This is a genomic window from Savagea faecisuis (assembly GCF_042675605.1).
Lineage (GTDB): Bacteria > Bacillota > Bacilli > Bacillales_A > Planococcaceae > Savagea > Savagea faecisuis.
Genome location: NZ_JBHTJF010000001.1, coordinates 48,279 through 105,949 on the forward strand (window position 1 = coordinate 48,279; position 57,671 = coordinate 105,949).

General features: G+C 41.1%; 54 protein-coding genes and 2 pseudogenes (1 of these 56 only partly in view). 39 read left to right on the top strand and 17 right to left on the bottom strand.

Features of this window, described 5'->3' with window-relative positions; all coding sequences use genetic code 11:
• Positions 1-504, bottom strand: a 504-nt coding sequence (locus tag ACFQ0V_RS00260; protein ID WP_381008567.1) for an RNA-guided endonuclease TnpB family protein, incomplete at its 3' end; no start/stop codon positions are given.
• Between the two features lie 98 nt (positions 505-602).
• On the opposite strand from ACFQ0V_RS00260, the gene ACFQ0V_RS00265 reads away from it, so the two are divergent.
• From ACFQ0V_RS00265 to ACFQ0V_RS00280, 4 genes are all read left to right on the top strand, one after another.
• Positions 603-743: a ribbon-helix-helix protein, CopG family gene (locus ACFQ0V_RS00265; protein ID WP_194561756.1), complete on the top strand. Its 141-nt coding sequence runs from the start codon at positions 603-605 to the stop codon at positions 741-743.
• A 271-nt stretch (positions 744-1,014) separates the two neighbouring features.
• A complete protein-coding gene (locus tag ACFQ0V_RS00270; protein WP_381008568.1) occupies positions 1,015-2,013 on the top strand; it encodes a TAXI family TRAP transporter solute-binding subunit in 999 nt (332 codons plus the stop codon).
• A gap of 73 nt (positions 2,014-2,086) precedes the next feature.
• On the top strand, positions 2,087-2,605 hold the full coding sequence (locus ACFQ0V_RS00275) for a DUF1850 domain-containing protein (RefSeq protein ID WP_381008570.1): 519 nt from the start codon (positions 2,087-2,089) through the stop codon (positions 2,603-2,605).
• Positions 2,602-4,623: a TRAP transporter permease gene (locus ACFQ0V_RS00280; RefSeq protein ID WP_381008571.1), complete on the top strand. Its 2,022-nt coding sequence runs from the start codon at positions 2,602-2,604 to the stop codon at positions 4,621-4,623. The genes ACFQ0V_RS00275 and ACFQ0V_RS00280 overlap by 4 nt, the downstream gene beginning before the upstream one ends.
• A gap of 47 nt (positions 4,624-4,670) precedes the next feature.
• Here the strand turns inward: ACFQ0V_RS00280 and ACFQ0V_RS00285 are convergent, their stop codons facing one another.
• Together ACFQ0V_RS00285 and ACFQ0V_RS00290 are read right to left on the bottom strand one after the other, a co-directional pair.
• Entirely contained in the window at positions 4,671-4,901 is a 231-nt protein-coding gene (locus ACFQ0V_RS00285; RefSeq protein WP_381008573.1) for an excisionase family DNA-binding protein, read from the bottom strand.
• Positions 4,902-4,903: 2 nt separating this feature from the next.
• Positions 4,904-5,410, bottom strand: coding sequence for a QueT transporter family protein (locus tag ACFQ0V_RS00290; protein ID WP_381008575.1), 507 nt, complete (start codon positions 5,408-5,410; stop codon positions 4,904-4,906).
• A 177-nt stretch (positions 5,411-5,587) separates the two neighbouring features.
• On the opposite strand from ACFQ0V_RS00290, the gene ACFQ0V_RS00295 reads away from it, so the two are divergent.
• The 7 genes from ACFQ0V_RS00295 (at position 5,588) to ACFQ0V_RS00325 (ending at position 12,485) form a co-directional block, all read left to right on the top strand.
• Positions 5,588-6,280 (top strand): response regulator transcription factor, encoded by a 693-nt coding sequence (locus tag ACFQ0V_RS00295; protein ID WP_381008576.1) that lies wholly within the window; start codon positions 5,588-5,590, stop codon positions 6,278-6,280.
• A 147-nt stretch (positions 6,281-6,427) separates the two neighbouring features.
• Positions 6,428-8,617, top strand: coding sequence for a sensor histidine kinase (locus ACFQ0V_RS00300; RefSeq protein ID WP_381008578.1), 2,190 nt, complete (start codon positions 6,428-6,430; stop codon positions 8,615-8,617).
• Between the two features lie 147 nt (positions 8,618-8,764).
• The gene (locus ACFQ0V_RS00305) at positions 8,765-9,112 is read left to right on the top strand and encodes a lmo0954 family membrane protein (protein WP_381008580.1); all 348 of its coding nucleotides are present in this window, start codon (positions 8,765-8,767) and stop codon (positions 9,110-9,112) included.
• Positions 9,113-9,124: 12 nt separating this feature from the next.
• Positions 9,125-9,724, top strand: coding sequence for a PspA/IM30 family protein (locus ACFQ0V_RS00310; protein WP_381008582.1), 600 nt, complete (start codon positions 9,125-9,127; stop codon positions 9,722-9,724).
• Between the two features lie 415 nt (positions 9,725-10,139).
• The gene (gene liaF / locus ACFQ0V_RS00315) at positions 10,140-10,832 is read left to right on the top strand and encodes a cell wall-active antibiotics response protein LiaF (RefSeq protein WP_381008584.1); all 693 of its coding nucleotides are present in this window, start codon (positions 10,140-10,142) and stop codon (positions 10,830-10,832) included.
• Entirely contained in the window at positions 10,829-11,875 is a 1,047-nt protein-coding gene (locus tag ACFQ0V_RS00320; RefSeq protein ID WP_381008585.1) for a sensor histidine kinase, read from the top strand. Before liaF ends, ACFQ0V_RS00320 begins: the two co-directional genes overlap by 4 nt.
• The gene (locus ACFQ0V_RS00325) at positions 11,844-12,485 is read left to right on the top strand and encodes a response regulator (protein ID WP_381008587.1); all 642 of its coding nucleotides are present in this window, start codon (positions 11,844-11,846) and stop codon (positions 12,483-12,485) included. The genes ACFQ0V_RS00320 and ACFQ0V_RS00325 overlap by 32 nt, the downstream gene beginning before the upstream one ends.
• 26 nt (positions 12,486-12,511) lie before the next feature.
• Here the strand turns inward: ACFQ0V_RS00325 and ACFQ0V_RS00330 are convergent, their stop codons facing one another.
• A complete protein-coding gene (locus ACFQ0V_RS00330; RefSeq protein WP_381008589.1) occupies positions 12,512-12,679 on the bottom strand; it encodes a hypothetical protein in 168 nt (55 codons plus the stop codon).
• Between the two features lie 188 nt (positions 12,680-12,867).
• On the opposite strand from ACFQ0V_RS00330, the gene ACFQ0V_RS00335 reads away from it, so the two are divergent.
• On the top strand, positions 12,868-14,490 hold the full coding sequence (locus ACFQ0V_RS00335) for a long-chain fatty acid--CoA ligase (protein WP_381008591.1): 1,623 nt from the start codon (positions 12,868-12,870) through the stop codon (positions 14,488-14,490).
• 65 nt (positions 14,491-14,555) lie between these two features.
• On the opposite strand, the gene ACFQ0V_RS00340 is transcribed toward ACFQ0V_RS00335, so the two are convergent.
• Positions 14,556-16,274 (bottom strand): globin-coupled sensor protein, encoded by a 1,719-nt coding sequence (locus ACFQ0V_RS00340; RefSeq protein WP_381008593.1) that lies wholly within the window; start codon positions 16,272-16,274, stop codon positions 14,556-14,558.
• 264 nt (positions 16,275-16,538) lie between these two features.
• Here ACFQ0V_RS00340 and ACFQ0V_RS00345 point away from each other — a divergent pair, with 264 nt between their 5' ends.
• On the top strand, positions 16,539-17,372 hold the full coding sequence (locus ACFQ0V_RS00345; RefSeq protein ID WP_381008595.1) for an undecaprenyl-diphosphate phosphatase: 834 nt from the start codon (positions 16,539-16,541) through the stop codon (positions 17,370-17,372).
• 130 nt (positions 17,373-17,502) lie between these two features.
• Here ACFQ0V_RS00345 and ACFQ0V_RS00350 read toward each other — a convergent pair.
• Both ACFQ0V_RS00350 and ACFQ0V_RS00355 read right to left on the bottom strand, forming a co-directional pair.
• A pseudogene (locus tag ACFQ0V_RS00350) lies at positions 17,503-17,616 on the bottom strand (Fe-Mn family superoxide dismutase); the annotation flags it as partial.
• 331 nt (positions 17,617-17,947) lie between these two features.
• Positions 17,948-18,412 (bottom strand): annotated as a pseudogene (locus tag ACFQ0V_RS00355) (superoxide dismutase); the annotation flags it as partial.
• 197 nt (positions 18,413-18,609) lie between these two features.
• On the opposite strand from ACFQ0V_RS00355, the gene ACFQ0V_RS00360 reads away from it, so the two are divergent.
• The 12 genes from ACFQ0V_RS00360 (at position 18,610) to ACFQ0V_RS00415 (ending at position 30,342) form a co-directional block, all read left to right on the top strand.
• Entirely contained in the window at positions 18,610-18,840 is a 231-nt protein-coding gene (locus tag ACFQ0V_RS00360) for a glutaredoxin family protein (RefSeq protein ID WP_381008597.1), read from the top strand.
• Complete coding sequence (locus tag ACFQ0V_RS00365; protein ID WP_381008599.1) at positions 18,833-18,997, top strand: hypothetical protein; 165 nt, start codon at positions 18,833-18,835, stop codon at positions 18,995-18,997. The genes ACFQ0V_RS00360 and ACFQ0V_RS00365 overlap by 8 nt, the downstream gene beginning before the upstream one ends.
• 84 nt (positions 18,998-19,081) lie before the next feature.
• Positions 19,082-19,759, top strand: a complete 678-nt coding sequence (locus ACFQ0V_RS00370; RefSeq protein ID WP_381008807.1) for a response regulator transcription factor — start codon at positions 19,082-19,084, stop codon at positions 19,757-19,759.
• 6 nt (positions 19,760-19,765) lie between these two features.
• A complete protein-coding gene (locus tag ACFQ0V_RS00375; RefSeq protein WP_381008600.1) occupies positions 19,766-20,791 on the top strand; it encodes a sensor histidine kinase in 1,026 nt (341 codons plus the stop codon).
• 109 nt (positions 20,792-20,900) lie between these two features.
• Positions 20,901-21,674 (top strand): ABC transporter ATP-binding protein, encoded by a 774-nt coding sequence (locus tag ACFQ0V_RS00380; RefSeq protein ID WP_381008602.1) that lies wholly within the window; start codon positions 20,901-20,903, stop codon positions 21,672-21,674.
• A complete protein-coding gene (locus ACFQ0V_RS00385) occupies positions 21,661-23,574 on the top strand; it encodes an ABC transporter permease (protein WP_381008604.1) in 1,914 nt (637 codons plus the stop codon). Before ACFQ0V_RS00380 ends, ACFQ0V_RS00385 begins: the two co-directional genes overlap by 14 nt.
• Positions 23,575-23,590: 16 nt before the next feature.
• On the top strand, positions 23,591-24,733 hold the full coding sequence (locus ACFQ0V_RS00390; RefSeq protein WP_381008606.1) for a VanZ family protein: 1,143 nt from the start codon (positions 23,591-23,593) through the stop codon (positions 24,731-24,733).
• Positions 24,730-25,095 carry a YxeA family protein gene (locus tag ACFQ0V_RS00395; RefSeq protein ID WP_381008608.1) on the top strand — a complete coding sequence of 122 codons (366 nt, stop codon included), beginning with the start codon at positions 24,730-24,732 and terminating at the stop codon, positions 25,093-25,095. The genes ACFQ0V_RS00390 and ACFQ0V_RS00395 overlap by 4 nt, the downstream gene beginning before the upstream one ends.
• Before the next feature lie 408 nt (positions 25,096-25,503).
• Positions 25,504-27,735 carry a ribonucleoside-diphosphate reductase subunit alpha gene (locus tag ACFQ0V_RS00400; protein ID WP_381008610.1) on the top strand — a complete coding sequence of 744 codons (2,232 nt, stop codon included), beginning with the start codon at positions 25,504-25,506 and terminating at the stop codon, positions 27,733-27,735.
• Positions 27,720-28,190 carry a flavodoxin gene (locus tag ACFQ0V_RS00405; protein WP_381008612.1) on the top strand — a complete coding sequence of 157 codons (471 nt, stop codon included), beginning with the start codon at positions 27,720-27,722 and terminating at the stop codon, positions 28,188-28,190. Before ACFQ0V_RS00400 ends, ACFQ0V_RS00405 begins: the two co-directional genes overlap by 16 nt.
• Positions 28,191-28,228: 38 nt before the next feature.
• Entirely contained in the window at positions 28,229-29,272 is a 1,044-nt protein-coding gene (locus ACFQ0V_RS00410) for a ribonucleotide-diphosphate reductase subunit beta (protein ID WP_381008809.1), read from the top strand.
• Between the two features lie 104 nt (positions 29,273-29,376).
• On the top strand, positions 29,377-30,342 hold the full coding sequence (locus tag ACFQ0V_RS00415) for a 2-hydroxyacid dehydrogenase (protein ID WP_381008614.1): 966 nt from the start codon (positions 29,377-29,379) through the stop codon (positions 30,340-30,342).
• Positions 30,343-30,490: 148 nt separating this feature from the next.
• Here the strand turns inward: ACFQ0V_RS00415 and ACFQ0V_RS00420 are convergent, their stop codons facing one another.
• On the bottom strand, positions 30,491-31,939 hold the full coding sequence (locus ACFQ0V_RS00420) for a DHA2 family efflux MFS transporter permease subunit (RefSeq protein WP_381008616.1): 1,449 nt from the start codon (positions 31,937-31,939) through the stop codon (positions 30,491-30,493).
• Positions 31,940-32,112: 173 nt separating this feature from the next.
• Between ACFQ0V_RS00420 and ACFQ0V_RS00425 the strand changes: the two genes are divergently transcribed.
• Complete coding sequence (locus ACFQ0V_RS00425; protein ID WP_381008618.1) at positions 32,113-32,994, top strand: TetR/AcrR family transcriptional regulator; 882 nt, start codon at positions 32,113-32,115, stop codon at positions 32,992-32,994.
• A 45-nt stretch (positions 32,995-33,039) separates the two neighbouring features.
• Here the strand turns inward: ACFQ0V_RS00425 and ACFQ0V_RS00430 are convergent, their stop codons facing one another.
• Positions 33,040-34,668: an EAL domain-containing protein gene (locus ACFQ0V_RS00430; protein WP_381008620.1), complete on the bottom strand. Its 1,629-nt coding sequence runs from the start codon at positions 34,666-34,668 to the stop codon at positions 33,040-33,042.
• 414 nt (positions 34,669-35,082) lie between these two features.
• On the opposite strand from ACFQ0V_RS00430, the gene ACFQ0V_RS00435 reads away from it, so the two are divergent.
• The 7 genes from ACFQ0V_RS00435 to ACFQ0V_RS00465 all read left to right on the top strand — a co-directional run bounded on the left by ACFQ0V_RS00435 (position 35,083) and on the right by ACFQ0V_RS00465 (position 43,056).
• Complete coding sequence (locus ACFQ0V_RS00435; protein ID WP_381008622.1) at positions 35,083-36,003, top strand: DMT family transporter; 921 nt, start codon at positions 35,083-35,085, stop codon at positions 36,001-36,003.
• A gap of 151 nt (positions 36,004-36,154) precedes the next feature.
• On the top strand, positions 36,155-37,789 hold the full coding sequence (locus ACFQ0V_RS00440) for a glycerol-3-phosphate dehydrogenase/oxidase (protein WP_381008624.1): 1,635 nt from the start codon (positions 36,155-36,157) through the stop codon (positions 37,787-37,789).
• Positions 37,790-37,801: 12 nt separating this feature from the next.
• Positions 37,802-38,350, top strand: coding sequence for a glycerol-3-phosphate responsive antiterminator (locus tag ACFQ0V_RS00445; protein WP_381008626.1), 549 nt, complete (start codon positions 37,802-37,804; stop codon positions 38,348-38,350).
• A gap of 149 nt (positions 38,351-38,499) precedes the next feature.
• The gene (locus ACFQ0V_RS00450) at positions 38,500-39,303 is read left to right on the top strand and encodes an MIP/aquaporin family protein (protein ID WP_381008628.1); all 804 of its coding nucleotides are present in this window, start codon (positions 38,500-38,502) and stop codon (positions 39,301-39,303) included.
• A gap of 18 nt (positions 39,304-39,321) precedes the next feature.
• A complete protein-coding gene (gene glpK, locus ACFQ0V_RS00455; RefSeq protein ID WP_381008630.1) occupies positions 39,322-40,818 on the top strand; it encodes a glycerol kinase GlpK in 1,497 nt (498 codons plus the stop codon).
• 646 nt (positions 40,819-41,464) lie between these two features.
• Complete coding sequence (locus ACFQ0V_RS00460; protein ID WP_381008632.1) at positions 41,465-42,460, top strand: DUF2804 domain-containing protein; 996 nt, start codon at positions 41,465-41,467, stop codon at positions 42,458-42,460.
• Between the two features lie 77 nt (positions 42,461-42,537).
• Positions 42,538-43,056, top strand: a complete 519-nt coding sequence (locus tag ACFQ0V_RS00465; RefSeq protein ID WP_381008634.1) for a YusW family protein — start codon at positions 42,538-42,540, stop codon at positions 43,054-43,056.
• 22 nt (positions 43,057-43,078) lie between these two features.
• Here the strand turns inward: ACFQ0V_RS00465 and ACFQ0V_RS00470 are convergent, their stop codons facing one another.
• Both ACFQ0V_RS00470 and ACFQ0V_RS00475 read right to left on the bottom strand, forming a co-directional pair.
• Entirely contained in the window at positions 43,079-44,911 is a 1,833-nt protein-coding gene (locus ACFQ0V_RS00470) for an ABC transporter ATP-binding protein (protein WP_381008636.1), read from the bottom strand.
• Entirely contained in the window at positions 44,904-46,628 is a 1,725-nt protein-coding gene (locus ACFQ0V_RS00475; protein WP_381008638.1) for an ABC transporter ATP-binding protein, read from the bottom strand. The genes ACFQ0V_RS00470 and ACFQ0V_RS00475 overlap by 8 nt, the downstream gene beginning before the upstream one ends.
• A gap of 160 nt (positions 46,629-46,788) precedes the next feature.
• Here ACFQ0V_RS00475 and ACFQ0V_RS00480 point away from each other — a divergent pair, with 160 nt between their 5' ends.
• The 5 genes from ACFQ0V_RS00480 (at position 46,789) to ACFQ0V_RS00500 (ending at position 50,033) form a co-directional block, all read left to right on the top strand.
• Positions 46,789-47,166 (top strand): GntR family transcriptional regulator, encoded by a 378-nt coding sequence (locus ACFQ0V_RS00480; RefSeq protein WP_381008640.1) that lies wholly within the window; start codon positions 46,789-46,791, stop codon positions 47,164-47,166.
• Positions 47,163-48,074, top strand: coding sequence for an ABC transporter ATP-binding protein (locus tag ACFQ0V_RS00485; RefSeq protein ID WP_381008641.1), 912 nt, complete (start codon positions 47,163-47,165; stop codon positions 48,072-48,074). Before ACFQ0V_RS00480 ends, ACFQ0V_RS00485 begins: the two co-directional genes overlap by 4 nt.
• Positions 48,037-48,756, top strand: a complete 720-nt coding sequence (locus tag ACFQ0V_RS00490) for a hypothetical protein (protein ID WP_381008643.1) — start codon at positions 48,037-48,039, stop codon at positions 48,754-48,756. Before ACFQ0V_RS00485 ends, ACFQ0V_RS00490 begins: the two co-directional genes overlap by 38 nt.
• A complete protein-coding gene (locus ACFQ0V_RS00495; RefSeq protein ID WP_381008645.1) occupies positions 48,756-49,424 on the top strand; it encodes a hypothetical protein in 669 nt (222 codons plus the stop codon). Before ACFQ0V_RS00490 ends, ACFQ0V_RS00495 begins: the two co-directional genes overlap by 1 nt.
• 69 nt (positions 49,425-49,493) lie before the next feature.
• The gene (locus ACFQ0V_RS00500) at positions 49,494-50,033 is read left to right on the top strand and encodes a hypothetical protein (protein ID WP_381008647.1); all 540 of its coding nucleotides are present in this window, start codon (positions 49,494-49,496) and stop codon (positions 50,031-50,033) included.
• A gap of 43 nt (positions 50,034-50,076) precedes the next feature.
• Here the strand turns inward: ACFQ0V_RS00500 and ACFQ0V_RS00505 are convergent, their stop codons facing one another.
• The 5 genes from ACFQ0V_RS00505 to ACFQ0V_RS00525 all read right to left on the bottom strand — a co-directional run bounded on the left by ACFQ0V_RS00505 (position 50,077) and on the right by ACFQ0V_RS00525 (position 55,712).
• Positions 50,077-50,751 (bottom strand): ABC transporter ATP-binding protein, encoded by a 675-nt coding sequence (locus ACFQ0V_RS00505; protein ID WP_381008649.1) that lies wholly within the window; start codon positions 50,749-50,751, stop codon positions 50,077-50,079.
• Positions 50,726-51,769, bottom strand: a complete 1,044-nt coding sequence (locus tag ACFQ0V_RS00510) for an ABC transporter permease (RefSeq protein WP_381008651.1) — start codon at positions 51,767-51,769, stop codon at positions 50,726-50,728. Before ACFQ0V_RS00510 ends, ACFQ0V_RS00505 begins: the two co-directional genes overlap by 26 nt.
• A 4-nt stretch (positions 51,770-51,773) precedes the next feature.
• Positions 51,774-52,976 carry an ABC transporter permease gene (locus ACFQ0V_RS00515; RefSeq protein WP_381008653.1) on the bottom strand — a complete coding sequence of 401 codons (1,203 nt, stop codon included), beginning with the start codon at positions 52,974-52,976 and terminating at the stop codon, positions 51,774-51,776.
• A 69-nt stretch (positions 52,977-53,045) separates the two neighbouring features.
• The gene (locus ACFQ0V_RS00520; protein ID WP_381008655.1) at positions 53,046-54,707 is read right to left on the bottom strand and encodes a hypothetical protein; all 1,662 of its coding nucleotides are present in this window, start codon (positions 54,705-54,707) and stop codon (positions 53,046-53,048) included.
• Positions 54,708-54,851: 144 nt separating this feature from the next.
• The gene (locus ACFQ0V_RS00525; protein ID WP_381008657.1) at positions 54,852-55,712 is read right to left on the bottom strand and encodes a DegV family protein; all 861 of its coding nucleotides are present in this window, start codon (positions 55,710-55,712) and stop codon (positions 54,852-54,854) included.
• A gap of 193 nt (positions 55,713-55,905) precedes the next feature.
• On the opposite strand from ACFQ0V_RS00525, the gene ACFQ0V_RS00530 reads away from it, so the two are divergent.
• Positions 55,906-56,475 carry a nitroreductase family protein gene (locus tag ACFQ0V_RS00530; RefSeq protein WP_381008659.1) on the top strand — a complete coding sequence of 190 codons (570 nt, stop codon included), beginning with the start codon at positions 55,906-55,908 and terminating at the stop codon, positions 56,473-56,475.
• 44 nt (positions 56,476-56,519) lie between these two features.
• On the opposite strand, the gene ACFQ0V_RS00535 is transcribed toward ACFQ0V_RS00530, so the two are convergent.
• Positions 56,520-57,671: the 3' portion of a dipeptidase gene (locus ACFQ0V_RS00535; protein ID WP_381008661.1), read on the bottom strand. 228 nt of this gene lie beyond the right edge of the window; the window shows 1,152 of its 1,380 coding nt (coding positions 229-1,380); its start codon lies beyond the right edge, outside the window; its stop codon occupies positions 56,520-56,522.

A 57,671-nucleotide genomic window follows, 5' to 3' on the forward strand; every position in this document is an offset into this window, starting at 1 on the left:
CGAAATATAGTATTTCCCTGTTTTTGTTTTAGAAATCGTACAAGATTTGATTTTATAATCAGCGGGTATTTCTCTATGCTGTTTTATTTTTATTGGCTTTTTGATTTTTGGCAGTTTGATATGACCATTTTCTAGCTTAATATTGCTATTAACCATGTTGGTTGTGTAAGATTGTTTCTTTTTCTTGCTTTTGAATTTAGGAAACTCCGCACGACCTTCAAAAAAGTTCTTATAAGCATTTTGCAAATGGATCTGTGCGTTTGCTAAAGCTAAAGAATCCACTTCTTTTAGGAATGGAAATTCACCTTTGTACTTTGCAGGAGTAGGAAACTTTTGCTTTCTAAGTGCTTCTTTATCATCTTTGAACTTTTCATACGTTTCTTTGCGTTCAGCTAACATCTTATTGTAGACAAAACGAACACAGCCGAATGTTTTAGCTAATAGTACAGCTTGCTCTTTGTTTGGTAACAAACGAAATTTGAAAGCTTTATTTTGTTTAGTCATATCCATTCACCTCACTTTGTACGTAATAATGTCGTATATATATATATATATTGATTCTATCGTAGAAATGCCGTACAATCAAGTGAGAGGTGATAATTTTGAAAAATGATAAAGAGCGTGTAGAAGTTCGTATGCCTAAATCAATTATCGAGAAATTAGATAAATACCAAGAAGAAAATGGACTATCTACAAGAACAGCAACTATTCTCGAATTATTGCGAAAAGGCTTAGAAAAATAACTTTGGCTAAAGCCAACCGAAATTCATCTCCCACCTACTCATTGGTGCTATTCGCACCTTTACACTCCTTGAGGATGGGAGACTTCTTTCGGAAAGACGTTAAAAGTAAGTGAAAATCAAAAGAAGAGCAAAAGAAAACTGAAAACGGTGAATAAACATTATTTTTTTGCATTTCAATAGGAAAGCGCTTGCAAATTGTAGCTAAATAGTTGATAATAGTGTATAATTTTCAATTTCAAAAATTGGATAGGGACAAGGAGGAGGAAAAAATATGAAGAAAAAATCACTATTGTTTGCATTCCTTGTAGCGATGTTAACAGCTGTTCTCGTCGCTTGTGGAGGAGATGACAAACCGGCAGAAAAAGATGGCGATGCAGGCGAAAGCACTGGATCGACAGATGCGCCGAAATTTATGAGTTTATTAACAGGTGGAACGAGCGGAACTTATTACCCACTTGGGGGCGGAATTGCGAAAGTAATTTCGGATGAAATAGGTATTCAAACAGACGCGGTATCATCAAACGCATCTGCAGATAACATTATGTCAGTTGAAGCGGGCGATGCGGAAATCGCGTTCGCACAAACAGACGTTGCAACGTATGCAGAAGAAGGAGTTAACGCATTCGATGGAAACGCTGTGAAAAACGTCGTCGGTCTTGGAGCGCTTTACCCTGAAACGATCCAAATCGTAACGATCGGTAAATCAGGCATCACATCAATCGAAGACTTAAAAGGTAAAAAAGTATCGGTTGGAGCACCAGGTTCAGGAACATTCATTAACGCACAACAAATTTTAGAATTACACGGAATCGATATTGAAAAAGATATCGACGCACAATATTTAGACTTCGGTGAATCAGCAGGCGGTATTCAAGATGGTAACATCGACGCTGCTTTTATCACAGCAGGAACGCCAACAGGGGCTGTTGAAGAATTAAAAGCATCTGCTGAAGTTGTTATTCTTCCGATGGACGAAGCAAAAATTGACGAACTCGTAGCGAAGTATCCATACTACGCAAAAGACGTCATTGCAGAAGGTACTTACGGTTTGAAAGAAGATGTAACGACTGTTGCAGTAATGGCAATGCTCGTTGTATCACGTGATTTACCAGAAGATGTCGTATACGATATGACGAAAGCGTTATACGAAAATACAGACAAAATCGCACACGATAAAGCGAAATTCATCGATGCGAAAACAGGTTTAGACGGCGTTGGAATCGAAGTACACCCAGGTGCACAGAAGTATTTCGACGAAGTGAACAAGTAAGAATGTAAGAAGGGCCGGTGTCGGTAAGCTGACGGATCCGGCTCTTTTTTTCTTCAATGGAGTTGTGAGAGAAATGAAAAAAATCGTCAGTATACTATTCATAAGCGCAGTATGCATCATTTTATTTATCAATCTTCCGTGGAAGCAAGCGCTCGTCTTTGAAGAAGGGCGGACGAAACAACAAGTCGCTTACTTACCGATGACAGATGGCGATGCATTCGATATTATATTCGTTCATTCCATTCATTTAACGGATGTGACAGAGTCTTACGTCGTGACAGGGCAGCAAATCGAACAGAAGATGATTCGCTTCTCACAATACGGAATTGGCATGCCCGCAGAAGTTCATGAAGGGGAACGTTACGAATATAAAGATGGGATGCATCACTTATATGTAAATGATGTGTACTTCGACTCGATGAATATTCGAAATGGAAAGACCGTTTCAAATCATCGCCTCGTCGTGAAAAGACGAGGGGAACGAGAGAGACAATTGCAGTTTAACGATTATTTCGTTCCAGGAGATTGGTATGCTGTGTCGATTCAAAAATTATCATTATGGCAATTATGGAGAGGAGTGGAGATGCGATGACGAAAGAAGAAGTGAAACAACATGAACGAGAAGAAACAGATGAGCTGACGGAAGAAGAACGTCAAAAGTTGTTAGAGCAATACGATACGGAATCAAATACGCGTAATTTATCCGGGGTTGTAGCGTGGATTGTTTTCGGAACATTAATTGCATTTTCAATGTTCCAATTGTATACAGGAGCGTTCGGACAATATACAGCATTCATCCAGCGAACAGTCCACTTAGGATTCGCTTTAGTACTCATTTTTTTACTTTATCCAGCACGAAAAAATGGACCGAAAAATCGTATCTCTGTATTCGATTGGATTTTAGCAACATTATCTTTAATCGTTTGTAGTTATTGGCCTTTATATTATGAAACGCTCGTCCAAAAAATTGGGGGCATTTCAGACGTTCAATTTATTATCGGTGGAATTGCGATTTTACTCGTATTAGAAGCGTCACGTCGTGCAGTCGGATTACCGATTACGATTATCGCACTCGTATTTTTAGCGTATGCAGTGTACGGTTCATATTTACCAGGATCACTCGCACACCGTGGCTTAACATTCCGTCAATTAGTCGACGTCATGTTCTTTACGACAGATGGAATTTTAGGAGTACCACTTAAAGTATCTTCTACTTATATTTTCTTATTCTTATTGTTCGGGGCATTCCTCGTTCAAACGGGAGTCGGAAATTACTTTAACGACTTAGCAATCACAATTGCAGGACGTCGTATCGGTGGACCAGCGAAAGTGGCAATCTTCTCAAGTGCTTTACAAGGAACGATTTCAGGAAGTTCTGTCGCGAATACAGTGACGACAGGTTCGTATACGATTCCGATGATGAAACGTCTCGGCTATCATAAAAACTTCGCCGGAGCGGTAGAAGCAGCCGCGTCCACAGGTGGACAAATTATGCCACCAATCATGGGAGCAGCAGCGTTCTTAATGATTGAGTTTGCCGGAGAGAGTTATTGGAATATCGCAAAAGCAGCACTCATTCCAGCAATTTTATACTTTGCGGGAATTTGGATTATGACACACTTTGAAGCGAAACGTCTCGGCTTACTCGGTTTGCCGGAAGATCAAATTCCGAAGGCGAAAACAGTATTGAAGAAAATTCATTTACTATTACCGATTTTCGTCATTATTATTTTATTGTATAACGGTGGCATGAGTATTGAGCGTGTCGCATTGTACGGTATTTTATCGACAATTATCGTCAGCATGTTCTTGAAAGAGACACGCATCGGATTCCGTGGAATTATTGATGCGCTCGTCTCCGGAGCGAAAACGGCACTCGGTGTCGCAGCTGCAACAGCGACAGCGGGTATTATCGTCGGTGTCGTAACGAAAACAGGACTCGGTTTGAAAATGGGGAATAGTCTCGTCGGATTAGCAGAAGCGATGTCGACGAACATCCAAATGCAATTAATGTTAACGCTCGTCTTTACGATGATCACATCGCTCATTTTAGGAATGGGATCGCCGACGACAGCGAACTACATCATCACATCAACGATCGCGTTACCAGCGCTATTTGCATTAAACGCGGCGTTACCGATTGAAATTCCAGTCTTGGCGATGCACATGTTCGTCTTCTACTTCGGAATTGTAGCGGATATTACGCCACCTGTAGCACTCGCCGCCTTTGCTGCGACCGGAATATCGAAAGGTGACCCGATAAAAACCGGATTTAACGCAGCGAAACTAGCGATTGCCGCCTTCATCATTCCGTACATGTTCGTCTTGCAACCGCAGTTGCTCATGATCGATACGACAATTTTAGAAGTATCATTCATTTTAGCGACAGCGATTATCGGAATGATTGGAATTGGTGCAGGAATGATCGGTTTCTGGTATGTAGAATTAAAAGGATACGAACGATTCCTCGCGGTCATTAGTGGATTAATGTTAATTTATCCAGGGCTTGCGACAGATGGAATTGGGCTTGCGATTTTCATCGCACTTCTCCTCGTTCAAATGAAACGCCGGAAAGAAGATGGGCCGAAAGCAGAAGTCGTTTCTGCATAATGAAAAACCACCTTTTTCAGTCATAATGAACTGAAAAAGGTGGTTTTTTAATCTTCATCTTTAATGTCGCGGTCAGGTGGGAGTGGTTCGCTCCAATAGTCCGCAATTTTTTGTTTCATTTGTTCGAGCTGTTCGAAATAAAGGTTGAACTGTTCGCGGTTGACGAGCAACTGTGTCCCATCATCGACTGCTCGAATTTTTCCTTCGTAAATGTACTTCTCGACTTGTTTTTGTGGCATGCCAAGTTCTTCTGCAATGACTTCAATCGTGACGTACATAATTATGACTTCCCTTCATCTAATAACGTTTCAAGTTTCAATCGTGAGTCCATTGATTGCCAGAGTGGAATCGCTAACGTCATGACAAGAAACTCTGTGAAAAATAGTCCTGCCCATGTGATGAAAAAGACTTCAATCGAAAATGAGCCTCCCGCCATAATGACGAGTGCGATAATCCACATGAGTGCTGAGAAAATGAAAGAGTTAAATAACATGAGCTTCCATCGCGTTTTAATGAAGCGTGCGGCAAGTGTCGTAAGCCCGAGAGCGAGCGCTGTATGGAGCACCCCAAATACGACATCGATCAAACCGAAAGCCGAAAATAAATTGGCGATAAAAACACCGACGATAATTCCAAAGAAATAACGTTTATCAAAAACAATTAAATGGTTGAGCATTTCCCCAATCCGAAATTGTAAAGCGCCGAAAGAAAGTGGCAAAATGACGATGCTCACTGTCGCATAAATCCCAGCGATTATCGCATTAATGACAAGTGTTCTAAGTTTCATAACGATTCCCTTCTTCTATTTTAAAAGTAAATATGATTTTAGCATATCGAATCGTTTTCGTACATCATTGTAAAGGGTAGACGATAATAAGAAAGAACTTAATAATTTCTTCAGAATTTCAAGAGGTGTTTATTAAGACATCCCTCTTATAATAAAAATAAGGAAAAGGTGATCAACATGAAAGAACTAACAATTCTCGTCGCAGATGACGATCAAGATATTCGAGATGGTATTGAAATTTATTTACATAATGAAGGGTATCACGTACTAAAAGCAGCAGATGGTGTCGAAGCACTCCAATTGTTGGAGAAAAATGAAGTCCACTTATTAATTTTAGACATTATGATGCCGAATATGGATGGGATTACAGCGACATTTAAAATTCGCGAACAACAAAATGTCCCGATCATCATGCTGAGCGCAAAGTCAGAAGATACCGATAAAATTCACGGTTTGTCCGTCGGAGCAGATGATTATGTGACGAAGCCATTTCATCCACTTGAATTAATGGCACGTGTGAAATCACAATTGCGCCGTTACGTCACGCTTGGAACGTACGAAAGAGAAGAAGGCGTGCTTCAAATCGATGGCTTGCTTTTGAATGATGAAACGAAGGAAGTAAGTGTCGACGGCAAGCCTGTCAAATTGACGCCAATTGAATTTAAAATTACGAGCTTGCTCATGCGACATCCTGGACGTGTGTTTTCAATCAATGAAATTTACGAACGCGTTTGGGAAGAAGAAGCGTACAATGCGGACAATGTCGTCGCGGTCCACATTCGGAAAATAAGAGAAAAAATTGAAGCGGACCCTAAAAATCCGCGTTACATAAAGGTTGTGTGGGGAATTGGATACAAAATTGATAAGTAAAAGTGAACAATGGTTCGGTTTAGCAATCGCATTTGTCAGTCTCATTTATACTTTTCCTTTCATTATAAATCTTTGTAGCACATGGTTTACGAAAACATTTGATATCGCCACATATATCGGGACGATTATGAAAGGGAGTATGAATTTATGAAAAAACAAATGTGGAAATATAGCGCGCTCGTTACGATTATTCTCGTCGCTTTTTTATTCGTATTGCGCAACGGTTCAACGTATTGGCATAGTAGTTATCAACAGACGAATGATTTTAAAGAGGCGTATCATGAACAAAAAACAGTCATCGAAAAACAACTATTGCCGAATTATACAGAAGCACAGTGGATGACATTGATCGATGTTTCGGAAGGAGATATTGAAGAATATCGTCATCGTTACGGCATGTTAGACGAGCAACTCGATTCGATTCGTGAACGTTATGAAACGAGTATCGCACAAGCAGAAGGACAAAAAGCGGATCAATTACGAGAAGAGATGGAAGCAAAACTCGCAGACATCGAACGTAATTTTCGTGATGAGGAGTATGTCGCAAATAAAATAAAAGGTGAACGAGCGAAAGAAATAATAAGAGAGATTAATGAAACTCGAACCCATTCTCGCTACGATTTGGATGATGCGATACTTTATCAATTAACAGCGATCGAAACGGGAGAAGAACATACAAATTTAGAGCCAGATGAGACGGCTGCGAACGGAGAAGTATTTACAAAAAATAAACCATTCATCGTCTCGGTTCAAAATTATGTCAATATGCCTCATCGATTGAATGGAGAAGGAGATGAGGCAGTAGATCCCGAATCGAACCCATTCTCTTTAGAGCAAAGATTTATTGGAAGTATTGACTTGAAAGAACCTTTACCAGAGACGAGTGCATTTTATGCGAGCAGCAATCAATTTCGTTGGAATCAATTGATTTATTTCAGCGTCATCGTATTAGGCATCGTTTCTGTCGGCGCGCTCATGCAACAATGGAAACAACATCGTTTACGTTCATTTGAATCATCCAATTGGTTAAAACGTTACGAACAAATTCCTCTCGATTTCCGAATCGGACTCGCTGTGATCGTGTCATTTATTGCATTGCGTATCGCAGAGTATCATATCGGATACAGTTTATATTTATACGGAAGAAGCTTCGGATATTGGGAGTTACTTTGGAAACTCATTCACCTCAGCAAAAACATGCTCATTCTTTGGGTGTTGTTATACGTCCTATTTTCAATGCTCTTAACATTAATTCGTCAAGTGTACCAAGAGGAGTGGACGTTAGAAGAGTGGAAAGAAACGATGACTGCACGCTTTTTCCTTTCTTTCCGGGACGCTTTTTTACACCGCTCAATCGGCGTTCAAATGTTCATTTTACTCATCGGCTTTTTCTTAGCTGGTTTAGGGTGGGTATTCGTAGCGTATGAACCATTTTTAATCATTTTTTACATGATGGCTGTCGTATTTTTAGGATTGCCTGCGTTATACATTTTCGTTCGACGCTTCGGGTATTTAAATCGCGTCTTTAAGTCGACAGAAAAAATTGCGCAAGGTGAATTGACAGAAATTCCGATTGAAGGAAAGTCGCCCATTGCGAAACATGCCCAGCACTTAAACAATTTGCAAGAAGGTGTGAAAATTTCGGTTACCGAACAAGCGAAAAGTGAACGTTTAAAAACAGAGCTCATTACGAATGTGAGCCACGATTTACGAACGCCGTTAACATCGATCATCACATATACGGATTTGTTGAAACAACCGAATTTATCGGAAGAAGACCGTCAAAAATATGTGGATGTCATCGATAAAAAGTCAGAACGTTTAAAAGTGCTTATTGAAGACTTGTTTGAAGTGTCGAAAATGGCGAGTGGCAATATGGAATTGCATAAAACGACATTGGACGTCACGCAACTCGTTCAACAAGTACTCGCAGAACGCAATGAAGAATTCCAACAGTCGAATTTCGAAATTGTGACGAGACTTCCGGAACAGCCAATCATTACGAGAGTAGATGGCGAGCGATTTTGGCGAGTGATCGATAATTTAGTATCGAATGCGTTGAAGTACTCCCTTCCAGGAACACGCATTTACATCGACTTAGAAAAAGAAGCACACGTCGCACGTTTTGTCGTACGTAACATTTCGAAATATGAGCTCGATGCGAATGTAGAAGAGCTGTTTGAACGCTTCAAACGAGGAGACAAAGCGCGAAATACAGAAGGTTCTGGACTCGGTCTCGCCATTGCGCAATCGATCGTCGATATGCATGGTGGAGAGATGGAGATTACGTTAGACGGTGATTTATTTAAAGTGAGTGTCACATTACCACTCATTTAAAAAGAAGGATGCTAATCGGCGTCCTTCTTTTTTTGTTAAAGAAAACAATCCGTCTTAAGGCGGAGCTAAATTCAACTGTAAGACCGTATTGAAAAAGAGTGTTCTTTTTTATAATAAAGATAACAAGAACAACGAGGAGGAAAACATATGATGACATTCATTTTATTAGGAATTGCGTTCGCTTTAGGGCTCGTCGTCTTAGCGAATGTTCTTCCATTACTAGCACTAGCATTTACAGCATTCGTCGCTTTATTGAGCTTAAAAGCGTTTATGAAAACAGACTCGACGATTGCGAAACTATGGTGGGGTTCCATCGTCTTCGTAGCGGTCGTCATTACGGTATCGAACATTCCAGCGTTCATCGGCTTGCTTGCGGTCATCGGTCTTTATTTCTTGTACCGCAGTGGGAAACGAGAACAACCTGCACAACAAGTAGTAGAAGCAGATCCATTTGAAAACTTTGAAAACGAATGGGATAAATTGATGAAAAACTAGGAGGAATTCAATATGAAAGCATTATGGAATCGATTGAAATATACGGTGCAATCGGATTTGCATGAATGGTTAGATCAAAAAGAAGAAGAAAATCCAATAAAAACATTAAATATGTATTTAGAACAGGCGGAGGAAAAGACAGAAGTCGTCGCAGGTTTGTTGCGCAGGCAATCACGCCTCGTAGAACAGTTAGAAGGAGAACTCGAACAATCGGAATTAATGTTAGGCAAGCGCACGTTGCAATTAGAAAAAGCGCTCGAATTGCAAGAGGAAGAATTAATTTTATTTGCAGAAGCCGAAAAAGCACAATTTGAAAATCGTACTGCGCAACTCGTTCAAGTTGTGGAAGAAGCGAAAAAAGAACATGCGCATCTTGAACGACAATATGCGATGATGCAGCATAAAATTGAAGATATGCGTTTGCGTCAAATGCAGTTGATGAGCCGTGAAAATGTCATTCATGCTGAACGCAATATCGACGAGTTACTCCGTCCAGAAGTTGAAACCGTCGATCAAATGACAGAAGTATTCAAAGATGGACCACAACGAAAACAAGCGACCGATTTAGAACAACGCTTAGAAGCATTAGTGAACTACCCACCACTTAGTTAACCTTACGGTCTATTTGAAGTGGGGGCTTCTCGCTTCCACGAACATAGCTTGCAAGCAAGTCTTATGTGTTCTCCACGAGCGTGAATTCGGGGCATTCCAACCCTACTGATACGCAATGTTTTTAGTACCTTGGATATTTTACGCATACGAGGGGCTTGGTTTTCGCTCTTATTTCCGTATGCAACTTCATATATCCAGTTGTCAAAGAACATTATGTCTATATTTTACCAAATTCTTTGGCTAAAGCCAACCGAAATTCATCTCCCACCTACTCATTGGTGCTATTCGCACCTTCACACTCCTTGAGGATGGGAGACTTCTTTCGGAAATCCGTTAAAATAAAAAAGCGTAAGTGAGAGCAGCGATGGTCTCACTTTTCGTGTTAAACTAAAAGGAATGACAAGGAGGGCAAAACATGACGACGCGACAAATGACATTACTCGGAATCGGAGCGATAACGCTCATTTTAATCGATTTATTTTATTTTTCTCAAAGCTCGTTCTTTTTCTTCATCATGGGTAGTTTTCTCGTCTATGTCGGTTTGACGAAGTATCGCAAGTTTCCGTTGTATAGCGGTCTCGTCATGTTATTGCTCACTTCTTTTGCGATGTGGAGTTTGCGTTTCATCATCATCGTATTTGTATTATGGGTCGTCACGCATTTAATGAAAGGGGAAACGACAGAACATTTATTTCGTCCGTTGCGCGAGAAAATCAAAGAAACGCCAAATGGCATATGGAAAAATAAATGGTTTTCTTTTCAAGCGAGCCCGTTCTCGTCCTATGAATGGGAAGATGTTCATGCGACGAGCTTTTACGGAGATATAACAATCGATGTGACGAACACCGTTTTGCCGAAGTCGACGAGCTTTATTTCAGTACGTCAATCGTTCGGGAAAGTGAAAGTGATTGTCCCTTATGAAATTCCTGTCCGCATTCATTATTCGTCCTTACTAGGAGAAGCGAGATTATTTGATTACGAAAAACAACGTCTCGTCAATGAAACATTGCAAATGAAAGACTTATACGATGGAAAAAGAACAGACAGTGCACAGTTGATCATTTCAGTATACGTTGCCTTCGGAGATTTAGAGGTGATTCGTAAATGAAGTGGTTCGGTAGGACGTTCACATTAACGGTTTTTTTAACATTATGTATGACGGCTGTTTATACGTTAGCGTATCGCGACTCTTTGACGAGTTGGAAGCGGCTCGGACTGTATGCGATAGAAGAATTAATTGAAGAAGAATTGTTCGACCTTCCTTTACTCGTCGTTTTTGCACTAGGTGCACTATTCATTAGTGCGATCATCGTGACGGCATTGACATCGAATAAGTTAGAACGTGAAATGACAGAAGCGTTGCGTCAAGTGAAAGATGGCGAGCGTCCCCACATTTCACATCGCTCTTTACAACATGAAGTCGATGGACTTTTCGTCTTATTGGAAGACCAACGAAAAAGCTTGCAAAAAGCGACGAATGAGCGAGCGGAAGCGGATGAAAAAATGATTGAAGAACAACTCATTCAAGAGCGTCAACGTTTAGCGCGAGAATTGCACGACTCCGTCAGCCAACAATTGTTTGCTGCCTCGATGTTGCTTTCTGCCATGGTCGAAACGAACGAAGAAGATGAAATGTTGCGCCAAGTCGAAAATATCGTCCAACAAGCACAGCTTGAAATGCGTGCTTTACTCCTTCATTTACGCCCTGCAGCCTTACATAACCATACATTTAAAGAAGGGATGGAACAGCTTTTAATGGAATTAAAGCAAAAGGTGATGTTCGATATTACGTATGAGTTAGAAGATGTTCATTTACAAAAAGGGGAAGAAGACCATCTATTCCGCATCGCACAAGAGACACTATCAAATACATTGCGCCATTCGAAAGCGACAGAAGTGCACATTTTATTTGTCGAACGTGATCATTTAGCGATTTTACGCATTCAAGACAATGGGGTAGGGTTTGAACAACAGTCGGAAAGAAGTGGCTCCTACGGTTTACAAAATGTGAAAGAACGCGCGATTGAAATTGGCGCACAATATAAAATTGTTTCTGTGCCTTCGCAAGGGACGATTGTAGAAGTGAAATTACCTTTAGAACAAGGAGGGGAACGAGTGGATGATACGCATACTATTAGTAGACGATCATGAAATGGTTCGCATCGGTGTCAGTACGTATTTGAAATTACAACATGATATGGAAGTTGTCGGTGAAGCGTCAGACGGAGAAGAAGCGGTTGAAAAAGCACTCGCCCTGCGACCAGATATCATTTTAATGGATATGGTCATGCCGAAAAAAAGTGGGGCTGAAGCGACAGCGGATATTATGAAAGAATGGCCAGAAGCGAAAATTATTATCGTCACGAGTTTTTTAGATGATGATAAACTGTATCCTGCACTTGAAGCGGGAGCATCGAGTTATATTTTGAAAACATCGAATGCTTCACGCATTGCGGATGCGATTCGCCAAACGTATGCGGGAGATACGGTATTAGAACCAGAAGTAGCCGCTCGCATGATGAAACAGATGCGAGCGGCGGATGCGCCAGCTCACGAACAATTGACGACTCGTGAAATGGACGTATTATTGTTGTTGGCAGAAGGACTGACAAATCAACAAATTGCCGATGAGTTATTCATCGGATTAAAAACAGTGAAAACTCATGTGAGCAATATTTTATCTAAGTTAGACGTGCGCGACCGAACACAAGCAGTCGTGTATGCATTTAATCATCAATTAGTAAAACCGAAAAGCGAGTGAGACGAAAAAAATCGAATCACTCGCTTTCATACTTCACGTACATCAGCATTGGCACGGAATGTATCTACATTGTTAGAATCAGATGGATCAGCTAAAGGCAACTCTTCGGCAATATACACTTCCTGTGTGATTGGGTCGACCATTTTAACAGCGAAGTCATCACGGCTTGGGTAGTTTTTATAAGTAATAGTCATACATATCTCTCCTTTAGTTTCAAATTTGCTACTTCAATCAAAAGTAGACTCTTTTATTATGTACCCATTTATTTCAATTGTCAAACATTTCAAATAAAACTTGAAAACGCTTTCTTTAATTTGCAAACTATGTTAAATTATATAGTAATTTCAGTTTACTATAAAAGTCAGAAAGGAAGCGATTTACTATGATGCAAATCCCAATGTTATTATCATCTTTCATTACGCGTGCGGAAACTCATTTTCCACATAAGACGATTGTTTCAAGAACATCTCCAGACGTGATCCATCGTCTAACATATGCAGATTTTGCTGATCGTACGCGTCGTTTAGCGAACGTATTAGAAAGTCTTGGAGTAGAAAGAGGTATGAAGGTCGGTTCATTCGCATGGAACCATCATCGTCACTTAGAGTTATATTTCGCAGTACCTGGTATCGGTGCTGTGTTACATATGATTAATATTCGTCTCTCCCCAGAACATATTATTCATATTGTGAACCATGCGGAAGACGAGGTTTTATTTGTAGATGATAATTTATTCTCGATTATCGAGCCGCTCATTCCAGAATTAAAAACAGTTCGTCACATCGTCATTATGAGTGATGATTCAGTCATTCCGAATGTTGATTTTGAATCGATGCTCGATTATGAAACGGTATTAAAAAATGCGTCGAATGAATATGAATTCCCGACAGATATTGATGAGAATAGCGCTGCAGGTATGTGTTATACGAGCGCGACGACAGGTATGCCGAAAGGGGTCGTCTATTCACATCGAGGTTTATACTTACATAGTTTTGCCTCTGGATTAGTTGACAGCTTCGGTATTTCTGAACGAGATGTCGTCATGCCAGTCGTTCCAATGTTCCACGTCAATGCTTGGGGATTGCCGTTTACATCTGTATTATTCGGTGCGTCTCAAGTGTTGCCAGGACCGAACTTCACACCAGAATTGTTGATCGACTTAATTGAAAGTGAAGGAGTTACATTCACAGCGGGTGTTCCAACAGTTTGGTTATCGGTGTTGAAAGAACAAGAAGAAAAACCGCGTGATCTTTCTTCATTAGATCGCGTATTCGTAGGAGGTTCTGCTTCTCCGAGAGGCTTAATTAAAGCGTATCAAGACTTAGGAGTGAACTATCTTTCGATTTACGGTATGACTGAAACATCACCAGTTGTCAGTGTTTCACACTATACGTCAGAAGTGGAAGACTACAGCGAAGATGAAAAACTCGAACTTCGTGCAACGCAAGGCATTCCAGTCCCAGGCGTTCAGACGAAAATCGTCAATGAGCACGGCCATGTTCCTTGGGATGGAGAAACGATGGGTGAGTTAATGCTTCGTGGCCCTTGGATTACTGATGAGTATTATAAAGATACTCGTTCGGAAGATGCGTTTGAAGACGGTTGGTTACGCACGGGAGATATCGCAGTCTATACGAAAGAAGGATACATTAAAATTATGGACCGTGTCGGTGATCTCATTAAGAGTGGAGGAGAATGGATTTCTTCTGTCGATTTAGAGAACGCTTTAATGAGTTTAGAAGGAGTGTATGAAGCGGCAGTAGTCGCAGTACCACACCCGAAATGGCAAGAACGTCCAATTGCGAGCGTCGTCTTAAAAGATGGTTATGAAGCGAATGAAGAGACGAAGCAACGTCTATACGATGGATTACGTGAACGTTTCGCTTCTTGGTGGATGCCAGATGAAATTTTATTTATGGACGAACTACCGAAAACGTCAGTCGGAAAGTTTTTGAAAGCAGAATTGCGTAAAATTGTATTCGATCAAGTAGGTATGCAAGAATAATCGTATAATGAATCCTCTTATCTATATAAAAAAGCCCTGAAAATATAAATTTTCAGGGCTTTTGTTTATTTTTGTTCGCTGCGGATATAGTCGATTAACTCGTCGAGTAAATGGAGTACTTCGTTTGAAGCTGTTTCGATGCGTTGTAATGCTTTTTCGGCTTGAGGAATATTTCCAGCACGGAATTCAGTTGCAGCTTTACGAGCGCATTCATGAACATCCGCATGATGCTCATCTAAATCACGATACGCTTGTAAGTGGCCGAGACGTTCTTTCGTATAAGGTGTGAAATACCATTTTCCGAGGCGACAATCTTTATGTCCAGCGATTTCATTCGGATTGACGTCTTCCAAACCGAGGAACATGTTGTAAATTTTCCATTTCCATAAAATATGATCGGCTTTTGATAATTGTAATAAAGCTTCAGATGATAAATAAACGTTATTTTCATCGATTACTTTCGTGCGGAAGTCATTAATCGCTAAACTTAAGTCATAAATCGCTTCAGATGTACTGTTGCCGTAATCACGAATATCTTCTTGGAGGTGCGTCATCTCCACCATTCGATTCGACACTTCGTCGATTGAAGCTGCTTGTTGTTCCGAAATCGCTGCTGTATTAGTAACATCGACATTAATATCTTCAATCGCTTCGACGATCGCAGTTAATAAAGGAAGAGATTCTTTCGCTTCGTCTGTTGCTTTCGATATAATTGTCGTCGTTTCTTGAATGGAGTTTGAAACGTTATTTGAATAAGATTTCAAATGTTTCACGTTATTTGATACTTCATCTAAAGCAGAAACTGTATTTTCTGCTAAGTTGCGAACTTCTTGAGCAACAACGGCAAAACCACGGCCATGTTCTCCTGCTCGGGCCGCTTCAATTGAAGCGTTAAGTGCTAGTAAATTCGTTTGAGCAGCAATTTCATTAATTAACGTCACGACATTTTCGATATCGTTCACACGCTTTTGTAACTCAGCAAAAGTATCGACAATAGAACCGAAAGTTTCTTCAGTTTTAAAAATTTCGTCTAAAGTATTTTCAATCGTTTGTTTGCTATTGATAGCGTACTCTACAGAATCTGCTGTTTTTTCAGAAATTCTTGTGGAAGACTCGGCCACTTCAACAATGGAAGCTGTAATTTGTTCTGTCGCTGCTGTAGATGATTGAATCTCGTCCGATTGTTTATCCAAATTGAAAATTAAATCTTTCATGAACATAATTTTCGCGTTTTTATCGACGAGCACTGAAATGTCTGCGACGACGTTGTTGACGACGCGTTCTTGGAATGCATTGACTAAAATTTGCTGATCGATGTTGACCGCTGATTGGAATGATTGCAACATTGTTAATGCACGTTTCGGTCGCATTCCAAGATGATGTAAAATGTGCGTACAAACATAGAAAGAGAATTGGTTAAAGACGACAATCGTTTCACCTGCTTCAAATTTATATCGATGTAAGCTTGTAAAAAAGGCTAGAATACGTCCAAAATAAGCGTCATCACGCTCAGCGTTGAAGAAGTTATGCACATAATCCTCGATTGCCGAAGTCGGGATTAAACGAGCTGCTTGTGGATTAATTTCATTGAAGAAACGTTCAAACAGTTGAACGAGATTTGGGCGCTCACCTGCAATACGCTCGTATAGGTCTTTAAGTTCATTCAAATTTTGTAAAGTGAAAGAATTGTAGTGTAAAATCTTTTGAAATCGACTCTGTAGATCTTGGTCTGTACCGCGCTCAAACAGTTGCTCGATATCTAATTTTGGTCTAAGTGAACTCATGTCATCCAGCTCCTATTATCATGATGTATAATAATAATAGTATACCCTTATATGGAAAATTAGCAACTAAAACTACATCTTAAGATATGTATATATAAATAGGAAGAAACTAAAAATACCTATCCCTTTTGAAAGACATATAAAGTGTGGAACTATTTTTATAAATCGCATTTTAATGAATTGACGTAGATGAGCGTTGCACTTCAAAAAGAGATTTAGTACAGTGAGAATAGCAGAAAAAATATTAGGAAAAGAGCGTACATTATGTCTATCGAATGGATTCAAATTTTAAAAGCAATTATTTTAGGTCTTGTGGAAGGGTTGACGGAATTTGCGCCTGTGTCCTCGACAGGACATTTAATTATCGTGGATGAAATGTGGTTGAAATCAGAGGAATTTCTCGGAGAATATTCAGCGAACACATTTAAAATTGTCATTCAACTCGGTTCGATACTTGCAGTAGTTGTCATCTTTTGGAAACGTTTATTCAGTTTGATCGGTTTGTATAATGAAGGCGATCAAAAGATGAGTGAACGATTTAACTTATTGCATGTCATTATCGGCATGTTACCTGCTGTCGTCATCGGCTTTGCGTTAAAAGATTTTATCGATGACAATCTTTTCGGAATTGAAACGGTCATTTATGCACTCGTCGCAGGGGCGATTTTAATGTTAGCAGCCGATAAGTTCGGATCGAAAAATCCCCCCGTACAAAGCTTAGATCAAATTTCATATCGCCAAGCGTTCGCTGTCGGTCTCGTGCAATGTTTATCGTTATGGCCAGGGTTTTCACGTTCAGGTGCGACGATTTCAGGAGGGGTTCTTCTCGGGATGAATCACCGTACAGCAGCCGACTTTACATTTATTATGGCTGTGCCGATTATGGCGGGAGCGAGTCTCGTCTCCGTATTGAAAAACTGGGAACATATGTCGATGGACCATTTAGGATTTTACATCGCTGGTTTCATGAGTGCTTTCGTGTTCTCATTACTTGCGATTCGTTTCTTCTTACAGTTAATTTCAAAAGTAAAATTAAAACCTTTCGCGATTTATCGTATCGTTTTAGCGGCTGTACTCGCATGGATCGTTTGGTTTTAATAGTGGATGTCCGAGTGAATATGCTCGGACATTTTTTTAGCAAAAAAAGATCCTTGCGGCCGCCACCGCAAGGATATCAAAAATGTAGGATATTTATAACGTGAATCATAAGGGGAGGTAATGAGCGTTGTTAGCGTCGTTGCGCTTTGAGTAAACGTTCATTGACGACGTCCCAATTGACCGTATTCCACCAATTGGTTACGAACTCAGGACGACGATTTTGGTACTTTAACGACTTTCCGAAAGAAGTCTCCCATCCTCAAGGAGTGTGAAGGTGCGAATAGCACCAATGAGTAGGTGGGAGATGAATTTCGGTTGGCTTTAGCCAAAGAATTTGGTAAAATATAGACATAATGTTCTTTGACAACTGGATATATGGAGTTGCATACGGAAATAAGAGCGAAAACCAAGCCCCTCGTATGCGTAAAATATCCAAGGTACTAAAAACATTGCGTATCAGTAGGGTTGGAATGCCCCGAATTCACGCTCGTGGAGAACACATAAGACTTGCTTGCAAGCTATGTTCGTGGAAGCGAGAAGCCCCCACTTCAAACGAAGTTAAGTGGTGGGTAGTTCACAGGAGTATCTTGATTCGCAGTGCTCATCACTTCGAGTTCTCCTTCTTTGTTTAAGACGAGCCAACCATATCCGCTTCCAAATCGGCTAACTGCCGCAGTTGAAAGCAAGTCTTGGAACTGATCAAACGTATTGAAGCGACGTTCGATTGCAGTTTTAATATCGGCTGTCGGTTCGCCCCCACCATTCGGGCTCATCGACTCCCAGAACAACGTATGGCAATAATGGCCACCACCATTATTTTGAACTGCCGTACGAATATCTTCTGGCACAGCTTGTAAGTCAGATAAGATTTGTTCAATCGACTGACTCTTCAGCTGTTCGTTATTTTCAATCGCAGCGTTTAAATTGTTGACATACGTTGCGTGGTGCTTACCGTGGTGAATCTCTAAAGTCCGTGCATCAATGTACGGGTCTAGCGCATCTACTGCATACGGTAAGTCCGGCAATGTGAATGTTGACAATGAAGGTCACCTCCAATTCCATTATTAGAAACTTTCTTGAGTACAACAAAGTTTCCTTAGTACAACAATAATTGATATTGATTCAAAATGCAACTATTTTGAGGCGAAAAGATAAAAAAGATGAGCAAATCGATTGAAATTATACGTATAGGGGTATAAAATGAAGTTAGAAAATGACATAAAGGAGCGGATTTTATATGAAAGCAACAGTATATACGACATCAACATGCCCATACTGCACGATGTTAACGAACTATTTAGATGAGCAAGGGATCGCATACGATGAAGTGAACGTTCAAATGGATCCAGCAGCAGGTCAACGTCTCGTCGCAACGACAGGACAAATGGGCGTTCCACAAACTGAAATTAACGGTCGTTGGGTTATCGGATTTGATCCAGAAGGAATTCAAGCGGCAATTCGTGGCTAATATGAAACGCAAAATTTTTTGTACGTCTTGTAAAGTGAAAAAGACGGATTCGATTGAAGAACTAGAAAGCAAAATGTACCCGAAGTTTTGTATCGGACATATTGCGCTCATCGCGACAGGAATTTTCCTCGTCGGATTTGAATTGTTCGTTAAATAGAAAGCTGTTCAGGGATTATTCTCTGAACAGCTTTTTTTGGTTGAATCGAGTAAACTAAAGAAAAAGGAGAGACGAATGATGGATATGTCTATTTTTATCGTGGAAGATGATGAAGCGATTTATATGAATTTAAAAGAGCGATTAGAAAGTTGGGCATTTCAAGTGAGCGGTCCATCCGATTTCCATCATGTGATGGATGACTTTTATGAAGCGGAGCCTCAAATTGTGTTGCTCGACATTCAATTGCCTGCATTTGACGGTTTTCATTGGTGTCGTGAAATTCGCGCCGTTTCGAAAGTGCCAATCATTTTTTTATCATCACGAGATCATCCGATGGACATGGTGATGGCGATGCAAATGGGAGCGGATGATTACGTTCAGAAGCCATTTAATATGGACGTTCTCGTTGCGAAAATACAAGCGCTCGTCCGCCGAACGTATTCTTACGGAGATGAACCTTCTGATGTGATGGAATGGAACGGTGCTTATTTGCAAATGAAAAAAGGTACTTTGCAAAAGGACGATATCGAAATCGAATTGACGAAAAATGAGTTTTTCATTTTAGCAGCGCTCGTCGAAGCGAAAGATACGATTTTATCACGCGATGATTTAATTCGAAAATTGTGGGATGACGAACGGTTCGTCAATGACAATACATTGACGGTCAACGTGAACCGGTTGCGTCAAAAATTAGCAGACGTCGAGTTGGACACCTACATCGTCACGAAAAAAGGACTCGGCTATATGGCAGAAACGAAGTGATCAGACATGATGACGATTTGGAAATATGTGTACGACAAACGAATGTGGATCATTTTTCAATTGATCGTATTAATTTTATTAAACGTCTTATTTTTCGTCGACAATGCGATCATTTTGCATCGGGATGCGCTCATTTATATGAATGTGTTATATGTCGCATTCGGAATCGGTTTTCTCGTCTGGCGATACCGAATGGAAAAGCCGTATTATAAAGCGCTCATTGAAATTGTCCAAGATCCAGCGATCGATGTATTAGCTCAACTGCCTTCGCCTGATACATATGAACAGCAACTGACGCATCAGTTTGTCGAAGCGCTCGTGAAGCAATATCAACAAACATTGTCAGAAACGAAACGAGCGTACTTAGACCAAACGGAATTTATCCATGCTTGGGTGCATGAAGTGAAGGCGCCGCTCACCGCGATGAAGTTGACGCTCGATGCGAATCGTCACGACCCGGAAATGCGAAAGGTCGCGGCGGACTGGACACGCATCCATTTACTCATCGATGAGCATTTACATTTGTCGCGCTTATCTTCATTAGACCGCGATTACTTAGTGCAACAAGTGGAAGCAGAATCGCTCATCATTCAAGAAGTGAAAACATTATCGAGCTGGTGTTTGGAAAAAAATATCGCAGTGGAGATTGACGGAAGTAACCCATCGATTTTGACAGATGAAAAATGGGCACGCTTCGTCCTACGTCAACTATTGACGAATGCGGTGAAATATAGCCCAGAAGGCAGCGTCATTACGATTGAATCAGGTGTCGAGGATGACATTCCGTACATCTCGATTCAAGATGAAGGAAGAGGAATTGCAGCACAAGATTTGCCGCGTATTTTCGACAAAGGGTTCACCGGGCAGACGGGACGAAAACAAAATGCGGCTACAGGAATTGGTTTATACATTGCGCACATGATCGGTGAAAAAATCAACATTACGATCCATATTGATTCTACAGTTGATGTCGGAACGACGGCGACTTTATCATTTTCTAAACCTAATCATTACGATTCGCTCACAACGTGACAAAAATGTCACGTTGTGAGCTTTTTTGTTAGATGAATCGAACGATTTTCAATAGAAAGGTCGATATACTGAACGTAATGATAAGTTTTTCGGAAAGGACGATAAAGAAATGACTGAAACAATCGTATTGCAATCAACAAATGTACGTAAAGTGTATGGCACACGTCAAAATATGCAAGAAGTATTAAAAGGAATTGACTTAAAAGTACGTGAAGGAGAGTTTGTCGGGATTATGGGACCTTCTGGAGCGGGGAAAACGACTTTATTGAACGTTCTCGCTACAATCGACCGTGCGTCAGAAGGGTCGATTCGTATCGCAGGGACAGAAATTGCGACGATGCGTGACCGCGAACTTTCGACGTTCCGACGTGAACAACTCGGATTTATTTTCCAAGATTATAATTTATTAGATACATTAACAGCGAAAGAAAATATTTTACTTCCTATTTCATTAAGTAAAGTGTCAAAACAAGAAGCGGAATCACGTTTCACAAGTATTGCGGACATTCTCGGCATTACGGAGCTTGCGGATAAATATCCTCATCAATTATCAGGAGGACAAAAGCAAAGAACAGCAGCAGCGCGAGCGCTCATTAACAATCCATCGATGATTTTTGCGGATGAACCGACGGGAGCACTCGATTCGAAATCAGCTTCTTCTTTGCTGGAGACGTTAGAACGTGTGAACCGTGAAAATGAAGTGACGATTATGATGGTGACGCACGACCCACTCGCTTCAAGCTATTGTAGCCGTGTCGTCTTTTTACGCGACGGGCAAATTTATTCAGAATTGTACCGGGGAGAGGAGACGCGCCAACAATTTTTCCAAGAAATTTTAAAAGTGCAAGCGATGCTTGGAGGTGAGACGGTTGACTCTATTTGATCTCGTCTTGCGCAATATGAAGAAAAATGTGAAACATTACTATTTATATTTCTTCGCGCTCATTTTTAGTGTTGCTCTTTATTTTGTTTTTGCTTCTTTACAATTTGATACAACAGTAGCGGAACGTACAGCTTTGTCTAGCAGTATGACATCAGGTTTTAAAGCAGCGAATATTTTACTCATTATCATCGCTGGAATCTTTATTATTTATGCAAATTCTATTTTCTTAACGCGACGCAGTAAAGAAATCGGTTTGTATCAATTGATCGGTTTAACAAAAAATGCGGTCGCTAAAATGCTCATTATTGAAAATGTCCTATTAAGTTTCGGCGCTTTGATCGTCGGAATTATAACAGGTACGGTCGTATCACGCCTATTTTTACTGTTATTGTTGAAAGTAGTGGGAATACAAGAAACGGTTCAACTTCAATTTTCGATGGATGCTTTAAAGAGCACTTTGCTCGTCTTTACCATTATCATTGTCATTACATCGATTCAAATGATTCGAAAAGTGTATAAAAAGACATTGATTCAACTATTTAAAGCGGATCAAGCAACGGAAATTGTGAAAGAGCCAAAAGGATTTATTACGGCCATTCTCGCAATTGGTGGTATTAGCTTAATTGTTTTCGGATATTGGTTAAGTGGGAATATGATGAATCAATATTTACTGTTCAATATGTTGCTCGTTTTATTCAGTACGATATTCGGTTCTTATTTAGTGTTCCGTGTATCGATCGGTTGGGTTCTCGGACGCATTCGCAAAATGAAAAAAGGGCATATGTCTTTAAAAGATAGTTTATCGATTGCGCCGCTCATGCATCGGATGAAAGGGAATGCGCAGTCACTTACCATTATTACAACATTGTCTGCGATGGCGATGACGATGATCGCGATTTCGTATTCTTTGTTTTATTCTAACGAAGAAGTGACACGTCAATTGTTGCCGAATGACTTTCAGTTTTCTGAAGAGCCGAATAGCTTTACAGCATCTGTTGAGCATTTGAAACTGTTTGAGCAACGTTTAACAGCAGCGCAAATCGATTATGAAATAGCAACTGTTCATGCTTATCCGATTGAGTTGTCTTTGAAGGAAGCAGCAGTGAATGAAATGGTGCGAGAAGATTTGACCGCGCACGTCGTTTCTTCTGAAGAATTGAGCTACCTCGGTTACGATCGAAAAGATGATGATGCCACGCTCCATTACAGCATGTTGTACTGGGCGTTTAAAGATACGAAAATGCCAGTGGATGTGAAGTTAAGCGATGGAGAGAAGTTAGTGATTAATGAATTTTCAGGAGATAATATTTTCAACTTAACTTCATTTGAAGCGAATTTAGTCGTTTCTCCTGAGCAGTACGAACAATTGAAACACTACCAAAGTGGGGAAGCTAGCCCTGTCCGTTATGCGATGGAGGTGCCGGATAAGCAATTGGAAGAAGCTCAACGCCTATTTGAAGAAGTTGTAGAAGATGAAATGCTCAGCAGCTCTACCTATTATGAAAAATATCAAAGCATGCGCCAAAGTAGCGGATTAATGATTTTTATTGCAGGGTTTTTAGGACTTGTCTTTTTGATTTCGACGGGAAGTATTTTATACTTTAAGCAGATGACCGAAGCTGAGCAAGAAAAGCAAAGCTACAAAACATTGCGTCAACTCGGCTTTAGTACCCAAGAATTATTGAGTGGTATTCGTCGTAAACAATTATTTGTCTTCGGCTTACCTTTATTGATCGGATTACTGCATTCATGGTTTGCAGTGCAATCGGCAAATATTATCTTTATGACCGATGTGACGATTCCGACTCTAATTGCGATGGCAGTCTACTCGCTCATTTATTTATCGTTTGCTGTATTGACGATGGGGTATTATAAAAAAGTAGTGAAACAATCGATGTAAGAGAGGATGAAGTGGAATGAGTGCATACGTGACGCCAATTGTATCGGCGATGCTCGTTTTCGCAGCGATTGCGATGCTCGTAACCGTACCGTGGGCTATTTATCAATATCGAAAATATGGCTATTACAGCTTTTGGAAGTCATTTATGCTCGCCACTTTCATTTTTTACAGTTTGAGCGCCTTCTTCCTCGTCATTTTGCCCTTACCAGAGTCGCGTGTGAACTGCGCAGAGCGTTTGCCACTTAATCATTATATGCAGACGACGCCGTTTCAATTTATAACAGATATTCAGCGTGAGGCGACGATTCAGTGGTCGTCTCTCGCTTCTTATAAACAATTAGCGAAAACACCTGCTTTTTATCAATTAATTTTCAACATATTGTTACTCTTGCCACTCGGTGTATATATTCGATATATGTGGAAACAGAAACGTAACATTTGGAAAGCGTTCGTCCTCGGATTTTCTGTCTCGCTCTTTTTTGAAGTGACACAGTTGACGGGACTGTACGGATTTTATACGTGCCCGTACCGATTGTTTGATGTCGATGATTTAATGGCGAATACGACAGGAGCTGTGCTCGGTTTCATTTTAGCGCCACTCTTTTTAATGTTCATTCCATCGAAGTCGTCGTTACAAATACGTGATGCGGCGATGTCTGAAAAGCGTGAAGCGACAAGAGGGGCGGAATTGTTAGCACTTTTCTTCGATATTATTGCTGCACAAGTAATCGCAGGAATAATTGCTGCTTTCGGCAATCAACAATGGTTTGAACAACAACTATTATTTTTCATCACATTATTTGTGATGATCGTCCTCGTCCCACTTGTAAGTCGTGGGCGGACTCTCGGTGCTCGTATAGTGAACATTCGTTACGAAACGATTCAACATACGCTCGGACTTAGCTTAGTGAAGCGTTATATTGCGATTATGCTACCGTACATGCTAGGAATGATTTCGTCGATGACTGATGCGGCAGTGCCGAACGAAACAGGATGGACACTCATCTTTTTAATTGCGATCAATTTCCTTTCTGTTTTCGTCAATGTGACGATTATTCTTCATATCGTAACACGTCTCATACGCCGCACGAAGCCGTTTTACTTTGATCATTACAGCGGCACAATCGCTTTGAAAAAAGAAAGGAAGACGAACGAATGAAAAAAATAGGAATAATTTTAACGATTGCTGTTTTATTGCTTTTAAGTGTTTTATTTTACTTTTTACGCGGAACGAATTTAAATCGTTTTGGAGCGGAGCATTATTATATTCAAATTACGACGGACGGTGAAAGTGAAGTTACGGTAATTGACACAGGTGAAAAGATGGAACGTTTTAGTTACCAGTTACCAGCTTATAATGAGCAAGGCGACATGAAAGAAATGACGTTCACAAGTCATAAAAACTTGCGTCGTGACGCTTATTTAAAATTGTTTTATAAAGAGTCAAAAGGGGTCACCTCTTACGAAGAAGTACAAGAAAATGACATTCCAGAAAAAGCACTAGAGCAATTAAAAAAGTAAAATGAGAAAGAATGACTAAATTGCAAGAACGTCTTTGGCGAACTTGCAATTTTTTGTTCGTTTAAACAAAAAGACGAGCGTAAAAAAAAATAGGTGGTATAATAGAGTTTGCACTAGAAAGAACGAGAACTGTTGTTCTTTTTTACGCATAGGAAAAACGGCTAAATACGCCTAATTGTACTCCTAAAATTTAAAATTAGTATTTTGTGTAGCTTGCAAAAATCGAGTTACTCTTCTACAATGAAAAAAGAATAAAACACAATATATCGTGGTATGTTTCGAAGTTGACATACTATATCTTGTGTTTCAGTGAAAAGAGCTTACTTTTGATTACTTACAAAAATGGCTTTTTTTTAATTGAAAAGGCTGGTTTTGTAAGTAATTTAACTTCAAGAAATTTCAGGAGGAATGACGATGACAACGATGACAGAAAGACCTGTAATTCAAGCGATTTTAGAAGATGCAATCGCACGTTATGGACAAGAAAAGGTGCAAGAATTATTGGATGCGAGTGAGCGTTGGTTAACGCGTTACCCAGAGCGTTCGGACTCGGAGTGGGCAGATGCGATGGTACTTGACGTATTGAGCTTTATCGATGAGACAGCACCACATTGGACATTTGTTGCTTCACGTATTTATGCGATTAAAATTTATGCGGATCAAAAGCGTAAACGTGGTGTCGAGGTGTATACAGACTTCGCACAAAACGTCCAAAAGCTTGTTGATGCAGGTCTCTACACTCCTGTGCTCGTCGAGAAATACACGGCGGAAGAGTTAGAAGAAGCGGGTACGTTTATCGAAAAAGAGCGCGATGAATTATTTACGTATATCGGGTTAAAAACATTTGTCGATCGTTACGTCGCAGTTGATTATTCGAAAGAACCTGTAGAATTGCCTCAAGAGCGTTGGTTAGTGATCGCTTTAACATTGATGCAAGATGAAGCGAAAGAACGTCGTATGGAGTACGTGCGTGAAGCATACTGGGCGATGAGCAGCTTGTACATGACGGTCGCAACACCGACATTAGCGAACGCCGGAAAAACACACGGTCAATTGTCATCATGCTTTATCGATACGGTAGATGATTCATTGCAAGGCATTTACGACTCGAATACGGACGTTGCGAACTTATCGAAGTTCGGTGGCGGTATCGGTGTTTACATGGGGAAAGTACGTGCGCGTGGTTCAGCAATTCGTGGCTTTAAAGGCGCATCATCAGGCGTTCTTCCTTGGATTAAACAATTGAACAACACAGCGGTATCGGTCGACCAGCTCGGTCAACGTCAAGGAGCGATCGCTGTTTATTTAGACGTGTGGCATCGCGATATTTCAACATTCCTCGACTTAAAGTTGAACAACGGGGATGAGCGTTTACGCGCACATGACATTTTCACAGGTGTTTGTATTCCAGACGTCTTCATGGAAGCGGTAGAAGCGCGTGGAGAATGGCATTTATTCGACCCGCACGAAGTTCGCGAAGTGATGGGCTTCTCTTTAGAAGACTTTTACGATGAGAAGCGTGGAGAAGGTTCATTCCGTGAAAAGTACGCAGCATGTGTAGCGAACGAAGAGTTGTCACGTGAAACAGTCCAAGCGATTGACATTATGAAGCGCGTCATGCGTTCACAACTCGAAACAGGTACACCATTCATGTTCTACCGTGACGAAGTGAACCGTGCAAACCCGAACAAACATGAAGGCATTATTTATTCTTCTAACCTTTGTACAGAAATTGCGCAAAACATGAGTCCGACAACGTTCGAGACGATGGAATTAGAAGATGATGTCATCGTTACACGCAAAAAGCCAGGCGATTTCGTCGTTTGTAACTTGTCATCAATTAACTTAGGAAAAGCAGTTCCAGCAGACATTTTAGAACGCTTAATTCCAATTCAAGTTCGCATGTTGGACAATGTCATCGACTTAAATAAAATTCCAGTATTGCAGGCGCGTCGTACGAATGAGCGCTACCGTGGAATCGGTCTCGGCACATTCGGTTGGCACCATTTGCTCGCATTGAAAGGTGTGCAATGGGAGTCGGATGAAGCGGTTGAATATGCGGATGAACTTTATGAAAAAATCGCGTACTTAACGATTGACGCATCATCGAAATTAGCGGAAGAAAAAGGAGCATATCCTTTATTTGAAGGTTCTGATTGGGAAACAGGGGAATACTTCGAACGTCGTCAGTACGAGTCGGATGAGTGGAACGAGCTCCGTGCGAAAGTGAAAGAGCGCGGTATGCGTAACGGTTATTTAATGGCTGTTGCACCGAACTCATCAACGTCTGTGATTGCAGGATCAACAGCGTCGATTGACCCGATTTTCCAACCGTTCTTCCACGAAGAGAAGAAAAACTACCGCTTACCAGTAATCGCACCTGATTTAGATCACAATACGTACGACGTATACCGTCGTTCAGCATATATCGTCGATCAACGTTGGAGCGTGAAGCAAAACGCAGCACGTCAACGTCACATTGACCAAGCGATTTCATTTAATATTTACGTGCCGAATACGATTCGTGCTTCTGTCTTATTAGGACTCCACTTACAAGCTTGGGATTCAGGAATGAAATCAACATATTACACTCGTTCGACAGCGTCGAATATCGAGGAGTGTGAATGGTGTCATTCTTAATTGCCTACATGTCGTGGAGTGGCAATACGAGAGAAGTAGCAGAGTTAATCCGACGTCAATTGAACGAGGCTTCCATTGACGTCACTCTGTATCGAATCGGTTCGAATGCCCCGATTCCTGATGTGACTGCATACGATGCATTTATGCTCGGTTGCTTCACATGGGGAAAGGGAGATACACCTGTAAAAGTGAAAAAATTTATCGCGCAAGTCGGATTTAAACCCGACCTCGTCTACATTTTCGGAACAGGAGATACACAGTTTGGAGGCGATGATTTATTTTGCCATGCGGCGACGAAATTGGCGAAGTTTTATCATTCTCCACTCCCTCCTTTACGCATCGAACAAAGTCCGAGGGGACATCAAGAGCAGTTCGTTGAAGAATGGACAGAGCGCGTCATTCAACACTTTTACAATTTGAAAAGAGACGACAAAGCCTATGGGCCTACAGTTTAGGCAATAGGCTTTTTTTCTATAAAAAATAAAGGAGAATGATTATGACGACAATGTTAACGAAGGCAAAAGTGTTAGAGCCGATGGAGCCGAACCGTGCAACGAAATTATTCGGTGGTGAAGCGAGCGGTATTTTGAACTGGAATGACATTAAATATCCTCACTTTTATGAAATTCGAGAAGAAATTCGTGCGCAATTTTGGATTGCGGCAGAAGTGGATATGACACCGGACGTGAAACAGTTTGCGACATTGACAGCTGCAGAACAAGACGCTTATTTAAAAATTATCGGTTTATTAGCGACGCTCGATGCGCCACAAACAGATCTTGCGGCAAAACTAGCAGATTTCACTACCGATCCTTCTGTAAAATCAATTATGGCAACGGTTGCGGATCAAGAAAGTGAACATAACCATTCGTACGCTTACGTATTGTCGAGTGTGACGGACTTAAACGGTCAAATCGAAGCGTTCGAAATGGGACGCCGTGACCCTGTTTTATTAAAGCGTAACGAGCGTATTGTAGAAATTTATAATGAATTTGCGGAAACGCCGACGATTGAAACAGCGTTAAAAGCGATGGTGTACACATCTTTATTAGAAGGGATGTACTTCTACAGTGCGTTCGCATACTTCTACAACTTAGCTCGCCATAACAAAATGGTGGCGACGAGTACGATGATCAGTTTCATTAACCGTGACGAATTACAGCATGCGCGTTTCATTAGTGAATTGTTCCGTGCAACACTTGCCGAAAACCCTGAATACAATAACGAACAGTTCATCGAGTGGGTGTATGACCAATACCGCCACAACGTCGAGATGGAGAAAGAATGGGCGACATACGTCTTGTCGGACGTTGAAGGAATCGAAATGGAAGATATGATCGGTTATATTAAATATCGTGCGAACAAAATGTTACGCATGATGGGCTTATCTGAAATTTATGAAGATTATTATGACAATCCGATGAAATGGATTCGCGCTTATGTCGATAACTTCGATGGCGTAAAAACAGACTTCTTCGAACAAAAATCACGTCAATATACGAAAACATCAGATTTAAATGGATTTGATGATTTATAATTTACAAAAGTGTAGCGCATCGCTACACTTTTGTAGTTTTTGTGTTAGAAATGTGAGAGACTAAAGAGGAGATTACAATATCGTTGGAAGGGGTTTGGATTATTATGAAATCAATCATTTATGTAACACGCCAATTAGATGAATCGATCGTTGCGCCACTTCGTGAAAATCATGAAGTGATTCAATGTGACATTCACAATATTACAGGTACACCAATCGAGGAAGCGCTTCAATACGGGGACCGTGTCGTCGCACTTTGGACAGCACTGAGTGACCAAGTGACGAGCGAAGTGATGGATGCGCTCCCGAACTTGAAAGTTGTAGCGAATATGGCGGTAGGATATAACAATATCGATATCGCAGCGGCGAATGAGCGTGGCATCACAGTGACAAATACACCAGGCGTACTTTCTGATACGACAGCAGACCTCGCATTCGGCTTATTAATGTCGACAGCACGACGATTACCACAGGCAGAAAAATCACTTCGTGCAGGCGAGTGGAGCACGTGGGAACCATTCGGTTATGCAGGAATGGATATTCATGGAGCTTCGATTGGAATTATCGGAATGGGACGTATCGGAGAAGCTTTAGCACGTCGTGCATACGGATTTGATATGGACATTTCTTATCATAACCGTACACGCAAAGAAGAAGCGGAGAAAAAATACGATTTAACATATCGTTCATTGGAAGATTTATTAAAGACTTGTCAATTTATCGCAATCTTTGCACCACTTACAGAAGAGACGAACGGTCTTCTCGGGCGCGAAGAGCTTGCATTATTACGTCCAGATGCGATTGTCATTAATGCAGCGCGCGGAGAAATTATTGATGAAGATGCATTGTATGACGTATTAAAAGAAGGAAAAATCTTCGGTGCAGGTCTCGACGTTTACTCACAAGAACCGATTGACCCGAACCATAAATTATTAACATTGCCAAACGTCGTCGCTTTACCACATATCGGTAGTGCGTCAATCGCAACGCGTACGAAAATGGCAGAAATGAACGTAGAAGCAATTCTCGCAGTATTGAACGGCGAAACACCAGAAAATATCGTACAATAATTTAAATAAGAGCATCGAACAAAAATAAGGCCTTTTCTATTCGTTTTCGAATGGAAAAGGCCTTATTTCTTTGTGTATATGTTACTCTTTTTCATTGAATTGATGCCGTGCCTACAGAAAGCATCCAACGACTTCAAAGAGAAGAGTTTTAAGAGGTTGGAACACGTTTCACAAATAATGTGAGGAGTAGTGCGAGCGCCGCGATGACGGTCGATAAGAAGAACGTATGATTAATTCCACTTAATGTTGCTTCTTGTGCGATTTGGAACATCATTTGAGAAGCTTCAGTCGGATCGCTCGGCATCGTCGCTGCACTTTGGAGTTCTGCCATTTTTGTTTGTGTATGTTTCGTCGTAATCGTTAGTAAAATAGCTGAACCGATCGCGCCGGACACTTGTTGTAACGTATTGTTAATGGCTGTACCATGTGGATTCGATTCCATCGGCAATTGGTTCAACCCGTTCGTCATAATCGGCATCATGACCATCGACATACCGAACATGCGCGCTGTATAGACGGCCATAATGTAGTAGTAACCGTCGTCGAAGCCGAGTCGACTTAATAAAAACGTCGTGAAGACAGTAATTGTTAAACCGGTTAAAGCTAAAGCTTTCGGTCCGTATTTATCGAATAGTTTTCCGGTAATGGGAGACATAATTCCCATCACAATCGCTCCCGGCAACATGAGAATACCAGATTCAAAAGGAGAAATACCTCGAATGTTTTGAACGTATAGTGGCGTTAAAATCATTGCAGAGAACATCGAAACCGAAATGACGACTGAAATGACGGACGCTAAAGCGAACATCGGGTAACGATAAATGCGTAAATCGAGTAAAGGCTCTTTCATGCGCAATTGGCGAATGATAAAAATCGTGAGCGCAATCGTACCGACTGCAATCGTTCCGTACACAGACCAATGTGTCCAACCATTTTCACCCGCTGCACTAAATCCGTACAAAATTCCCCCGAACCCGATGGAAGATAAAAGAAGAGAGAAAATATCGAGATGGACAGGTCGTGTATCCATCACATTTTTTAATTTGAAAATCGCGACGAGTAAAATGAAAAACGCGAAAGGTAAAACGATACCGAACAATGTGCGCCATGAGTAATGTTCGATAACCCATCCCGACAATGTCGGTCCGATCGCTGGCGCTGTGATCATAACGAGTCCGAATACTCCCATCGCACTTCCGCGTTTTTCAATAGGGAAGGTGACGAGCATAATATTCATTAAGAGGGGCATCATCAGTGCAGAACCGGTCGCTTGAAGCATACGCCCAGCGACGAGCAATAAGAAGCTCGGCGCAACCATCGCGAGTGCTGTACCGGCTGTAAAAAAGGCCATCGCACTAATAAATAAAGCGCGGTTCGTAAAACGTTGAACAAAAAAAGCACTCGCAGGAATTAAAATTCCGTTCACGAGCATAAATCCTGTCGTTAACCATTGTGCTGTAGAAATTTCGACAGAGAATTCTTCCATAATCGTTGGGATAGCAATGTTTAATAATGTATTATTTAAAAAAGCAATGAATGCTCCGAAGAACAAAATTGCGATCATCCCATAAGGAATGGGTTTTTGTTGATCTTTCATAAAGAACCTCCGAAACTATAGTCTATTATTTATACTCTAAGTTCACTTAGAACATTCTACCGAGTTTAAATGGACAATTCAACAAAAATGAACTGTCACTTATCAAAATTGGACAAACAGTCTAAATTCGATTAAATTAAATGAAAGAAATGGTGGAAGAGAGAAGGGAAACTATGAAAGATCGGAAACGACATGTGTTACGTGTTGCACAAAGGCTATTTATTGAGCAAGGTTTTCCCGCAACATCGATCCAACACATATTAGATGAAGCGAATATTTCGAAAGGGACGTTTTATAACTATTTCAAATCAAAAGATGATTGTTTAAAAGCTATTCTTCAAAAGTCATATGAAGAAGCAGTAATGTTGCGAAGTGAATTGTTAACCGAGCAAAATAAAAAAAATCCAGCAATTTTTGCCGAACAAGTCGCATTACGTCTCGTCATTAATCGAGAAGACAACCTACTTCCTCTATATGAAGCAGTCTTTTATTCAGGGAATCGCGAGCTCATGTCATTTTTAGAAGAGCATTTTAAAGAAGAACTATTATGGATTGCGGAGCGTTTAATCGATTTACATGGAGAAGAGATTCGTCCATATGCACCCGATTTGTCCATTATGTTCACGGGCATGATTCAACAATATTTGAACTTTTCAAGACCGCACAATTATGAAGTGATTGATGCGCGAGCGCTAGTCTCCTATTTAGTAAACATCATTGACTATATCGCTACTCCTATGGTTCGGGACGAGTACGCATTTGTCGGGAGTTCGATTTTTCAACGCTTTGATATCCCAACATCTGAGGTAACAGTGACGTCGGAAGAGTTGATTGAGGAACTAGAACAGTTTCAACAAGAATGCCTCGATCTAAGTAAGATGCAATTGGAATACTTCTCCTTTTTAATAGAAGAATTACAAAGAACACCATTACGTCCTACTTTACTTAATACGATTTTAAGAGAGTTTCGAGCGAGTTTTATGAATACACGGTGGGAGTCAGAAGCGAAAGTGTTGAGTACGATGATTTGGAAGTACATCGCGCAAGAAAAATAATAGACAAAAAGAGCACATTCGAATATTTCGAATGTGCTCTTCATATTAAAATGCTTCAGGTTGAGCGATGTAATAGCCTTGAACTGCATCAATGCCGAGATTTTTTAACATTTTAAATTGCCCTTCTTGTTCAACACCTTCAGCGACGACATGAATGTCGAGTGAGTGACAAAGTCGAATGAGACCTTCTACTAGCTTTGTCGTTTGTGGATGAGTGACGAGCGATTGAATGTATGATTTATCAATTTTAACGATTGAAATTGGTAATGTTTGCAAAAATCGGAAAGACGCATAACCTGTCCCGAAATCGTCAAGCGCAAATGTAATCCCGAGCTGTTGTAATTGCTGCATTTGTCGCGTAATCGACTGCTGTTCCTCTGCTTGGAAAGCAAATTTTTCTGTAATTTCGATTTGAATTGCATTCGCTGGACAGTCGTATTCATTTAAAATAGATTGCAGTGTCACACTATGATTATCTTTCATAAATTCACGGATCGATGAATTAATCGCCACTTGAAAATTCGGCTCTTCCTTTATCCGTTCAGCAGCAAACTGGGCGACCGTTCGGAATAAAAAATCCCCAATTTCATGGATGAGCCCACTTTCTTCAGAAATAGGAATGAGTTCATACGGCTTTACTTCTCCGAGAACTTCGTCATTCCAACGAATGAGTGCTTCATACACATTTCTTTCTCCTGTCTTTAAATTGAGTTGTGGTTGATAAACGACAGATAACTCTCCATTTTGAATCGCTAACGGTAAACGTTCATTAATTAAAGCGTGGCGATCGATTTTTTTATGTTGTTCTGTCGTTAAAGATAAAATATCGCCACCTCCGGACCGTATAATCGATTGTGTCGCTTCGCGTGCAGCGAGTAATAATCGCTCATACGTTTGTTGGTCTTCTGGGAACTTTGCGATGCCACCGCTCACTGTTAATTTGATTTGAGAGTGTTCGATATGAATCGGTTGTTGTTCTAAGAAGTTCATAAAACTTTGGATAAACCAGTCAGCATGAGGTGTTAAAATGACGAACTCGTATTTATTAATTCGTGCAATCGGACTATCTTGGAAAAATCGTTGTAAACGATTTGCAAATTGTTGAATAATTTGCAAGTCTAACTTCGCTTTATTATCTTGATCATCAAAAATATAATAATCTAAATTTAAATGGACGAATGAGAAATGAAGATTTTCTTTAATGCGATCTGTCGTTAACATTTCGAGTTTATATCGACTCATTAAACCTGTTTCGAAATCGATAAAAGCGATGCGCTCTAATTTTTCTTGTAACTCCATATCTTCAGTCACATCTAATTGTAAAAATAATACTTCATGTAATCGATCTTCTTCAAAAATAGGGGTAGCTAACATTTTGACATAGTAAGATTTCCCTTTCCTACTCATTTTCTTCACTTGGCCAAAATAATTGCGATTCGCTTGTACTGTTTTCCAAATGAGGTCGACATTTTGTTGGTCTTCTTCAGAGGGATCAAACATTTGCCAAATTGATTTCCCGAGTACTCGCTTTGGCGTCCATTCACTCACTTGAAGAAAATTTTGATTCGTATACGTAATAAAACCTTCAGCATCGGTCTTAACTACCATGACGTATTCATCTAGACTATCCATTAAACAGGAAAAGTATAGCTCTGATTTAGTTGTTTCCTTCATAATAAATAACTCCTTTAATCTCTTTTCTCTCTGCACTCTAACTAATATACTATTATATGCGATTACTATAATAAAATCAGTAAAAAAGACTCTTAAAAAGATTCTCGAATAATCGATAATATATGACTAAAATAGTATAATCTCTCAAATATTATCAGTTTATCATAAAAATATAAATACGAAAAAGTGGTCATAAATGAGAAAGGTATTATCTTATTAATATATAGGTATAAAACACCTTTTTTAATAAAAAATAAATGTGTGAAAAATAAAAAATTTTCTCTTTTTCATTTTTCAGTAGCAAAAAGTATAGTTAACGATTACCGATAATGTAAACGATGGACTTATACGACATAACAATGTTAACGTAAACGTACATGGCGTAAAGCGTCAAGAAAGGAGTTGTACGGACGAATGCTACGTGCAAAAGGAATTTTAATGATCGTGGTCGGAGCGATGTTTTGGGGCGCTACTGGGCCGATGATGGAATGGATTTTGGATCAAGGGATGAGTAAGCAATTTTTACTCATTTTACGTTTGCTAGTTGCAGGAGCGGGACTTCTCGCAGTTTTAAAATGGAGAGGAATTCTGATACGTCGTCCGTTCGCTCAACCGTTTTGGACGCGTAAATTAATTATTTTTGGGATATTTGGAATGCTCGGCGTACAATATACATTTTTAGCATCGATTGATACGAGTAATGCGGTCATTGCGACACTCTTTCAATTTTTAGCACCAATTTATATTATTTTATTCGTTTCATTCATTCAAAAAGCAGTACCACCTATCGCGCAAATTTTAGGGATGCTCGTGACCTTGATCGGTCTTTTTTTATTGCTGACAGATGGTACGTTAGAAGGATTTGCACTTAGCCGCGAAGCTGTATTTTGGGGCATTGCAGTCGGTTTTGCATTCTCATTTTATACGTTATATCCAGCACGTCTCATGCAAGAATGGGGAGTTTTACTTGTTGTCGGATGGGGAATGATTATTGGAGGGGTCATCTTACTCATCTTCAATCCTATTACCTTCATTAAAGGCATCCCGACATTGTTCGATTGGCAAGTCGCGTTAATGTTACTCGGTGTTATCATTATCGGGACGATTGCTTTCGTTTTATTTTTAGGAAGCATGACGTACATTACGCCTGTTGAGACGAGTGTGTTATCGAGTTTCGAACCGTTAACCGCAATGGTCATTTCAATTTTATGGTTCGGTATTCGACTCGGCACTTTCCAGTTGATCGGAGGCGTGACGATGCTCGTCGGTGTAACGGCGATTTCTTTAATTGGTAATAAGGTGAAGACACCGGAAGTTGAACTGAAAATTGAGTGACATCATTTTACTTTTTCAAGGCAGTTTGATATGATGAGAGTAAGTTAATACTGTATACGGTTTGAGTATAGAGAGACCTTTCACGGGAAGTGTGTTTGACGCACTACCTTTGTTGAGAGGTCTCTTTTTTATTATAAAGGAGAGGTAAAATATGACAAAACAACGTGAAAGTATGATCCAACGTTTACAATCAGAGTCATTTGAAGTCGTCGTCATCGGAGGTGGAATTACAGGAGTCGGAATCGCACTCGATGCAGCGTCACGTGGCATGAGTGTCGCATTACTAGAAATGGAAGACTTCGCACACGGTACATCAAGTCGTTCAACGAAACTTGTCCACGGAGGATTACGTTATTTAAAACAATTTGAAATTAAAGAAGTAGCTGAACTCGGTCGCGAACGTGCGATTGTTTATGAAAACGGTCCACACGTTACAACACCTGTTCAAATGTTACTCCCATTTTATAAAGGAGGAACATTCGGTAGTTTCTCAACTTCAATCGGTTTAAAAGTGTACGACACATTAGCGCAAGTTAAAAAGTCAGAACGCCGTACGATGTTATCACGTGAAGAAGTCGAACAAAAAGTTCCAATCGTGAAAAAAGACGGTTTATTAGGTGGCGGTCTTTATGTCGAATATCGTACAGATGATGCGCGTTTAACGACAGAAGTAATGAAAGAATCAATCGAATACGGTGCAGTTGTCGCAAACTACGTGAAAGCGGAAAACTTCGTTTATTCTCACGGCAAAGTGACAGGTGTCATCGCACAAGATTTAAAAACGAAAGAGTCGTTTGAAATCAATGCAAAAGTCGTCGTAAACGCAGCGGGTCCATGGGTCGATGAAGTGCGTGAAATGGACGGTTCAAAAGCAGGAAAACACCTTCAATTATCAAAAGGGGTTCACCTCGTCTTTGACCAACAAACATTCCCACTTCAACAAGCGGTATACTTCGATACACCAGACGGACGTATGGTCTTTGCGATTCCACGTCAAGGAAAAACATACGTCGGTACGACAGATACATTTTATGATGGAGATCCAGAGCGCATGACGGTTACATCAGAAGACCGCGCATACATTTTAAAGGCGATTGAATACATCTTCCCAGATATCCAAGTGAAAGAAGAAGATATTGAATCAAGCTGGGCGGGCGTTCGTCCATTAATTCACGAAGATGGGAAAAACCCTTCAGAAATTTCACGTAAAGATGAAATTTGGGTTTCAGAATCGGGACTTATGACGATTGCGGGCGGTAAATTAACAGGTTATCGTAAAATGGCAGAAACAATCGTCGATCGCATCGTGAAAAAATTCAAACAAGAAAACTATATTTTATATACGAATAGCCGTACGAAACATATGCCGATTTCAGGCGGTAAAATTGGTGGTTCTGATGCATTAACACAATTTATCGAAACAGAATCGAATAAATTAGTAGAACGTGGCATCGAAAAGGAACGCGCTGTTCATCTCGTTCGTTTATACGGAAGCAATATCGGACAAGTTGTAAGTTATATGGACAATAACGATTCGAAATTGCCAGATGACCTTTACGGACAATTAATGTACGCGATGGAAGCAGAAATGGCGATGACACCTGTTGACTTCTTATTGCGTCGTACAGGATATATTTTGTTCAATATCGATTACGCATTACAATGGAAAGACGAAGTGATAAATGTAATGCAACAATACTTCGGCTGGAAAGACGATGTACGTAATCAATACGAGCAAGGCTTACGCATTGAAATTGAACGTGCGACTGAAGCGATTGCTGAATAGTGAGGGAAGCTTATGGTGACGCAAAAGATTTTACCCGCGTTAAGGCAAATGCAACAATTTGAAAAAATTATGGACTCGTCTTTTGAAACATTCGTTTTATTAGATGTTCACATTAGTCAATTAGCACTCATCCGTAGAGAAGCGAAACGTCGCGATAAAAAAATCTTCATCCATGCCGATCTCGTGCATGGATTGAAGACGGATGATTTTGCGGCTGACTTTTTGCTTCATGACATTCGACCGGATGGCATTATTTCCACACGCTCGAACATTATTTTGAAAGCAAAAAAGAAAGATATCATTGCGATTCAACGGATGTTTTTACTCGATTCGATGGCTTTGGAAAAGAGTTATTCACTCATCCGACAAACAAAACCAGATTACATTGAAGTGTTACCTGGGATTATTCCAGAAGTGATTACCGAAGTGAAAGAAACGACAAACATTCCGGTCATTAGTGGTGGATTGATCAATACAGAAGAGCAAGTGAAGGCAGCGTTACGTGCAGGGGCACATGCCGTTACAACGTCAAACGAAAGTTTGTGGAAAATAAATTTGTAGTTGACACAAAGGACCTCGTCACTTATATTGAATGTAAGTTAATACAAAAAGTGGCTGAGGATAGAGACCCCACACGAATGCATCTATATGCATACGTGTGGGGTTTTTTCATCTCTCTGCCTCCCGAAATTTAAAAGGAGGAGAATAATATGACAGGATTTTTTGGTGAATTAATCGGTACGATGGTGTTAATTGTATTAGGTGTCGGCGTTGTCGCAGGAGTTGTTTTAAATGATTCAAAAGCAAACGGTGGCGGTTGGATTGTCATTACTGTCGGTTGGGGCCTCGGAGTAACACTCGGAATTTATGCATCGGCTCCGTTTAGTGCGGCGCATTTAAATCCAGCGGTGACACTCGGTATGGCAGCGATTGGAGAATTCCCGACCAATGAAATTATGCCGTACATTGCGGGACAAATTGTTGGCGCTTTCATTGGTGCGGTAATCGTTTTCTTCGCTTATATTGCACACTTTTATAAAACAGAGGATCAAGAGACGAAGCTCGGTGTATTCGCAACGATTCCAGCAATTCGCTCACCTCTTGCAAACGTTGTCACAGAAATTATCGGTACATTTATGTTAGTGTTAGCGATTTTATTTATCGGAGCGAATGAATTTACAGAAGGTTTGAACCCACTCGTTGTTGGGGCATTGATTGTAGCGTTAGGACTTTCTTTAGGAGGGCCTACTGGTTATGCCATCAACCCAGCGCGTGACCTCGGTCCACGTTTAGCTCATTTCTTCTTACCTATTCCGGATAAAGGTGATTCTGACTGGGGATATGCTTGGGTTCCAATCGCGGCACCAATTCTCGGAGGAGTGTTCGGTGCACTATTTTATAAACAAATTTTCTTACAAGAAACATCGATCGCGTTTTGGATTGTCGCAGTGTTGATTGTCGGTATTCTTATCGCGTCACTCTTCGATACGAAAAAACGAAGCGTTAACTTTTAATTTAAAGGAGGAACTATTATGACAAAAGATCATTATATTTTATCATTAGACCAAGGTACGACAAGTACACGTGCGATTTTATTTAATAAACAAGGTGAAATTCACTTTACGAGCCAACAAGAATTTACACAATATTTCCCAGAGCCAGGTTGGGTTGAGCACGATGCGAACGAAATTTGGAGTTCGGTACTCAGTGTTATTGCAGGCGTATTATCGAAACGTAACATTCAACCAGACCAAATCGAAGCGATCGGAATTACGAACCAACGTGAAACGACAGTCGTATGGGATAAAAATACTGGAGAACCGATTTACAATGCAATCGTTTGGCAATCGCGCCAATCGGAAAGTATTTGTCATGAATTACGCGAGGCGGGCTTAGAAGATGAAGTTCGTTCACGTACAGGTTTACTTGTAGACCCTTACTTCTCAGGTACGAAAGTGAAATGGATTTTAGACAATGTAGAAGGGGCTCGCGAACAAGCAGAGGCAGGCGAGCTATTGTTCGGTACGATCGATACGTGGATCATTTGGAAACTTTCTGGTGGACAAGCACACGTGACAGATTATACGAACGCATCTCGTACACTCATGTACAACATTCACGAACTTGAGTGGGATGACTTCTTATTAGAAAAATTAACGGTTCCGAAAAGCATGTTACCAGAAGTAAAACCTTCTTCTCACGTCTATGCTGAAACATCGACAGATCACTTCTTCGGTCGTGCTGTTCCAATCGCAGGAATCGCGGGTGACCAACAAGCAGCTCTCTTCGGTCAAGCATGTATCGAAGAAGGTATGGTGAAAAACACATACGGCACAGGTTGCTTCATGCTTATGAACACAGGCGAAAAAGCAGTACAATCGGACAACGGTTTGTTAACGACAATCGCTTGGGGATTAGACGGCAAAGTAGAATATGCGTTAGAAGGAAGTATTTTCGTAGCGGGTAGTGCGATTCAATGGTTGCGCGACGGACTTCGTATGTTCCGTTATTCACCAGAAAGTGAAGAATATGCACGTCGCGTTGAATCGACAGACGGTGTGTACGTCGTCCCTGCATTCGTAGGACTCGGTGCACCGTATTGGGATAGTGAAGCGCGCGGTGCGATTTTCGGAGTGACACGTGGAACGACGAAAGAACATTTCATCCGTGCGACACTCGAATCACTCGCTTACCAAACGAAAGACGTGCTCGATGCGATGGAAAAAGACTCAGGCATTTCATTAAAACGTCTTCGTGTTGACGGCGGTGCAGTAGATAATAACTTACTCATGCAATTCCAATCAGATTTACTTCAAGTTCCTGTAGACCGTCCGATTGTAAAAGAGACGACAGCACTCGGTGCAGCTTATCTCGCAGGTCTTGCGGTAGGCTTCTGGAAAGATAAACACGAAATTGCAGCTCATTGGAAAGTGGATGAAAAGTTCGAACCAGAAATGGAAGAAGCACGTCGTGATGAGTTGTACGAAGGATGGCAAAAAGCAGTCAAAGCGACAATGATGTTTAAATAAATAGAACGAACCCCCCTCTAGTAAAAAAACTAGAGGGGGTTTTCATTTAACAAGTTTGATGTAATTGTACGAGTGAAGCATGGATGGATTGGGTATGAGCAATCTTTCTTTTCGTTTTCATTTGTTAAATGAACGTCAGATTGATAACGTTGCATAATATTTTTTAATCATATAGTCGGTCTTTTAGATTTTGAAATCGAGAAGGGTATTAATGTGAACTACCCACCACTTAACTTCGTTTGAAGTGGGGGCTTCTCGCTTCCACGAACATAGCTTGCAAGCAAGTCTTATGTGTTCTCCACGAGCGTGAATTCGGGGCATTCCAACCCTACTGATACGCAATGTTTTTAGTACCTTGGATATTTTACGCATACGAGGGGCTTGGTTTTCGCTCTTATTTCCGTATGCAACTCCATATATCCAGTTGTCAAAGAACATTATGTCTATATTTTACCAAATTCTTTGGCTAAAGCCAACCGAAATTCATCTCCCACCTACTCATTGGTGCTATTCGCACCTTCACATTCCTTGAGGATGGGAGACTTCTTTCGGAAAGTCGTTAAAAAATTGATAGAAGGTGGACGGAAGAAAAGACTTTTTGAATCTGCTACAATAGAGAGAAAGAGTATAAAGGGGAGAGATGCGTATGGAATTACTCACATTGTGCGATGCAAAAGGAAAGTTGAATATGCAAACAGTAGGCTATTCACCGATTCCTCATATTGATGCGAATGTGAAACGTCGCCTCTTCCGTCGGAAAAATTGGAACCATTGGATCGTCTACGGAGAAGAAGCGGTGCTCACTTTTTTAATTGCTGATTTTAGTCATACAGTCGTCGGAACTGTCTCCTTTTTTGATTTAGAAACAGATCGTTTTTTAATGGAAAAAGTAGATGTTACTTTTAATCGCCAGATGGCTTTAGGGAGTCATCCGACACATGCCTCACATTTTATTCATGATGGCTTGTCCATTGAATGTATACGCGAAGAAGGAGAGACTCATTTAGTAGCGAAAGTCGCTTCTTTTGATGGTGAACCTTTTGAGACAAATTTGCGGATTGAACATCCTGCACAAGATGAATCACTTAATGTTGTGATTCCGACAACAGTGGAGGAGTATCAAATGACATCTAAGCAACTTACATTGCCGACGTCAGGCTCTGTTACATTAGGAGATCGTCAATATAATTTTCATCCAGATTACAGCTTGTCTGTCGAAAATATGATGCGTGGTATTTGGGGAAGAAAAGTAGAATGGTGTTGGGGTGTCGCTTCTCAAAAAGTAGGAAATGAAAGAGTCGGACTCAATTTATCTAATGGGTGGACAGACGGTAAAGGGTATACAGATAACGGTGTTGTCATCGATGGAAAACTTCATATTATTAATGAAGAGTTGCAGTTTTTGTTCGACCCAGCGAATGTGAGTGACACGTGGAGCATTAAAACGAAATATTCGACGCGCGTCCAATTAACGTTTACTCCTTTCTTTGAAGAAAATGATGTATTCCGAATGAAATTAGGGAAACTAAAGATTCAAAGAGTAAAAGGATATTTTGACGGCATTATCGAGCTAGACAACGGGCAACCATTACGTGTACGACAGCTATTAGGAACGATCGAGCGAACGGTTGGGAAATGGTAATGTTTAAATGAATGAAATACGGGAAAACATTCACTGTACACGATTGAAATCTTTAATTTGAAAGGCAGTGAAATCGTATGAAAAACAAACAGTTAACGATGAGCGCACTTATTTTATCAGGAGCACTCGTACTCGGGGCTTGTGGTAACGACGGAAATAAGGAAGCGCCGGAACCAGAACAACAAGTGACACCGCCGACGACAGAACAAGAGGACAATGCAGTAGAAACGCCAGAAGTTGAAACGGAAACACCTGCTACAGAGTCTCAAACAGGAGAAGTGGCAGCGACAAACTTTGAAAAGTTTGAAGTAGAAATTGATGTCGACGGGAAAGATGCGGTCGATTTAGAATATGATAAAAATGATCCGACAGATAATGAATATAAAAACTACGTTACGAATGAAGCATTTAAAGGAGCGGACGCAACTGCGAAAGTAGAAGAGTTCGTCAATGCTTTAAAGTTAACAGAAACGAGCAGCGAAGAAGAAGTGATCGCTGAAGTGACGAAAGCGTTAGGCATCGACGCATATTCGAAAATTGAAGTTGAATACAAATATGCAGACGGTACGAAAGTAGAAGTAAAAGATAAAAAATAACGAATGAAAATGGCGGTTCTCATCATAGAGAGCCGCCATTTTTTTGTTGTTGCAACATGTCGTAATAAATGCCACGTTTTTCAATGAGTTGTTGTTGAGAGCCACTCTCTACGATGCGTCCATTTCGCAATACGTAGACTGTATCCGCTTGACGAACAGTGTTCAAACGGTGAGCGATGACGAAGCTCGTCCGTCCTTCCATCAATCGTTCGAGCGCTTCTTGAATGTGCAATTCTGTCAACGTATCGATACTGCTCGTCGCTTCGTCTAACAGTAAGATTTTTGGGTTGGCGACAAATGCGTGGGCAATCGATAACAATTGTCGTTCACCTTGCGATAATTGTCCGCCGTCTGATTCAATCATCGTCTCGTATCCGTCAGGCAGTTTCATAATGAAGTCGTGTGCGTTCGCTCGTTTTGCTGCTTCGACAATGTCCGATTCCGTTGCATCGAGACGCCCGTAACGAATATTATCAAGAACGGTCATTTCAAATAAAAATGAGTCTTGCAAAACGAAGGCCATTTCACTTCGTAAAGAAGAACGTGCAATCGTGTCAATCGGTCGTCTGTCGATATAAATCGTTCCAGAAGAAGTATCATAAAACCGACTAATAAGTTGCATAATTGTCGTTTTTCCTGCACCAGTAGGACCAACGAACGCCACTGTTTCACCACGTTTCACGTGAAACGATAAATTGTGAACGATCGTCGTGTCATCGTACCCGAACGAAACGTTCTCAAATCGTACATCCCCTTGAATGACACCACTCTCTAATACGTCACCATCATCTTTTTCTTCCTCTTCATCCATTAAAGCGAAGACACGCTCCGCTCCAGCTAATGCGGAAAGAACCGTATTAAATTGGTTCGCTAAGTCGTTTAAAGGGCGTGTAAATTGACGCGCATATTCGGAGAAAATGACAATCGTTCCAATCGTCACGAGTCCATCTCCTCGCAAGGCGAGCCATCCGCCGACACCTGCGACGATCGCGAATGAGGCGTTGTTTAAAAAGTTCATCACTTTCGGAATATATCCCGAATACGTATGCGCCCAAAAGCCACGCAATTTTAACGCTTCACTTTTTTGTTGAAACTGTTCTAACATGCGTGCTTCTTGCGAAAAAGTTTTCACGACCGCTTGTCCTGAAATCGACTCCTCGATAAAACCGTTCAATTCTCCGAGTGCACGTTGTTGTTCTTTGAACAAAATCCCTGTCCGCCGCGTAATCCAGCGCATCGATAAAAACATTACCGGAATAATCGTCATCGTCAGCACGGTGAGGAGCGGGCTTAAATAAAGCATAATTGCGACCGTACCAGTCAATGTGATGACACTCGAAAACACTTGAATGAACGAAGAGTTCAACGTTTGGCTAATATTATCGATGTCGTTCGTTAAACGACTCATAATTTCTCCGTGCTGTCGCTTGTCGAAAAAAGAAATCGGCAACTTTTGAAGTTTCGCAAAGAGAGCCGTCCGCAAACGATAGACGGTCTGTTGGGCGATGCCAGCCATCCAATAGTTTTGACCGTACATCGTTAAAGAGAGTCCGAAATAAATCGCAAGCAATAACAACAACATTTTGCCGAGTCCATTCATTTGTCCAGGGACGATATATCGGTCGATAATCATTCCGAGTACAAATGGTCCAGCTAAAGCGAGTAAGGAGCTGATTAAGACGAGTGCGAGAACAGCAATGAGTAAGAGGCGCTGTTCATCGACGACATCCCAAATGCGCTTTAACGAAGCTTTCCAATCGCTTGAACGTTGTTTCTTTTTCGGGGCAGCTCCCTTTTTTATTTGTTCTTTCGTTAACAACTTAGGGTAACGAAACGGTTTTAACCATTCACTCATTTTCATTCCCCTCGCTTTCTTTTTGAGATGCGATGAGACGTTGGTAAAGTTTTGAGCGTTTCGCTAATTGTTCAGACGTCCCGTAGTCGACCACTTGTCCGTCTTCCAACAATAAAATTGCATCCGCTCGTTCGGCCGTCATCACTTTTTGAGTAATGATAATCGTCGTCACATCGAGTGTTTGGAGCGCATTTAAAAATCGTTGTTCGGTTTGGATGTCCAAAGCGCTCGTACTGTCATCTAAAATGAGCAGCTCTGGCTTTCGAATGAGTGCGCGCGCAATTGAAATGCGCTGCTTTTGTCCGCCTGATAAATTGACACCTTTCTGTCCGATGACGGTGTCGTACCCGTTCGGAAAAGCTTGAATAGCGTCATGAATTTGAGCGTTCGTTGTCGCTTCAATCAACTCGTCATCCGTCGCATCGGGTGCACCCCAACGCAAGTTATCCGCAATCGTACCGGTGAAAAGTAAAGACTGTTGCGGCACGTAGCCGATCAGTTCGCGCAATTGCGAGAGCGACCATCGTTGCAGAGGCTGTTCTCCGAGTACAATTTCTCCTGATGTCGGAGTGAACAGTCGCGGAATGAGTTGCACGAGTGTCGACTTACCAGAGCCAGTCGCACCCATAATCGCCAATGTTTCGCCACGCTTTAATTCGAAGTTAATATTACGTAGCGCTTGACGGTCACTCCCTTTATAAGAAAATGACACATCGTGAAAGCGGAGACGTTCCCAATGAGGAAGATCGCCACGCTCTTTTTGGACGTCTTCGAGCGATTCCACAACGAGCACTTCTTCAATTCGTTCTGAAGAAGCTTTCGCGCGTGAAAAAATCATAATTAAAAATGAAAACATCGAAAATGCGCCCGTCATACGGAGTCCGTAGTTTAAGACGGCGACGAGTTCACCGACTTGAATGGATGATGTTTGAATTTGTTTCGCACCGAACCAAAGAACGGCCATTAAACTCGCATTCATAAAAAATAATAAAACAGGCAAAATTAGTTCCATCGTTCGCAAAGCGCGCACCGTATCTTTTTGTAATGCTTCCGCTACTCGATTGAAGCGGCTCGTTTCAAACGCGTGACGCAAATACGCTTTCACGAGTCGCATCGCGCGCAAGTTTTCTTGTGCCATGCGGTTGACGCGATCTAATCGACGCTGTACAGAGGCGAAAATAGAGACCCCTTGTTTCACCATCACCCATAAAAAAATAGCTAAAAAAGGAGCGGTGACGAGAAGTAAAAGTGCGAGTTGAACATTGACGAAAAACGCCATTATTAAACTGCCGATCACGACGAGTGGTGCGCGCGTCATAATGCGCAAACTCATAAAAAGAAAGTTTTGAATGATCGTAACATCATTCGTTAAGCGCGTAATTAAACTAGAAGATTGGAATGTTAAAAAAGTGGCGAGCGTCATCTTTTGTAAATGACGAAACGTCGCACTGCGCACATCGTAAGCAAAACTTTGCGCAACGTGGGCTGAAAAGTACGAGTTCACAATACCCGAAACGAAAGCGAGTACGGCAAGCCCCATCATGATGCTTCCCCACGTGATGACGACGGATGAGTCGCGCGCTGTAATGCCGTCATCGATAATTTTAGCGATGAGGAGCGGTTGAATTAATTCGACGCTCAATTCTAAAAAAGTTAAACAGAGCGCGATGATAATAGGAATTTTATAAGGACGTGCATAAGAAAAAACAGTTTTCAAAAAACGACACCTCACTTAAATGCGAATCATTCTCACTATTATCGCACAAAAAAGGAAGTGATGACATATAAAAATGCTTGCGTCATTCATCGTTGTGTCGTATAGTTGAGTCAATTAGTACATTAGTTGAGTAATGTACTAGGTTGGAGGTGAGAAGGAAATGCTTGATGCGACAAGTACAGAGCCGATTTATCAACAAATTGCGAATTGGTTAGAAGATGAAATTTTACTCGGGCATTTAACAGAAGATGCGAAAGTGTATTCCCAATATCAGCTCGCTGAACTGTTTCAAGTGAACCCAGCAACAGCAGGGAAAGCGATCACATTACTGCTAGAACAAAATCTCGTATATAAAAAACGCGGACTCGGGACGTTCGTGAAGGAAGGGGCCCAACAACAATTGAAAATGAATCGAAAGACGACCGTTATTCAGTCGATCATTGATGATTTAGTTGAGCAAGCGAAACTTCTCGGATTAACAGAACACGATGTTCAGCAAGCGATTCAAGCGAGCTTTCAAAAGGAGGAAAAGAAATGATAGAGACAATCCAATTACGCAAACGTTATGGAAATAAAGACGCGTTGAAAAACGTCACCTGTCACATTCCGAAAAATAGCTTCGTCGGTTTAATCGGTCGTAACGGTTCGGGAAAGACGACATTTTTAAAATTGTTAGCAGGGGAATCGGCACCGACATCGGGTCAACTATTCGTCGGAGGAGAACAACCTTTTGACAATATTCAAGTGAGCGCGAATACGATGTTGATCGACGATGAATTTAATTTAGTTGACAATGCGCGTTTAACAGAAGGACTTGACGCGATGGCGCATTTCTACCCGAAATTTGACCGTCCTTTAGCGGAGCGATTGTTAGCGTATTTTGAAATTCCGACGCACGCTCGTCAGTCGAAATTGTCGAAAGGGATGAATATGACGTACCGTTTCGTCCTCGGTTTATGCGCGCGCACGGATGTCACGTATTTTGATGAGCCGACGAACGGTATGGATGCGAGTGTGCGGAAAGATGTGTATCGACTATTGTTGAAAGATTATGTCGAACATCCGCGTACGATCATCGTATCGAGCCACCATATCGAAGAGCTCGAACAATTGTTATCATACGTCGTTGTCCTCCATGACGGCCAGACGGTTTACGTCGACGAAGCGGAGCAACTGCAACAACGTTACGTCGAATTGATCGGTTCTGCAGCTACGATTCAATCGGTCATTGCGAAAAGCCAAGTCGTGACGACATTCGGAGAAGCGCCCGTCCAACACGTCATTGTGCCGAATGAGCTAACAGCAGAAGAGCGTCATCAATTGCAACAATCAAACGTGCAAATAAAAGGAGTCGGACTGTCCGACGCATACATTTACATGACAGAACACCGCAAAGGGGGAATCGATGATGTTTACAACGACTATGACGCCGACTCAACTTTATAAAAAACAACTTCAATGGATGATGCGCACCTATTTTAGTGCAAGCGTCGGGACAATTTTATTATTCCAAGTCGTCGGACTATTTTTTAAAACGACACAGTATTCAAGTGATGAAGAAAGCAGCATTGCCGTCGTCAGTCAAAGCTTCGATTTCAACTTAATTATGATTTTCATTTGGAGTTTCGCCATCAATGCGATTTTGGCGAATAAATTAACGGAACGTCTCATGTTTCGTTTCGTTTCGACGAAGCGCGTTCACCATTTAGCGAATGTGACATTCAGTGTGACGCAGATGATGATTGGTTCCTTTATTCCGTTACTATTCATTTCATTTGCACCGTTATTGAAAATGTTTTCAGACGACACGATCATTATGGCGTATCCATTTCTCATTGAAGACCCACTATTGTACGGGTCATTATGGTTAAGAGTTTTCGGATATAGTTTAATTGCTGGATCTTTATCTTATTTTATCGTTTCATTTTATCGATACTCAGCAAAACTGTTTTTCGTCACCGCTGGGATTCTCTTCATTCTTCAAATTATGAATTTACCTGCTATGTTTATCATTTATTTATTTGAGTCTGCAACGGATGTTGAACAGTTCGGAAAGGGAATGGTTGTGGCAGTCGTGTTGTACACAGTCAGTTATTTATTTAGAAAGCGGACGGAGGTGCGTTCGTAATGTCGATCTTTCCAGTAGCACTCTTATTGTTAGTAGGTTTTCTTTTCGCGATTATGGCTTTCATGTATATTGCTTTTAAAAATTATTCGATGACGAAATATGTGACGACGGCAGCATTACTCACTTGTATAGTATTAGCCATTGTTACACCATTTCTCGTAGAGACGACTCCGTTAGATGCTTATGAAAAACGACCGATGGAAGCGATGGTACCGGAATCTGACGAAACGTACACATTCGATTTAAGTGGAAATGAGTTGTATTTAGATTTCGCTTCCGATGAATTAGCAGAGGAATTACGATTAGGAGAGAAAGGGGACATTTTAGGAGTAAGTACACAGGGTTACTCCGTTTATTGGGAAGAAGTCGATCAAGTGCAAGTGAGCGTATCGAAAAGTAGAGAAATTTATATGAAAGATTACTTAATCGATGAATTCTCTCATGTTGAAGCAGTGTCATTTAAAGACGACGGATTGTATGTAGAGCCATCAGAAGAGCAAAAATTACATGCTTATACAATGTACGATTTAAGCTCCCTCTTCAAAGAGCATGACGAGGAGGAGTATTGGATGAATGTGCACGTATCCAGTCCACAAATTGATATTACGGTCCCACTCGGAACGAAAGTCACGACGAATCCAGCACTTGCAGATCCGACATCACCGTAGAAAGGAGGAACCGCTTTGCTCGGCATAAATCTCATATTTTTAATATTGACGATAGGGGTTCCGATTTATTTGTGGATTCGGTTATCAAAGCGTTCAACATTACGCGTTCCTTTTTATCGTTGGAATAGTATGTTTATAGTTACGTTCGTCTTTCTCGTCATCGGTGCAATCATCGCTCCATTTCTCGTCAACGTGACGAAAGTGGAAGATATTATAAAAGAAAGTGTGAAAGAAGATGCAGGATGGACGACACCTGACGAAATGTATCGCTTCGATGTGAATGCTGATTCTCCAATAAAGTTGGATATTCCAGAAGGACTCTCGTATACGATTGAACAAAGTGAAGAAGTGAAAGAATTAACGGTTCAACTTTATCAAGAAGCTTTTATTTATGATGAAAATGCTATAACAAGTTGGGGAGAGCCGTGGACCGTTACATTGCGTCATGACACATTAGTTGTCGAACGCCCGACCTTTCACGAAAGTTATTGGATGTATCGTCTTCCGATTTTCGCACAGCAAGAAGGACAGTTAAGTGCTACTTACTATTATGCACGAGGAGCATATGTAGAAATTCTCGTGCCGCCACATGTCCAAATGAATGAATAAAATACGCACCTCTTCACGTCTGTGAGGAGGTGCGTATTTTTCGTTAACGAAGTGAAATCGTGTCGATTCCTTTCGTTTGGAGCAATTGGGTGTAAAACAAATCATCACCTACATTAAAAATCGTATCGGCTAATGCGGTCACTTCTTCCATATCGTGTGAAATGTACAACATCGTCATGCCGAATTGATCGCGTAAAGCGAGGAGTGCTTGTTGAATTTCAATTTTCGAACGTAAGTCGATGCCGACAGTCGGTTCGTCAAGCAACAGGAGAGCGGGCTGGTGAATGAGTGAGAGCGCAATGTTTAACTTGCGCTTCATCCCGCCTGATAAATGTTTCGCTTTACGATTCCATTCTTCGAGTGCGACACTTTTTAAAATCGCTCGTAACTGTTCGTCGCTGCGCCTAATGGGCGAAAGTTGTTCGAAAAAGCGCATATTTTGAGCGACGGAAAAATCTTCCCAAATGGCCAGTTGTTGAGGAACGTATCCAATTTGTTGGCGAATCGCTTTCGCCTCTTGCTCATAACATCGTCCGTCCCAAGTGAGCGTGCCACTGTCAGCGTGCAACAATGTCGCAATGATATGAAAGAGTGTCGACTTCCCCGCGCCATTTTTTCCGATAAAACATGCGATCTCTCCTTTCGGAATAGTGAACGAGACGTCGTGAAGGACGGTTTGTTGTCCGAATGCTTTATGAAGATGTTGTACGTGTAACATCAAGATTCTCCTTTCGTATCGCTAAAATGAGTGCAAGTAAACAACAGACGACGAGGCTCATCGCGAACGTTCCTCGCCATAGCGCGGCGAATGGATGCCACGTCGCGAATGTCGTACTTGCTGTTGCGATTAGTATGAATAATAGGACGCTCGCTATTCGGTGGAGCGCTCGTGTCGTATAAAACAATGTGAACACAAGACCGATTCCGATGAACAAGGTGAGGCGGTACGCCGCAACGGTCCAAAGGGACGGAAAGTTTAATAACATATAAGCGATACTATCTGCGAGAAGGGCGATTCCGTTAAGGATGGCCCATTGTCGCCAAAATAATGAACTGCTCGATAAGCGACTAAACGGAAAGCGCCATCGGAGTGAGCTTCGTATTAATGTCCAAAGAGGGAGTCCGATTATATATGTCCCGATCATCGTTAAGATGCTCCATAACAGGAGGGGCATTGTCGTCGTTCGTTCTTGTTCACTGTCACTAGATTCATCGTGCAAAACGACCGTTAGCAATTGTCGTTCTCGTTCTGCTTGTATCGATTGTTGTGCGATGACAGCGTGATCGACAGGACGTTTCACAATGTGCTCAATCGCAATCGCTGCACGCTCTCGCCCTACAATTTGTTGAATGTGAGCGGTGATGATTTCTTTTGCAGTGCTGTACCCGAACGATAAGTTAGACGTATAACTTTCGACGATCGCCTGTCGTTCTCCTTTTGCAATTTGTTCATCAAAAGAATGTTTGAATAGAAAGGCACTATCTACTTCATGCCGTTCAAGCGCGCGTAAAGCAGCGGAACGGTCCATTTCGCGTACGTCGATATAAGGCGCATCGTGAAGCGCAACGAGCAAGTCTTTCGAAAATTGTTCCGTACTTTCGTCGACGATTGCGACAGGAATGCGAAATTCTTCTGTCGTTTGAAAGATGAGTTTTGTGAGCAGTAGTGTGATCGCGAGTGGCAACAGCAATAATAACCAATGCCACCACCGCCAATGAAAACGTAATAAAGCCATCGTATTACTTCACCTCTTTCTGTTGACGCCAAACGATGAGCCAAATGAAGGCAAGTATGACGAATGTTGTAACACTAACCGACCATTGCATCGAAAAATTCCCCATTAAAAAGAGCTGACGCATCCCTTCAGTCAATTCATTTAAAAAAGAGAATGAAACGACGGATTGGAGTTGCGCAGGTAAATAGAGCGGTGGAATTATTAATCCGCTCACCCCTAACAATAAAACGATGCCGATCACTTGGGCGGAAGCTGCTAAAAATCGAAAACGTTCCATAATAGAGAAGAAGAAAAAGCTCATGCTGATCGTAAATAACATGGCGAATGCGAGAGAAAGAACGTCCGACGTAACAAAAACAATCGAGCTTAAAAGTAACAAAATGATAATGCCGAGAAAACTCGTCATGAAAACGAAGAGCGTAATAACGATTCCTTTTGCGCTTTCTATTGAAAGTGGTGAGACGTTCAATAGTTGAAGGCGCATCGTAATCGAAGGCGGCAACGTGCTGTGGAAAAAGCGGTAGAGAAGCCAAGTCCAAATGACGAGTAATCCGAACAAAAATTGAATCGCGAAGTAGTGGACAGGAGAATCAGTCAACGGATTTACGATCTTCTCTTCTTCGAGCATCGCATCTTTTCCGAGCGTGAATAAACTATAACTCATAAATTGCTCAAATAATAACTCATCCCGTTGTGCTGTGGACCATCCGGCTTCCTTTGCGTATTGGTCGATGAGTAAAATATTCGCTTGAGACGTATTAATATGTTGCGAAACGGTTTGTGCCAAACTGTAGAGCAGTTCTGTTTCTCGTTGTTTTTTAGCATTTCCGATAACATGGAGTTCAATCGCTTTTCCGTCATAAAGTGCGCGTGTAAATCCAGTAGGAAACTGCAAAGCACCGCCAATTGTATTGTGATGCATTGCGTCTTCGCTTTCTTCTTTCGACATGTTTTCGAAGCGGAGCGGTCCCTCAATTAACTGACCGTCCGTTAAAGCGGCAAGCAGTTGTTTCGTTTCACTCGACTGATTTTCGTCGACGATAGCAAAACGGATCGGCTCACCTTCATCAAAGGAAAGCAACGGAATGATCGTCCATAGTGCGAGCATTATGAGTACGAAAGGAAATGATAAAAAAGCGAGAACTGTCAGCTTTTGTCGTTGTATTAGTTGCATAAAATGCTTCATAAAATAAAATAAATGTTGCATATGAACACCTCGCTTTCCAATTAAAAAAACGGAACAGGTTTTCACCTATTCCGTTTCATCATTCCCGAATTATTCGTTTCCGAACATTTCTTGCATTTCTAATTTCCACTCTGCGAATTCTTCATCTGTCATTTCGATGCCATCTTCCGCAAGTTCTGCACGCATCTCTTCAAAATCTGCGTCTGTAAATTCCATCATCGGCTCTTCATCCCAAGCGCCTTCCATATCGCCATCTAACATAGTTGTCATCATAAGCCCTTGTAAAATTTGACCGACTTCTTCAAATTCTGTTTCGAGATATGTCGTAATTTCGTCTTGAGACATGTCGTTTAAGTTACGAATATTGTCTGTCGGGTTTTCAGAAACAGCTTTCATACGTTTCGTATCCGATTCTACGATGAGCGCGACGTCTTCTACTTTAATATCTTCGTAGTTAATGCCGACACGTTGTGAGCTCTTCATAGCGTCTTTACTATATTCGTTTTTACCAGACCAAACGAGTTCGCCTGCAATCGCCATATCCGATTGAACGCTGAACGTATATTTGTAATCACGCACGTCTTTTTCAAGTGTTTCATCCGCTGTGTACGTTAATGTACCGAGATCTTCCACTGCGAAGTCGATGCGGTCTGCTGTAACTTTGCCGTCGAATTTCGTTTCACCTTGAATTGTGAAAGCGTTCGGTTGTTCAACTGAGCCGAATGCGTATTGGAATGTGTGACCGTCTTTTTTGCGCAAATGATCACCTTTCACTTGTACAGCTGTTTCTTCGTCATCAGACATCGTCAATTCACGTTTCACGATGAAGTCATCCGCAATCCAAATCGTTGAAACGAGGTGTGGTTTTTCAGTCGATTGTTTCACTTCTTCAATCGCTTCGTTAATGTCGTTATTGAAATCATTCATCATTTCTTCTGTTGATGTCATTTCGAACATCGCGTTTTGTGTTATCGATTCTTTCACCATTTTTTGAATCGTTTTGTCATCGCGTACGAGTTCAAGAATAGCGATCGTTGCTTTCTTTAATTGTTCTGGACCGAGATCCATCGTAATTTTTTCAGCGTTTACTTCTTCAGATAAAACATTCACTTTTTCTTTCGTTGACGTGAACGCTTCGTCGTCTAAGTTTTTATACAATGTTTTTAACATCGCATCTTGTACATGTTTCATATCTTTATCCGCAGGCAATGCGTTTTGATCGAAAAATTCAGTAAAGTCGATGCTCATTTCTTCTGTCCATTCCGGATCGTTTTCTTTCATTAATTCGTTCACTTTTTTATCGTTGATCGTTAAAACTTCAGATAAAAATGGCAATTGGACGAAAAGGTCATGTTGTGCGAGGCGAAGATAAATGTTGTCGAGTGGCATTCCGGCAACTTCACCTTTTACGCGAACATCTGCTACCTTATTTTTCATATCAGACTGTGACGTCATTTCGATATGAGAATCTTTAATGAGATCCGTCGGCACGTCGGCAAGTAATGCTGACTGGCTATTCATATCGACTGTCATTTTTGATTTTGCTTCGACAGCATGTTCCATCGTCATGTCGTAATAATCGAGTTCTGGTTTGTAACGATGTTTGAAATCGTCAACCATTGTTTGGACGGATTTAAATTCCGCTTTGAAATAATCTTGTTTCGTTGAGCCGCCTAAAAATGCGAAAGCGAGCGCTCCACCGCCTACTACAACGGCAATAATAAGTGCGATTAAACCTGTTTTTTTATTCATTCTTTCACTCCTTTATTTATAAAAACGCTTTTAATAATATAACGTTTTCTCACTTAACATGTACGGAAATATTTCAGTAAAGTTTCAAAAAAATAATTTCAGTATGAAATACCTAAAAAAGACGAGTGTACACTCGTCTTTACACTACATTTTACCGTCATCTTCAAACCATAAAATCGCCAATGTCTCCTCGCCGGCGTGCACTGCGATGGATGAGCTAATTTCTCCGATGCGAATATCAAGATTCGGAATCTGTTTATGAATTGCTTCTTTTAAAGCGATTGCGCGTTCTTCGACATTGCCGTGCATAATGTACAAACAAGAAGTCATTTGGTCTGCTTTTTCTGTTACGCGATCGATTAAATATTGAACGCCACGTTTTTCAGAGCGTACTTTATCGTAAGGAATTAATAAACCTTCGTCGTTCATATGGACGACCGGTTTCATTTTTAATAAGCTACCGAGGAAATATTGGACGCCACTCATGCGCCCCCCTTTATACAATTGATCTAATTTTCCAATCAAAATGTAGTTTTGTAATTTAGCTGCTAAGTTTTGAATGACTTGCATCGTTTGTTCAATCGATTTTGTTTCTTCATACGTCTCGATTCCACGTTCTAGCATGTATGTCATACCGTATGACATCGAAAGAGAATCAACCGTGTGCACGGTGAAATTAGCAAGTTCGGCACCTGCATTCGAAGAGGCGAATGTGCCACTTAATTTGCTTGAAATATGAACCGCGATGGCACAATCATAACCTTCTTCTTTTAAAGAACGATACAATTTTTCGAAATAGCCAGCGGAAGGTTGGGAAGTTGTTGGAATTGATTTTGTCGTATTAATTTTATGATAGAGTTCATCGGTCGTTAAACTTTCACCATCTACATAGCTATCTGTTCCGAAATGAATCGTCAGTGGAGCGACAAAGACGTCAGGGCGCGCCGCGAGTTCAGGTGTTAAATAGCCGAGGCTATCGATAATCCATGCGATTTTTTGAGTCATGTTTGTTCATCCTACCCTTTGTTTTATAATGATTTTCACTATACAGTGAAAAATATTGAAAATCGACACAATATGACAAAAATCATATGGAGAATTATGAACATTCGGTTACAGAAGCGAAAGCAAATTTTTCTAATTTTCCTACAACTTGAGGTATAATGATGGGGACTATACATAATAAAGGAGAATGGTTATGACAAAACAATCATTATCTGTACGTGACGTGATTATTCAACGTCGTTCAATTAAAGCGTTTAACGGGAAAAAAGTAGCGGAAGAAGACTTACTTGCGATTTTAGAAGATGCAACGTGGGCGCCGAACCACGGGATGCGCAATCCTTGGCGTTTCGTTGTGGCAGGGGGCGAGCGTTACGAGAATGTTTTACCTGTCATTCGTGAAGTAGCGATTCCGAACTGGAAGCAACTAGATGAAGAAACGTTAGAAAAGCAGATGCGTAAGTTTACGACAGTCGGTGGCGTCGTATTCGTCATCGTTCCAGAAGATGTGCGCCAAAAAGAGCGTCTCGAAGATTACGGGGCAGCAAGTGCACTTATCCAAAACGCACAGTTGCTTGCATGGGATCAAGGAATTGGGTCGTGCTGGAAGACACCACCGTTTTTAGACAATCCAACATTCCGTGAGAGATTAGGAGTTCAACCAGGGGAGCGCATTATGAGCATGCTTCAATTCGGTTATTATGATGTGGAACCGAAAGTGAAAGAGCGCAAACCATTCGACGAGCTTGTCACATTATTTGAATAAATATAAAAAAGATGTCGCCGTATGAAAAGCGACATCTTTTTATCTTAAAGTGATTGTTCAATTTCAAAATAATAATCAGCAAGAACGCGCAGTCCTCGATCGAAGTTTTCGAGATGGAAGTGCTCGTTCGGTGCGTGGAAGTTTTCCGTATCTAATCCGAAGCCCATTAAGACGACAGGAACTTGAAGAATTTCGTCAAATGCTGCAACGATCGGAATAGAACCGCCACCGCGAATGAATGATGTCGGTGTTTCGTACACTTTTTCATATGAGCGACTCGCCGCTTGAATAGCAGGGTGGTCGAACGGTGCGATGAACGGTTTTCCTTTATCGAATTCTGTCACTTCTACCGTAACACCAGGTAAAGTATGTTTCGCGATATGCGCTTTCAGTTTATCGACGATTTCATCTGGATCTTGGTCGGGTACGAGTCGACAAGAAATTTTAGCGCTCGCTTCGTTCGGCAATACCGTTTTAATCCCTTCACCCGAAAATCCGCCGTGCATTCCGTTCACTTCGAGTGTCGGACGTGCCCACGTTTGTTCGTAATACGTGAACCCTTTTTCGCCGAATAGTGTATCGACTTGTAATTCGTCTTTCACTCGTTGCTCGTCGAACGGAATCGCTGCGAATGCCGCACGCTCGTCTTTTGATAATTCGCGGACATTGTCGTAAAATCCTTCAACTTGAATCGTGCCTTCCGCATCACGGAAGCTGCCGAGAATATGAGCGAGTGCGTGAAGTGCGTTTTGGACAGCGCCTCCGTAAAGTCCTGAATGGAGATCACCTTTTGCGCCTTTCACATCGATTTGTACGCCAGCGAGTCCACGCAACCCATATAATACTGCAGGCTTACCTGGGCCGACCATTCCTGTATCTGAAATGACAATAATATCTGAAGCTAATTTTTCTTTATTTTCCTCAATATATTTCTCTAAATTCGGGCTACCGACTTCTTCTTCCCCTTCAATCATAAATTTCACGTTGACTGGAAGTTTGCCGAATGACTTCATTAAAGCTTCAACTGCTTTAATATGCATGAACACTTGTCCTTTATCGTCGCTCGCTCCACGTGCGTACAATTTATTGTCGCGCACCGTCGCTTCGAAAGGAGGTGTTTCCCAGAGCTCTAATGGATCGACAGGTTGTACGTCATAATGTCCGTACACTAAAATTGTCGGTTTACCTTCCGCATG

Bases quoted from the DNA above. Each gene is read 5' to 3' on its own strand.
- ACFQ0V_RS00270 (WP_381008568.1), top strand. From the start codon at position 1,015: ATGAAGAAAAAATCACTATTGTTTGCATTCCTTGTAGCGATGTTAACA.
- ACFQ0V_RS00275 (WP_381008570.1), top strand. From the start codon at position 2,087: ATGAAAAAAATCGTCAGTATACTATTCATAAGCGCAGTATGCATCATT.
- ACFQ0V_RS00280 (WP_381008571.1), top strand. From the start codon at position 2,602: ATGACGAAAGAAGAAGTGAAACAACATGAACGAGAAGAAACAGATGAG.
- ACFQ0V_RS00285 (WP_381008573.1), bottom strand. From the start codon at position 4,901: ATGTACGTCACGATTGAAGTCATTGCAGAAGAACTTGGCATGCCACAA.
- ACFQ0V_RS00290 (WP_381008575.1), bottom strand. From the start codon at position 5,410: ATGAAACTTAGAACACTTGTCATTAATGCGATAATCGCTGGGATTTAT.
- ACFQ0V_RS00295 (WP_381008576.1), top strand. From the start codon at position 5,588: ATGAAAGAACTAACAATTCTCGTCGCAGATGACGATCAAGATATTCGA.
- ACFQ0V_RS00300 (WP_381008578.1), top strand. From the start codon at position 6,428: ATGAAAAAACAAATGTGGAAATATAGCGCGCTCGTTACGATTATTCTC.
- ACFQ0V_RS00305 (WP_381008580.1), top strand. From the start codon at position 8,765: ATGATGACATTCATTTTATTAGGAATTGCGTTCGCTTTAGGGCTCGTC.
- ACFQ0V_RS00310 (WP_381008582.1), top strand. From the start codon at position 9,125: ATGAAAGCATTATGGAATCGATTGAAATATACGGTGCAATCGGATTTG.
- liaF (WP_381008584.1), top strand. From the start codon at position 10,140: ATGACGACGCGACAAATGACATTACTCGGAATCGGAGCGATAACGCTC.
- ACFQ0V_RS00320 (WP_381008585.1), top strand. From the start codon at position 10,829: ATGAAGTGGTTCGGTAGGACGTTCACATTAACGGTTTTTTTAACATTA.
- ACFQ0V_RS00325 (WP_381008587.1), top strand. From the start codon at position 11,844: ATGATACGCATACTATTAGTAGACGATCATGAAATGGTTCGCATCGGT.
- ACFQ0V_RS00330 (WP_381008589.1), bottom strand. From the start codon at position 12,679: ATGACTATTACTTATAAAAACTACCCAAGCCGTGATGACTTCGCTGTT.
- ACFQ0V_RS00335 (WP_381008591.1), top strand. From the start codon at position 12,868: ATGATGCAAATCCCAATGTTATTATCATCTTTCATTACGCGTGCGGAA.
- ACFQ0V_RS00340 (WP_381008593.1), bottom strand. From the start codon at position 16,274: ATGAGTTCACTTAGACCAAAATTAGATATCGAGCAACTGTTTGAGCGC.
- ACFQ0V_RS00345 (WP_381008595.1), top strand. From the start codon at position 16,539: ATGTCTATCGAATGGATTCAAATTTTAAAAGCAATTATTTTAGGTCTT.
- ACFQ0V_RS00360 (WP_381008597.1), top strand. From the start codon at position 18,610: ATGAAAGCAACAGTATATACGACATCAACATGCCCATACTGCACGATG.
- ACFQ0V_RS00370 (WP_381008807.1), top strand. From the start codon at position 19,082: ATGTCTATTTTTATCGTGGAAGATGATGAAGCGATTTATATGAATTTA.
- ACFQ0V_RS00375 (WP_381008600.1), top strand. From the start codon at position 19,766: ATGATGACGATTTGGAAATATGTGTACGACAAACGAATGTGGATCATT.
- ACFQ0V_RS00380 (WP_381008602.1), top strand. From the start codon at position 20,901: ATGACTGAAACAATCGTATTGCAATCAACAAATGTACGTAAAGTGTAT.
- ACFQ0V_RS00390 (WP_381008606.1), top strand. From the start codon at position 23,591: ATGAGTGCATACGTGACGCCAATTGTATCGGCGATGCTCGTTTTCGCA.
- ACFQ0V_RS00395 (WP_381008608.1), top strand. From the start codon at position 24,730: ATGAAAAAAATAGGAATAATTTTAACGATTGCTGTTTTATTGCTTTTA.
- ACFQ0V_RS00400 (WP_381008610.1), top strand. From the start codon at position 25,504: ATGACGATGACAACGATGACAGAAAGACCTGTAATTCAAGCGATTTTA.
- ACFQ0V_RS00405 (WP_381008612.1), top strand. From the start codon at position 27,720: ATGGTGTCATTCTTAATTGCCTACATGTCGTGGAGTGGCAATACGAGA.
- ACFQ0V_RS00415 (WP_381008614.1), top strand. From the start codon at position 29,377: ATGAAATCAATCATTTATGTAACACGCCAATTAGATGAATCGATCGTT.
- ACFQ0V_RS00420 (WP_381008616.1), bottom strand. From the start codon at position 31,939: ATGAAAGATCAACAAAAACCCATTCCTTATGGGATGATCGCAATTTTG.
- ACFQ0V_RS00425 (WP_381008618.1), top strand. From the start codon at position 32,113: ATGAAAGATCGGAAACGACATGTGTTACGTGTTGCACAAAGGCTATTT.
- ACFQ0V_RS00430 (WP_381008620.1), bottom strand. From the start codon at position 34,668: ATGAAGGAAACAACTAAATCAGAGCTATACTTTTCCTGTTTAATGGAT.
- ACFQ0V_RS00435 (WP_381008622.1), top strand. From the start codon at position 35,083: ATGCTACGTGCAAAAGGAATTTTAATGATCGTGGTCGGAGCGATGTTT.
- ACFQ0V_RS00440 (WP_381008624.1), top strand. From the start codon at position 36,155: ATGACAAAACAACGTGAAAGTATGATCCAACGTTTACAATCAGAGTCA.
- ACFQ0V_RS00445 (WP_381008626.1), top strand. From the start codon at position 37,802: ATGGTGACGCAAAAGATTTTACCCGCGTTAAGGCAAATGCAACAATTT.
- ACFQ0V_RS00450 (WP_381008628.1), top strand. From the start codon at position 38,500: ATGACAGGATTTTTTGGTGAATTAATCGGTACGATGGTGTTAATTGTA.
- glpK (WP_381008630.1), top strand. From the start codon at position 39,322: ATGACAAAAGATCATTATATTTTATCATTAGACCAAGGTACGACAAGT.
- ACFQ0V_RS00460 (WP_381008632.1), top strand. From the start codon at position 41,465: ATGGAATTACTCACATTGTGCGATGCAAAAGGAAAGTTGAATATGCAA.
- ACFQ0V_RS00465 (WP_381008634.1), top strand. From the start codon at position 42,538: ATGAAAAACAAACAGTTAACGATGAGCGCACTTATTTTATCAGGAGCA.
- ACFQ0V_RS00470 (WP_381008636.1), bottom strand. From the start codon at position 44,911: ATGAGTGAATGGTTAAAACCGTTTCGTTACCCTAAGTTGTTAACGAAA.
- ACFQ0V_RS00480 (WP_381008640.1), top strand. From the start codon at position 46,789: ATGCTTGATGCGACAAGTACAGAGCCGATTTATCAACAAATTGCGAAT.
- ACFQ0V_RS00485 (WP_381008641.1), top strand. From the start codon at position 47,163: ATGATAGAGACAATCCAATTACGCAAACGTTATGGAAATAAAGACGCG.
- ACFQ0V_RS00490 (WP_381008643.1), top strand. From the start codon at position 48,037: ATGTTTACAACGACTATGACGCCGACTCAACTTTATAAAAAACAACTT.
- ACFQ0V_RS00495 (WP_381008645.1), top strand. From the start codon at position 48,756: ATGTCGATCTTTCCAGTAGCACTCTTATTGTTAGTAGGTTTTCTTTTC.
- ACFQ0V_RS00505 (WP_381008649.1), bottom strand. From the start codon at position 50,751: ATGTTACACGTACAACATCTTCATAAAGCATTCGGACAACAAACCGTC.
- ACFQ0V_RS00510 (WP_381008651.1), bottom strand. From the start codon at position 51,769: ATGGCTTTATTACGTTTTCATTGGCGGTGGTGGCATTGGTTATTATTG.
- ACFQ0V_RS00515 (WP_381008653.1), bottom strand. From the start codon at position 52,976: ATGCAACATTTATTTTATTTTATGAAGCATTTTATGCAACTAATACAA.
- ACFQ0V_RS00520 (WP_381008655.1), bottom strand. From the start codon at position 54,707: ATGAATAAAAAAACAGGTTTAATCGCACTTATTATTGCCGTTGTAGTA.
- ACFQ0V_RS00525 (WP_381008657.1), bottom strand. From the start codon at position 55,712: ATGACTCAAAAAATCGCATGGATTATCGATAGCCTCGGCTATTTAACA.
- ACFQ0V_RS00530 (WP_381008659.1), top strand. From the start codon at position 55,906: ATGACAAAACAATCATTATCTGTACGTGACGTGATTATTCAACGTCGT.